This is a genomic window from Lactobacillus sp. WILCCON 0058 (assembly GCF_057198005.1).
Genome location: NZ_JBUBHM010000001.1, coordinates 453,954 through 510,012, shown reverse-complemented (window position 1 = coordinate 510,012; position 56,059 = coordinate 453,954). Strand labels below are relative to the sequence as shown.

The 56,059-nt window shown below is 49.1% G+C and carries 59 protein-coding genes, 1 tRNA gene and 3 pseudogenes (2 of these 63 only partly in view); 9 read left to right on the top strand and 54 right to left on the bottom strand.

The window, feature by feature from the left end; genetic code table 11:
* The 3 genes from ACYVUU_RS02555 to ACYVUU_RS02545 form a co-directional block, all read right to left on the bottom strand.
* Positions 1-329, bottom strand: partial view of an NAD(+) diphosphatase gene (locus ACYVUU_RS02555; RefSeq protein ID WP_484499855.1) — the 5' portion only. The gene continues 184 nt to the left of window position 1, outside the view; only the first 329 of its 513 coding nucleotides appear in the window; its start codon is at positions 327-329; the stop codon falls past the left edge of the window.
* A 54-nt stretch (positions 330-383) separates the two neighbouring features.
* On the bottom strand, positions 384-1,055 hold the full coding sequence (locus tag ACYVUU_RS02550) for a DNA alkylation repair protein (RefSeq protein ID WP_484499853.1): 672 nt from the start codon (positions 1,053-1,055) through the stop codon (positions 384-386).
* A gap of 65 nt (positions 1,056-1,120) precedes the next feature.
* On the bottom strand, positions 1,121-1,999 hold the full coding sequence (locus ACYVUU_RS02545; protein WP_484499368.1) for an IS982 family transposase: 879 nt from the start codon (positions 1,997-1,999) through the stop codon (positions 1,121-1,123).
* A 192-nt stretch (positions 2,000-2,191) separates the two neighbouring features.
* Here ACYVUU_RS02545 and brnQ point away from each other — a divergent pair, with 192 nt between their 5' ends.
* Complete coding sequence (gene brnQ, locus ACYVUU_RS02540; protein ID WP_484499852.1) at positions 2,192-3,532, top strand: branched-chain amino acid transport system II carrier protein; 1,341 nt, start codon at positions 2,192-2,194, stop codon at positions 3,530-3,532.
* A 43-nt stretch (positions 3,533-3,575) separates the two neighbouring features.
* Here the strand turns inward: brnQ and ACYVUU_RS02535 are convergent, their stop codons facing one another.
* Together ACYVUU_RS02535 and ACYVUU_RS02530 are read right to left on the bottom strand one after the other, a co-directional pair.
* Positions 3,576-3,902, bottom strand: a complete 327-nt coding sequence (locus ACYVUU_RS02535) for a putative quinol monooxygenase (RefSeq protein ID WP_484499851.1) — start codon at positions 3,900-3,902, stop codon at positions 3,576-3,578.
* Positions 3,903-4,053: 151 nt separating this feature from the next.
* Positions 4,054-4,371, bottom strand: a pseudogene (locus tag ACYVUU_RS02530) (winged helix-turn-helix transcriptional regulator); the annotation flags it as partial.
* A gap of 149 nt (positions 4,372-4,520) precedes the next feature.
* On the opposite strand from ACYVUU_RS02530, the gene ACYVUU_RS02525 reads away from it, so the two are divergent.
* Entirely contained in the window at positions 4,521-5,171 is a 651-nt protein-coding gene (locus ACYVUU_RS02525) for a nitroreductase (protein WP_484499850.1), read from the top strand.
* Positions 5,172-5,244: 73 nt separating this feature from the next.
* On the opposite strand, the gene ACYVUU_RS02520 is transcribed toward ACYVUU_RS02525, so the two are convergent.
* Positions 5,245-5,802: a DNA-3-methyladenine glycosylase I gene (locus ACYVUU_RS02520; RefSeq protein WP_484499849.1), complete on the bottom strand. Its 558-nt coding sequence runs from the start codon at positions 5,800-5,802 to the stop codon at positions 5,245-5,247.
* A 48-nt stretch (positions 5,803-5,850) separates the two neighbouring features.
* A complete protein-coding gene (locus ACYVUU_RS02515) occupies positions 5,851-6,969 on the bottom strand; it encodes a helix-turn-helix transcriptional regulator (RefSeq protein WP_439775707.1) in 1,119 nt (372 codons plus the stop codon).
* Positions 6,970-7,112: 143 nt separating this feature from the next.
* On the opposite strand from ACYVUU_RS02515, the gene ACYVUU_RS02510 reads away from it, so the two are divergent.
* Genes ACYVUU_RS02510 through ACYVUU_RS02490 form a run of 5 tightly spaced genes read left to right on the top strand, consistent with a single transcriptional unit; the run spans position 7,113 to position 13,149 of the window.
* The gene (locus ACYVUU_RS02510) at positions 7,113-9,875 is read left to right on the top strand and encodes a family 78 glycoside hydrolase catalytic domain (protein ID WP_484499848.1); all 2,763 of its coding nucleotides are present in this window, start codon (positions 7,113-7,115) and stop codon (positions 9,873-9,875) included.
* Positions 9,872-11,098, top strand: a complete 1,227-nt coding sequence (locus ACYVUU_RS02505) for an MFS transporter (RefSeq protein ID WP_439775709.1) — start codon at positions 9,872-9,874, stop codon at positions 11,096-11,098. The genes ACYVUU_RS02510 and ACYVUU_RS02505 overlap by 4 nt, the downstream gene beginning before the upstream one ends.
* A complete protein-coding gene (locus ACYVUU_RS02500) occupies positions 11,091-11,966 on the top strand; it encodes an alpha/beta hydrolase (protein ID WP_484499847.1) in 876 nt (291 codons plus the stop codon). Before ACYVUU_RS02505 ends, ACYVUU_RS02500 begins: the two co-directional genes overlap by 8 nt.
* Before the next feature lie 9 nt (positions 11,967-11,975).
* The gene (locus ACYVUU_RS02495) at positions 11,976-12,899 is read left to right on the top strand and encodes an ROK family protein (protein WP_439775711.1); all 924 of its coding nucleotides are present in this window, start codon (positions 11,976-11,978) and stop codon (positions 12,897-12,899) included.
* Positions 12,889-13,149 (top strand): SemiSWEET family transporter, encoded by a 261-nt coding sequence (locus ACYVUU_RS02490; protein ID WP_439775712.1) that lies wholly within the window; start codon positions 12,889-12,891, stop codon positions 13,147-13,149. The genes ACYVUU_RS02495 and ACYVUU_RS02490 overlap by 11 nt, the downstream gene beginning before the upstream one ends.
* Positions 13,150-13,253: 104 nt before the next feature.
* Here the strand turns inward: ACYVUU_RS02490 and ACYVUU_RS02485 are convergent, their stop codons facing one another.
* From ACYVUU_RS02485 to ACYVUU_RS02440, 10 genes are all read right to left on the bottom strand, one after another.
* A complete protein-coding gene (locus tag ACYVUU_RS02485) occupies positions 13,254-13,904 on the bottom strand; it encodes a Crp/Fnr family transcriptional regulator (protein WP_484499846.1) in 651 nt (216 codons plus the stop codon).
* Positions 13,905-13,928: 24 nt separating this feature from the next.
* On the bottom strand, positions 13,929-14,210 hold the full coding sequence (locus ACYVUU_RS02480) for an iron-sulfur cluster repair di-iron protein, ric (protein WP_484499845.1): 282 nt from the start codon (positions 14,208-14,210) through the stop codon (positions 13,929-13,931).
* A 66-nt stretch (positions 14,211-14,276) separates the two neighbouring features.
* Positions 14,277-14,504 (bottom strand): heavy-metal-associated domain-containing protein, encoded by a 228-nt coding sequence (locus ACYVUU_RS02475; RefSeq protein WP_484499844.1) that lies wholly within the window; start codon positions 14,502-14,504, stop codon positions 14,277-14,279.
* A gap of 20 nt (positions 14,505-14,524) precedes the next feature.
* Positions 14,525-16,453: a heavy metal translocating P-type ATPase gene (locus ACYVUU_RS02470; RefSeq protein ID WP_484499843.1), complete on the bottom strand. Its 1,929-nt coding sequence runs from the start codon at positions 16,451-16,453 to the stop codon at positions 14,525-14,527.
* Positions 16,454-16,599: 146 nt separating this feature from the next.
* Positions 16,600-17,352 (bottom strand): carboxymuconolactone decarboxylase family protein, encoded by a 753-nt coding sequence (locus ACYVUU_RS02465; RefSeq protein ID WP_484499842.1) that lies wholly within the window; start codon positions 17,350-17,352, stop codon positions 16,600-16,602.
* A 20-nt stretch (positions 17,353-17,372) separates the two neighbouring features.
* Complete coding sequence (locus ACYVUU_RS02460; protein ID WP_484499841.1) at positions 17,373-17,720, bottom strand: cyclophilin-like fold protein; 348 nt, start codon at positions 17,718-17,720, stop codon at positions 17,373-17,375.
* Between the two features lie 83 nt (positions 17,721-17,803).
* A complete protein-coding gene (locus ACYVUU_RS02455; RefSeq protein ID WP_484499840.1) occupies positions 17,804-18,673 on the bottom strand; it encodes a LysR family transcriptional regulator in 870 nt (289 codons plus the stop codon).
* Positions 18,674-18,874: 201 nt separating this feature from the next.
* A complete protein-coding gene (locus tag ACYVUU_RS02450) occupies positions 18,875-19,435 on the bottom strand; it encodes a hypothetical protein (RefSeq protein WP_484499839.1) in 561 nt (186 codons plus the stop codon).
* Positions 19,436-19,601: 166 nt separating this feature from the next.
* Positions 19,602-20,153, bottom strand: coding sequence for a GNAT family N-acetyltransferase (locus tag ACYVUU_RS02445; RefSeq protein WP_484499838.1), 552 nt, complete (start codon positions 20,151-20,153; stop codon positions 19,602-19,604).
* A 27-nt stretch (positions 20,154-20,180) separates the two neighbouring features.
* Entirely contained in the window at positions 20,181-21,242 is a 1,062-nt protein-coding gene (locus ACYVUU_RS02440; RefSeq protein ID WP_484499837.1) for a Fic family protein, read from the bottom strand.
* Positions 21,243-21,331: 89 nt separating this feature from the next.
* On the opposite strand from ACYVUU_RS02440, the pseudogene ACYVUU_RS02435 reads away from it, so the two are divergent.
* Positions 21,332-22,109: pseudogene (locus tag ACYVUU_RS02435) on the top strand (IS30 family transposase); the annotation flags it as partial.
* Between the two features lie 66 nt (positions 22,110-22,175).
* Here the strand turns inward: ACYVUU_RS02435 and ACYVUU_RS02430 are convergent.
* The 8 genes from ACYVUU_RS02430 to ACYVUU_RS02395 form a co-directional block, all read right to left on the bottom strand.
* Entirely contained in the window at positions 22,176-22,517 is a 342-nt protein-coding gene (locus ACYVUU_RS02430; RefSeq protein WP_484499836.1) for an ImmA/IrrE family metallo-endopeptidase, read from the bottom strand.
* Positions 22,518-22,540: 23 nt separating this feature from the next.
* On the bottom strand, positions 22,541-23,932 hold the full coding sequence (locus tag ACYVUU_RS02425; RefSeq protein WP_484499835.1) for an IS4 family transposase: 1,392 nt from the start codon (positions 23,930-23,932) through the stop codon (positions 22,541-22,543).
* Between the two features lie 101 nt (positions 23,933-24,033).
* Positions 24,034-24,318: a hypothetical protein gene (locus ACYVUU_RS02420; RefSeq protein ID WP_484499834.1), complete on the bottom strand. Its 285-nt coding sequence runs from the start codon at positions 24,316-24,318 to the stop codon at positions 24,034-24,036.
* A complete protein-coding gene (locus tag ACYVUU_RS02415) occupies positions 24,302-24,664 on the bottom strand; it encodes a helix-turn-helix domain-containing protein (RefSeq protein WP_484499833.1) in 363 nt (120 codons plus the stop codon). Before ACYVUU_RS02415 ends, ACYVUU_RS02420 begins: the two co-directional genes overlap by 17 nt.
* 45 nt (positions 24,665-24,709) lie before the next feature.
* Positions 24,710-25,090 (bottom strand): hypothetical protein, encoded by a 381-nt coding sequence (locus ACYVUU_RS02410; protein WP_484499832.1) that lies wholly within the window; start codon positions 25,088-25,090, stop codon positions 24,710-24,712.
* Positions 25,090-25,503, bottom strand: a complete 414-nt coding sequence (locus ACYVUU_RS02405) for a hypothetical protein (protein ID WP_484499831.1) — start codon at positions 25,501-25,503, stop codon at positions 25,090-25,092. Before ACYVUU_RS02405 ends, ACYVUU_RS02410 begins: the two co-directional genes overlap by 1 nt.
* Positions 25,503-26,129, bottom strand: a complete 627-nt coding sequence (locus ACYVUU_RS02400; protein WP_484499830.1) for a DUF4417 domain-containing protein — start codon at positions 26,127-26,129, stop codon at positions 25,503-25,505. Before ACYVUU_RS02400 ends, ACYVUU_RS02405 begins: the two co-directional genes overlap by 1 nt.
* A gap of 453 nt (positions 26,130-26,582) precedes the next feature.
* Positions 26,583-27,449, bottom strand: a complete 867-nt coding sequence (locus ACYVUU_RS02395) for an ATP-grasp domain-containing protein (protein ID WP_484499829.1) — start codon at positions 27,447-27,449, stop codon at positions 26,583-26,585.
* A 111-nt stretch (positions 27,450-27,560) separates the two neighbouring features.
* Here ACYVUU_RS02395 and ACYVUU_RS02390 point away from each other — a divergent pair, with 111 nt between their 5' ends.
* On the top strand, positions 27,561-27,875 hold the full coding sequence (locus ACYVUU_RS02390) for a hypothetical protein (protein WP_484499828.1): 315 nt from the start codon (positions 27,561-27,563) through the stop codon (positions 27,873-27,875).
* 95 nt (positions 27,876-27,970) lie between these two features.
* Here ACYVUU_RS02390 and ACYVUU_RS02385 read toward each other — a convergent pair whose 3' ends face one another.
* From ACYVUU_RS02385 to ACYVUU_RS02245, 29 genes and pseudogenes are all read right to left on the bottom strand, one after another.
* The gene (locus tag ACYVUU_RS02385) at positions 27,971-29,314 is read right to left on the bottom strand and encodes an IS66-like element short variant transposase (protein ID WP_484499780.1); all 1,344 of its coding nucleotides are present in this window, start codon (positions 29,312-29,314) and stop codon (positions 27,971-27,973) included.
* Positions 29,271-29,525 (bottom strand): transposase domain-containing protein, encoded by a 255-nt coding sequence (locus ACYVUU_RS02380; RefSeq protein WP_484499045.1) that lies wholly within the window; start codon positions 29,523-29,525, stop codon positions 29,271-29,273. Before ACYVUU_RS02380 ends, ACYVUU_RS02385 begins: the two co-directional genes overlap by 44 nt.
* 55 nt (positions 29,526-29,580) lie before the next feature.
* Positions 29,581-29,928 (bottom strand): IS66 family insertion sequence element accessory protein TnpB, encoded by a 348-nt coding sequence (gene tnpB, locus ACYVUU_RS02375; RefSeq protein WP_484499044.1) that lies wholly within the window; start codon positions 29,926-29,928, stop codon positions 29,581-29,583.
* Positions 29,921-30,103 (bottom strand): hypothetical protein, encoded by a 183-nt coding sequence (locus tag ACYVUU_RS02370; protein ID WP_484499779.1) that lies wholly within the window; start codon positions 30,101-30,103, stop codon positions 29,921-29,923. Before ACYVUU_RS02370 ends, tnpB begins: the two co-directional genes overlap by 8 nt.
* 273 nt (positions 30,104-30,376) lie before the next feature.
* Positions 30,377-30,442 (bottom strand): annotated as a pseudogene (locus ACYVUU_RS02365) (Fic family protein); the annotation flags it as partial.
* A gap of 375 nt (positions 30,443-30,817) precedes the next feature.
* Positions 30,818-32,416, bottom strand: a complete 1,599-nt coding sequence (locus ACYVUU_RS02360; protein ID WP_484499827.1) for an RNA-guided endonuclease TnpB family protein — start codon at positions 32,414-32,416, stop codon at positions 30,818-30,820.
* On the bottom strand, positions 32,340-32,999 hold the full coding sequence (locus ACYVUU_RS02355) for an IS607 family transposase (protein ID WP_484499261.1): 660 nt from the start codon (positions 32,997-32,999) through the stop codon (positions 32,340-32,342). Before ACYVUU_RS02355 ends, ACYVUU_RS02360 begins: the two co-directional genes overlap by 77 nt.
* Positions 33,000-33,089: 90 nt before the next feature.
* Entirely contained in the window at positions 33,090-34,019 is a 930-nt protein-coding gene (locus ACYVUU_RS02350) for a Fic family protein (protein ID WP_484499826.1), read from the bottom strand.
* Between the two features lie 67 nt (positions 34,020-34,086).
* Positions 34,087-35,433 carry a 23S rRNA (uracil(1939)-C(5))-methyltransferase RlmD gene (gene rlmD, locus ACYVUU_RS02345; RefSeq protein ID WP_484499825.1) on the bottom strand — a complete coding sequence of 449 codons (1,347 nt, stop codon included), beginning with the start codon at positions 35,431-35,433 and terminating at the stop codon, positions 34,087-34,089.
* A gap of 2 nt (positions 35,434-35,435) precedes the next feature.
* A complete protein-coding gene (locus ACYVUU_RS02340) occupies positions 35,436-36,158 on the bottom strand; it encodes a TMEM175 family protein (protein WP_484499824.1) in 723 nt (240 codons plus the stop codon).
* A gap of 60 nt (positions 36,159-36,218) precedes the next feature.
* Entirely contained in the window at positions 36,219-37,145 is a 927-nt protein-coding gene (locus tag ACYVUU_RS02335; protein ID WP_439774761.1) for a diacylglycerol kinase family lipid kinase, read from the bottom strand.
* A gap of 35 nt (positions 37,146-37,180) precedes the next feature.
* Positions 37,181-38,611, bottom strand: a complete 1,431-nt coding sequence (gene gatB / locus ACYVUU_RS02330; protein ID WP_439774762.1) for an Asp-tRNA(Asn)/Glu-tRNA(Gln) amidotransferase subunit GatB — start codon at positions 38,609-38,611, stop codon at positions 37,181-37,183.
* 5 nt (positions 38,612-38,616) lie between these two features.
* A complete protein-coding gene (gene gatA / locus ACYVUU_RS02325) occupies positions 38,617-40,059 on the bottom strand; it encodes an Asp-tRNA(Asn)/Glu-tRNA(Gln) amidotransferase subunit GatA (protein WP_484499823.1) in 1,443 nt (480 codons plus the stop codon).
* A complete protein-coding gene (gatC, locus tag ACYVUU_RS02320) occupies positions 40,059-40,364 on the bottom strand; it encodes an Asp-tRNA(Asn)/Glu-tRNA(Gln) amidotransferase subunit GatC (protein ID WP_003620937.1) in 306 nt (101 codons plus the stop codon). Before gatC ends, gatA begins: the two co-directional genes overlap by 1 nt.
* 12 nt (positions 40,365-40,376) lie before the next feature.
* The gene (locus ACYVUU_RS02315) at positions 40,377-41,522 is read right to left on the bottom strand and encodes a CamS family sex pheromone protein (RefSeq protein ID WP_439774764.1); all 1,146 of its coding nucleotides are present in this window, start codon (positions 41,520-41,522) and stop codon (positions 40,377-40,379) included.
* Positions 41,519-43,534 (bottom strand): NAD-dependent DNA ligase LigA, encoded by a 2,016-nt coding sequence (gene ligA, locus ACYVUU_RS02310; RefSeq protein ID WP_484499822.1) that lies wholly within the window; start codon positions 43,532-43,534, stop codon positions 41,519-41,521. The genes ACYVUU_RS02315 and ligA overlap by 4 nt, the downstream gene beginning before the upstream one ends.
* A 10-nt stretch (positions 43,535-43,544) precedes the next feature.
* Positions 43,545-45,800 carry a DNA helicase PcrA gene (gene pcrA, locus ACYVUU_RS02305; RefSeq protein ID WP_484499821.1) on the bottom strand — a complete coding sequence of 752 codons (2,256 nt, stop codon included), beginning with the start codon at positions 45,798-45,800 and terminating at the stop codon, positions 43,545-43,547.
* A 90-nt stretch (positions 45,801-45,890) separates the two neighbouring features.
* Positions 45,891-46,544 (bottom strand): glycoside hydrolase family 73 protein, encoded by a 654-nt coding sequence (locus ACYVUU_RS02300; protein WP_439774767.1) that lies wholly within the window; start codon positions 46,542-46,544, stop codon positions 45,891-45,893.
* Positions 46,545-46,557: 13 nt separating this feature from the next.
* On the bottom strand, positions 46,558-47,175 hold the full coding sequence (locus ACYVUU_RS02295) for an ECF transporter S component (protein WP_484499820.1): 618 nt from the start codon (positions 47,173-47,175) through the stop codon (positions 46,558-46,560).
* A 117-nt stretch (positions 47,176-47,292) separates the two neighbouring features.
* Positions 47,293-47,378: transfer RNA gene (locus ACYVUU_RS02290), tRNA-Leu, on the bottom strand.
* Between the two features lie 31 nt (positions 47,379-47,409).
* On the bottom strand, positions 47,410-47,871 hold the full coding sequence (locus ACYVUU_RS02285) for a SprT family protein (protein WP_484499374.1): 462 nt from the start codon (positions 47,869-47,871) through the stop codon (positions 47,410-47,412).
* Positions 47,872-47,910: 39 nt separating this feature from the next.
* The gene (locus ACYVUU_RS02280; protein WP_439776338.1) at positions 47,911-48,513 is read right to left on the bottom strand and encodes an ABC transporter ATP-binding protein; all 603 of its coding nucleotides are present in this window, start codon (positions 48,511-48,513) and stop codon (positions 47,911-47,913) included.
* A gap of 17 nt (positions 48,514-48,530) precedes the next feature.
* Positions 48,531-49,001, bottom strand: a complete 471-nt coding sequence (locus ACYVUU_RS02275) for a hypothetical protein (RefSeq protein ID WP_439776354.1) — start codon at positions 48,999-49,001, stop codon at positions 48,531-48,533.
* 111 nt (positions 49,002-49,112) lie between these two features.
* Positions 49,113-49,928 carry a hypothetical protein gene (locus ACYVUU_RS02270; protein WP_484499819.1) on the bottom strand — a complete coding sequence of 272 codons (816 nt, stop codon included), beginning with the start codon at positions 49,926-49,928 and terminating at the stop codon, positions 49,113-49,115.
* Between the two features lie 68 nt (positions 49,929-49,996).
* Positions 49,997-50,407 carry a choline-binding protein gene (locus tag ACYVUU_RS02265; RefSeq protein ID WP_439776340.1) on the bottom strand — a complete coding sequence of 137 codons (411 nt, stop codon included), beginning with the start codon at positions 50,405-50,407 and terminating at the stop codon, positions 49,997-49,999.
* 197 nt (positions 50,408-50,604) lie between these two features.
* Positions 50,605-51,420, bottom strand: a complete 816-nt coding sequence (locus ACYVUU_RS02260) for a hypothetical protein (RefSeq protein ID WP_484499818.1) — start codon at positions 51,418-51,420, stop codon at positions 50,605-50,607.
* A 327-nt stretch (positions 51,421-51,747) separates the two neighbouring features.
* Complete coding sequence (locus ACYVUU_RS02255) at positions 51,748-54,432, bottom strand: calcium-translocating P-type ATPase, PMCA-type (protein ID WP_484499817.1); 2,685 nt, start codon at positions 54,430-54,432, stop codon at positions 51,748-51,750.
* Between the two features lie 188 nt (positions 54,433-54,620).
* Positions 54,621-55,451, bottom strand: a complete 831-nt coding sequence (gene nadE / locus ACYVUU_RS02250) for an ammonia-dependent NAD(+) synthetase (RefSeq protein WP_439776344.1) — start codon at positions 55,449-55,451, stop codon at positions 54,621-54,623.
* Between the two features lie 104 nt (positions 55,452-55,555).
* A protein-coding gene (locus tag ACYVUU_RS02245) for a glycosyltransferase family 32 protein (protein WP_484499816.1) crosses the window boundary here: on the bottom strand, positions 55,556-56,059 show its 3' portion. 198 nt of this gene lie beyond the right edge of the window; 504 of the gene's 702 nt are visible here — the last part of the coding sequence; its start codon lies beyond the right edge, outside the window; its stop codon occupies positions 55,556-55,558.

Here is a 56,059-nt window from a genome sequence, read left to right as displayed (position 1 = left end):
TTTGAGGGGGCAAAATACTGACTGCGGTTGAAATGGAGGCTTTTGGCCGTAAGGTGAAGTTCCTCCATTAATTCTCTTTGGCAGGTATCTTCAGCGTTTTCCCCTTTATTAACGTAGCCAGCCACTAGGATATAGGAGTCCTTCCCGTACTGCTTGATCAAGAGGACCTGGTCGCCTGCCTCATTCATGACGATCATGCTGACGGCAACAGAAAATACCGGAAAGCGGAAGTCCCCGCATTGTTCGCAATATGGGATCAAGCCATCCAGAGGCAACTCCTTTTTAGTCAATTTTTGCCCGCATTGGGGGCAGTAGTTCAGTTCAAACATTTTTTAGTCACTCGCTTATCTACTCAATCTGTTATCTGCTTCAGTAGTTAACATTTAAATATACTTGCTGCCTTCCCGCCGGCTCAAAGGACTAAGTTGGCGGGAAGCGATATAGCTTCTGACCCAGGCCGGGTTGGTCTTCGAGTAGTCCCTTAAGGCCCAGCCGATAGCCTTGTTGACAAAAAACTCCTGGCTGCCCAGGTTGAGGTCGATGATTTGCCCCAAAAGGTCTGGGTCCGTTGCCTCTTTTAAGCCTAGCTGGAATTCTATTGCCGTCCGCCGGACCCAAAAGTCGGGATCTTGCGCCCAGGCCAGCATGAGGGCGGCCGTCTTTTCCCTGTTTTCCTCATCTCTGACAAAAACCTGCCCCACCAGTTTGACCAGGCCGTCAACGCTGTCCCACCAGGACTTGGTCTCAGCCAGCTGCTTGATTTTTCCTAAATCCTTAAAAGTCAGCTGCCTTTCTACTCTTTTCAAGTAGTCCAAGGCAAAGTACTGCATTTCCCGGTAGTCGTCCTTAAAGCAGAGGTCAACCAGGTCCCAATCTATTTCTTCTTTAGTCACGCCTTTTAAAAAAGGTCTGGATAGGTCCCGGCGCAAGGGACTCTTGATCCCGTAGAAAGGAAAAAGATTCCGCATGTACTTGCTCATGGCCTGGGCGTTTTCTTCATTGGCGGCAGCTGCATAAGCCTTTTTAACTGCCTGGTACTTTGAAAAAGAAGTCATTTTTTCACCGAGCTTTCATCTTTATGTCAGTCTGTATGGTAAAATATAAGCTATTACGCGTGGTGCTAGTTGAAGAAGTTGAGTCCATATCTCTGTAGGATGTAGCTGATATTGTAAGTTAGTACGATTATCTCGACGGTTTGTTGGAAACCGTCTGTACTTCTTGCAAGAATATTTTCAATTCCGTAGTACTTTAGTACAGAGAACACACTCTCGATCGTTCGGCGAATTGCCATTAGCTCTCTTTTGTTATGCTGCTTAGCACCTTTCATATTTTTCCGGTAAGGTGTCCACAGTATATAGCCGTTTATCTTGAGAGTATCGTGCAGCTGCTTGCCTATATAGCCTTCATCGCCTAAAATAAAGTGCCCTTCGGGATGGGTAGTGAGAATCAGCTCTTCTGCTTCTTTTGCATCGTGTATTGATGCTTGTGTGATTACATAGCCAAGAACATAACCGTCTTGAGCTACGGCAAAGTGGCCTTTAAAGCCGTAATAGTAAAACTGTTTGGTTGAGTTATAGCCAATGTTGGCAATTCCTTCAAACACTTTAGCTCTGCGGTTTCTGATTGGCTGACACAAAGGCATGGGTAGACTGTCAATGATCATGTACTGATCAGACAGATCGACTCTTGAGTTTAGTTCGTTGACGATCTGAACAGTGATGCCAAGAAGCGCTCTAGCTCTGCGATTGAAACGAGATCTGGAGAGCCCACAAAGTCCCCAACAGCGAGCAAATCTGCGCTGAGAAGATATACCTTCCTCAGCTTGCCAGACAAGTAATGCAATAATTTCGTAGTCTGGAACCTTTACCAGACTGGCATTGCGACGGTGAGTTAACCGAGATGGAGCGTACTTGTAATAAAGTTTCTTGCAGATTTTCGACAAAGTTCGAAATTCCACTTGCAAACGGTGACTATAACGTTTAATCTGTAGTTGGTTCAACATTGTAAGGACTCCTTTCTTTTTTCCAACTAGAGTCTACAATGTTGGACCTTTTTTGTTAAGAAATTGAAACTATATTTCAACTAGCACCACGCGTAAGCTATTGTGTGCTCTAGCACAATAGTTTCTAATTTATATTTTCTAGTTTTTACTTTCTATTTGTTATTTTAACTTGATTTATGGAGGATCAACATGAAAGAAAAGTTGACGCATGCTGAATCGCTGACGATTTCCAGCATGCTCTTCGGCCTCTTCTTCGGGGCCGGGAACCTGATTTTTCCTGCCTACCTGGGGGAAGCCAGCGGGGCCAATCTCTGGATCTCCCTCCTGGGCTTCTTGATCACCGGGGTGGGCCTGCCCCTTTTGGCCATCGCCTCTTTGGGGATGACCAGGTCAGAAGGCTTATTAGACCTCTCAAGCCGGGTCAGCCACAAGTACAGCTACTTCTTTACCTGCCTTCTGTATCTGACCATCGGGCCCTTCTTCGCCATTCCCCGCTGCTTCACGGTTCCTTTTGAAACCGGGATTTCTGCCCTTTTGCCAAGCGGGATGAGCAAAAGCACCGGCCTCTTTATTTTCTCACTGATCTTCTTTTCGATCATGCTTTTCTTCTCTTTGAGACCAGGCCGGATCATGGACTGGATCGGCAAGTTTCTGACTCCGGCCTTCTTGCTCTTTTTCTTCTTTATCATGATCACCGCGCTTCTTCATCCCTTGGGCAGCTACCAGGCAGTCAAGCCGGTTGGCGAATACGCCAGCGCCCCACTAATCAGCGGGGTCTTGGCCGGCTACAATACCATGGATGCTTTAGCGGGCCTGGCCTTTGGCATTATCGTCATCTCCAGCATCCGGACCTTCGGGATCACCAAGCCGGAAAAAGTTGCTTCCGCGACCTTAAAAACCGGTATCCTCACCTGCCTTTTGATGGCGGTGATCTATGCCATTACCGCCCTGGTCGGGGCCCAGAGCCGGAGCAGCCTGGGTCTGGCCGCTAACGGCGGGGAAGCCCTGTCCGCGATTGCCCGCCACTACTTCCCAGGTCTGGGGGCAGTAATTTTTGCCTTGATGATCTTCGTGGCCTGCCTTAAGACGGCGATCGGCCTCATCACGGCCTGCAGCGAGACTTTTGTGGAAATGTTTCCTAAAACCCTGTCATACAACAAGTGGGCCATCATCTTCAGCCTGCTGGCCTTCGGCATTGCCAATGTGGGTCTGACCACCATCATTTCCTTCTCTCTGCCAGTCTTGATGCTGCTCTATCCGCTGGCGATTTCCTTGATCCTGCTGGCCTTGACCAGTAAGCTCTTTGACTTTAAGCAGGTCGACTACCAGATCATGACGGCTGTTACCTTCCTCTGCGCCCTGGGCGACTTCTTCAAGGCTTTGCCGGCAGGGATGCAGGTCAAGGCAGTTACCAGCCTTTACGGCCGCCTCCTGCCCCTTTACCAGGACGGGCTTGGCTGGCTGGTTCCAGTCGCTGTTACCTTTGTCATTTTGGCCATTAAGGCTTCAATCAGCAAAAAACGCGCCTAACGTAAAAACAGAGTTTCCAATTAAGAAGGAAACTCTGTTTTTTCTATTTTCTGATGAATTGCTCATCGCCGGCCGCCTCTTCAGCTGAAACGTAGCGTTCAACGCTCATGTGCAGGTCATACTTCTCGCGCAGCTGGGCCAATTGGCCCATCATCGGTGAAGCGTGGTGGGCATCCAGTGCCGCCTGGTTTTCCCAGCTGTCGATCAAAAGGATGGTTTCCGGGTCATCCAGGGGCTGGAAGTATTCATAGCGGAGGTTGCCAGCTTCTGCCCGGATGGCCTTGGCCACCCCGCTTGCTTCCATTTCCGCCGCGAACTTGCGGGCACTGCCGTTTTGGCCGCGATAGTAAAGGTTGACTGTTAAACTCATTTTTTCTCCTGCTTTCTGCTTAAGTATCCGCTTACATATCTAGCTTACCAGATTTTTCCTCTTCTGACCGGTCCGGAATTCTCAGCCAGTGCTTGCCCGGCTCATGAATGTTGAAACGCTTGGCCAGGTAGTCCGGGTCACTGCTTTTGATAAAAGCAATGCCCCAGTTCTCCAAGGCTTCAGCCACTGGATACAGGCTCTGCCCCAGCTGGCTTAAGCTGTATTCCACGTGCGGCGGCACTTCAGGGTAGACCTTCCGGTCGACCAGCTGGTCTGCCTGCATCTCTTTCAAGCTCTGTGTCAGCATCTTCTGACTGACGCCGACGACCCCCTTTTTCAATTCGCCATAGCGCTTGGGCCCCTGCAGCAGCTCCCGCAAAATCAGAATCTTCCACTTGCTGTCCAGCAGGGAAATGGTCACCGCGCAGGGACAAATGTCAAATCTGCTGATATCTTCAGCCATAATCATCACCTCTAAAGCTCATGATAGCACAATACTAACTTTTAGTAACCAATCTTACAAAAAAGTGGCTACTTACAAAAAGTTAGTTCCAGTAGTAAGCTGGAAACCGTAAAGAGCAAAAAAAGGTTATTTAAAGAATGAGAGGTTTAATATTTATGGAATTTTTAGATGCGGTTAAAAAACGGCACTCAGTCAGAGACTTCAGCAAGCGGGAGGTCAGCCGCGAAGACTTGCTGGCCATCGTTGACGCAGCCAAGCTGACCCCCTCTTGGGCCAACAGCCAAACTTGGAAGCTGGTGATTGCCAGCGGTGAGACCCTGGAAAAGATCCGTCGCCATCACGAGTCTGCCGCCGGCCAGGAAAACCAGGACACCCCGGAAGTGCCGCCGCTGCACCGGGATACCATGGGCCCGGTGGGGATGAAGAACGTGAGCGGCTGGATGAGCGGCATCAATGATTTTATGAGCAAGGACCCGCAGGCCATGGCTAAAGACGCGGCCAGCCTGTACAATGCCCCGGCTGTAGCTTATCTGCTGATGCCGCGCGCTACTGCCCCGTATTCAGCATACGACCTGGGGGCATTTGGTCAGACCTTGATGCTGGCCGCCACCGACCGGGGGATCGACTCAATCCCGGCCATGGAATACGTTCTCTACCCTAAGTTTCTGCATGAAGCACTGGATGTGGACAATGATTACGTTTTTGCCTTGGGCATCGGCCTTGGCTACGAAAAAGAAGACTCCTTGATCAACCATTTCCGGGCAAGCAGAATGGACAATGACGAATTCTTGACATTTAAAGACTAAAAATATAGATCCGCTCCAAAAGTTTTGGGAGCGGATCTTTCGCGTTTTCAGTATTCAGAGTTTTTTAAAAAAACTACCGGTATTCACAGTCCGCCAAATGGTCGTTGACGATACCGATGCTTTGCAAAAAAGAGTGGGTGATCACCGGGCCAACGAACTTGAAGCCGCGCTTCTTGAGGTCCTTGCTGACTTCTTTTGACAAGTCGCTTTGGGCCGGAACTTCTTCAAGCTTTTCGTAATGCCGGTCGACCTGCTGGCCCGCCGTAAAATGCCAGAGATAGGCATCAAAGCTGCCGTATTCTTCCTGCACTTTCAAAGCCGCCTGGGCATTGCTTCTGACGCTGAAAATCTTGCTCCGGTTGCGGATCAGCTTTCTATCTTTCAAAAGAGCTTCCAGCTCTTCGTCAGTCATCGCCGCGCAGGCCGCGATTTCAAAGTCATGAAAGGCTTCCTTATAAGCCTCCCGCTTGTGCATAATTGTCCGCCAAGACAAGCCTACGCTGGCGCCTTCCAAGCAGAGCAATTCAAACTCGAAGCGGTCGCTGCGCTTGATCTTGCACCACTCATGGTCATGGTATTCTTCCAGCAGCTTGTCGCCTTCCGCCCACCGGCGGCAAATATTTTCGCTCATTTGGTCCTCCTTGACAAAAATCTTTTGCTTACTATTGAAGTATCTTTCCTACCAATCGGCAGTTTCTTTCTCATACACCTGCTTGCGGAACTGCTGGGGCGACTTGCCTGTCAGCCGCTTGAAAAACTGGGAAAACTGGCTGGGACTAGAGTAGCCCAGCTGCTGGGCTAAAGCGGTCACCGACTCATCGCTGAAGCGAAGCAACTGCTTGGCCTTCAAGAGCCTCTGCTGGTCGATGTAATTTTTGATCCCTTGGCCAGTCTCTTCCTTAAACACATGCTGCAGATAAGACTGGCTGACGTGCAGCTGGCCGGCAATTTCCGCCAAATCCGGGGGCGGATTCAAGTTCTCACTTATATACTGCTGGGCCCGATAGACCAAGGGACTGACTGCCTGCCGCTTTTGCTGGCACAAACGGTTGATAAAAATCTCCCCGATCGCCCGGGTGTATTCGTACAGGTTGGAAATCTGCACGTCGCTCTCGATTCCCTTGATGATCTCATCGCTGAGCTGGTAGGCTTCTTGAATGCTCAAACCACCTTCGATCGCCGCCCGGGTATAAAGGGTCGTGGCCGAAATCGCCAGATCCTTCTTGCTTCTAAGCGAGGAAGGATTGAAGCGGCCAAAATTCCCGACTTGGACGAAGTGGCGGAAATCATGATTGTAGCGGTCAAGGTCGCCGCGGCGGACATCAGTCATGATTTTCTCTTCAGCCAGGCGCCCTTCCAATGTCGGCTGGTTATCTTGCAAATTCATTCCCAAATTGTCCCCGGTCGCAATCTGCCCGATATTTTCATTAAAAACCGGCTCTCTTTGATAAAGCATCCAGTACAGGCAAAAGACCAAGTGGCGGAAACGCTCCACGCTCAAAAGGGGAACCTGCCGATCATAGTTTCCCTTCCCCTTCAAAGAATAACTGGTGCTCCAGGCCACGATGAGCTCCTGCTCATAAGGAAAAGCGGCCAGCAGGCTGAGATACTTTTCCTGCTTCAGCTGGACCTCTTTGCCCTGCTCCTTGGCCAAATTCCGCAAAAGCTGCTTTTTGGGCAAAACCGCCAAGGGCCGGGTATAGCTCTCAATGATTTTTTCTTCTTTAACCGAATACAGGCACAGGTCCAAATCCGTGGCCTGCTGAAATTCGCTTAACAGTTTTGTCGTCTCTAGCATTTGTAATCGCTCTCTTTTTAACGCTTTATCTAAAATTATAGCACGAATTATAAAAAAGCGTTCTGGAAATCCCGCATAATAGTAACCGTTAAGAGATGAAGCGGTTACAAATGTCCGCGATACCATGTCTGAGGTGACAACAAGTGAAGATAAGCAATATTCAAATCAACCACATGACTGAGCCGGTTGGCTTTCAGCTGGCCAGCCCCCTCTGGATCTCTGCCGAGCTGACCGGGGCAGCCGTCAAGACCGTCAGCTGCCGCCTGGTTATCAAGACCGCCGGCGAAACCGTCTACGACACGGGCCTTGCAGAAGGCAGCAGCCTTATTTTCCAGACTGACATCGACTTACAGCCCCGCAGCCGCTACGAAGTCGAAATTTTTGCCGCTAGCGGCGAAGAAAAAATTTCTGCCTCCAGCTTCTTTGAAACTGGCTACATGAAAGAAAACCTGCTGGGCAAGTGGATCGGCGACCCGCAAAAAGACCGTCACGGGGTGATCTTCCGCCGCCGCTTCACCAGCCGCAATGTCCAACAAGCCCGCCTCTACGTAACCGCCCTTGGTCTTTACGAGGTCTGGCTGGACGGGCAAAAATTAGGCGACGAATACCTGGCTCCCGGCTTTACCGACTACAACTACTATTTGCAAAGAGCCGTCTACGATGCCAGCCCCCTTTTAGCCAAAAATGGCAGCCACGAGCTGGAAATCATGGTGGCTGACGGCTGGTACCGGGGCAAATTGGGACTTAAAGAACACGGCGGGATCGCCAACAACTATGGCGACCAATTGATGGCTGTCTGCGACTTGCGGATGCTGGACGAGGATGGCCAAGAAGAAATCATCACGACCGATGAAAACTGGGACCTGGTCCAGTCCCCGGTGCCGCACTCCGGCATCTACTACGGGGAAGACTTTGACCCGACCCTACCTAAACGAAAGTTAGGTCAAGCAGTTCTGGTTAAGCCAGTCAGCCGCTACATCATCGACCGGCTCAGCCTGCCAATTACCGGGCATGAAGTTTTTTCAGCCAAATTGCTTAACACGCCAAGCGGGGACTGCGTCCTGGACTTTGGCCAAAACCTGGCTGGCTGGGTTGAATTCTACAACCGCCTGCCAAGAGGCGAGAAAGTCGACCTGCAGTTTGGCGAAATCCTGCAAAATGGAGAATTCTACCGGGACAACCTCCGCTCAGCCCGGGCCAGCTTCACTTATGTCAGTGACGGAGAGGCCGCTTGGGTCCGCCCCCACTTCAGCTACTTCGGCTTCCGCTATGCCAAGTTGACCGGCTTTGGCCAAATCGACCCAGCTGACTTTAAGGCTGTGGCCCTGTACTCCGACATGCAAGAAACTGGCTGGCTGAAGAGCAGCCGGAAAGAAGTCAACCGCCTCTTTGAGAACGTAAAATGGGGGCAGAAGTCCAACTTCATCGATGTTCCAACCGACTGCCCGCAGCGCGATGAGCGCCTGGGCTGGACCGGGGACGCGGCAGTTTTTGCCAAGACGGCTTCCTACAACATGGACACATACGAATTTTTCAAAAAATTCAGCTATGACATGGCCGTCGAACAAAGCCAATATGAAGGCAAGCTTCCCCTCTACGTGCCGAGCGTCGGTGAAAAAGACGGGGGCAAGGCCGTCTGGAGCGACGCCAGCGTCATCATTCCTTGGCAGGCCTACTCCCGCAGCCAGGACCCGGCCATTTTGAAGCAAAACATCGGAGCCATGATGTCCTGGGTCGACTGGGTCCATGACCGGGCGCAAGCCGCCGGCAACGAATACCTCTGGCTGGGCGACGACCAGCTGGGCGACTGGCTTGCCCTGGACACCGAAGACATCATGCACTTAAAGGGCAAGACCGACGACGACCTGATCGCCAGCGCCTTTTACTACCACTCAGCCAGTCTGCTGGCCCAAAGCGCCCAAGTGCTGAAAATGAAGCATGAACAGCAGTACTACCGGCAGCTGGCCAAATTGATCAAGCAGGCCTTCTTGGAAGAATTCTTCACCAAGTCCGGCCGGCCTTTAGCCGACACGCAAACCGGCTTAGCCATCTGCCTCAGCTTCGGCCTTTACCCGGATCAGGAAAAAGACCGCTTAGTCCGCCGCTTGGTTGACATTATCGAAAAGAACCATAAGCACTTAAGCACCGGCTTTGTGGGCACGCCCCTTTTATTGCCGGCCCTGTCCAGAAACGGGGAGCACAAGCTGGCCGTCCGCCTCTTTTTGAACAACGATTTCCCTAGTTGGCTCTACGAAGTTGAGCACGGAGCCACGACCATCTGGGAAAGATGGGATTCCGTTGATTCCTCCGGCAAGATCGCCCAAAATGGGATGAACTCCCTCAACCACTACTCAAGCGGCGCTGTCATGCAGTGGGCTTATGAAGACCTGCTGGGCTTAAAGCAAGATGGCAATCTGGTCAGCTGGCAGCCGCGGATCAGTCCGGAATTTCCGGAATTTGCTGGGCAGATTTCCCTGCCGGCCGGCAGCTTGCAAGCGGGCTGGGAAATCATCAGTCCAAACGAAGTCAAGCTGCACTTAACCGTGCCTTTTGGCGGCCAGGTCAACCTGGACCTAGCAGAAATGCAAAAAATGCTGGGGCCGGGCACTTACGAATTTACCATCGTCCCCGACCAGCCCCTGCTTACCTCCTTTGACGTGCACACGCCGCTGAAGGACTACTGCCAAATCGAAAGCTTGGCCGACCAGCTGCAGGACCTGGTGCCTTTCTGGGGTTTTTTGACCACGCCGGGCAACCTGGACCACTTTCAAGACTTCTCCTTATACCAGCTCAGCCAGGAGATGCGGGGCATCGGCTTCAAGCCATTAGATAAAAACGAAATCAAGCAAATCAACCAATTATTCCAAAATTATTCTTTGCAAAAAGCAAGCGAGGTAGCAAAATGAAACGCTTTTTCTCAAAATTGGCCATTCTTCTATTGAATGTCTTCGTGGTCGCTTCTGGCGCCACGGCCGCCACTGTTCCTTTGATGACCAAGTCCTTCAGCAATGTCAGCCCAACCATGATCGAGCTCTTGATGACGGTGCCGGCCTTGGGGATCATCTTTTTTACGCCATTGAGCAACTTCATCGTTGACCGGATCGGGGTCAAGAAAGACATCATGCTTGGTCTTTTGATCATCTTGATCTCCGGGGTTACGCCAGCTTTGACCACCAACTTTGCCTTGATCTTCATCTCCAGAATCGGGATCGGGGTCGGGACCGGGATGCTGGCTTCCTACGCTTTAGCCTTGATCATCGCCCTTTACCAGGGCCAGGAACAAGGACAAATGATGGGTCTTTCCAGCGTCGTTCAAGGGCTGGGGATGTTCCTCATGACCTACTTTGCCGGCTCTTTGATGCGCTACGGCTGGCAGGCTTCCTACTGGGTTAACGCTTTTGCCCTCCTGGTCTTCTTGCTCGTCCTCTTCTTTATTCCAAGCAGCATTGACCAAAAGTTCGCGGCCAGCCAAAACCCGCAAAAGCAAGTCAAGACTGACAAGCACGTTGACGGTCCTGTCTGGCTCTTGGCCATCTTCATGTTCTGCTTCAACGCTACTTTCGCCTTCATCACCATCCGCTTTGCCAGCCTGGTTGTTGCTAAGGGCTACGGCACTGTCCAAGACGCCAGCACCTTGCTGGGGGTAATGTCTTTTGCTATGGCCGCTGGCGGCTTCATCTTCATGGCCTTGAAGGGGGGCATCAAGCACTTCTCCATGGCGATTGCCCTGGCTTGCGGGACCTTAGCCTTTGTCATCCTGCCTTTGTCAAACTCCTTAGTCCTCAGCGGTCTGGCTGTCGTTTTGGTCGGCATCGCCGTTTCCATGTCCATGGTTTCCATGGGTTCCTACGTGGGTGACTTCACCAGCCCTTCCCGGGTGCCATTCTCAACTTCCGTGGCCATGTCAGCCGCCAACATCGGGACCTTGGTCTCACCATACATTGCCCAGGCAGTAAGCAAGATTTTTGGCAGCAATTCTCCAGCAACCACCTTCGTCTTTGGGGCCTTCGTCTTCGCCATCCTCTTGGTCGTAGCCATCTTGATCGGAGTCAACTACAATAAGCTGGCCCAAGGTTCAAAAGCAAAGAAAGTAGACAACACTAACAATTTGGAGGGACAAAATGCTTAGTCAAGCAGCTGAAAAAGCAATCGAATTTTCAAGAAAATACATCAAGCCGGCCCAAAGAGAGCCGCTTACGCCAGACGTAGTCCAAGGGGCCCGCAAGTCAGCTGATGACGGCAACCCCTTCAGCTTCCCGGCTGGGGTAACTTTAGAAGAAATAACCAGTCCGGTTAAAGGCGAATTTTACCGGCTGGAAGAAAAAACTTCGCCTGACACGGTCCTCCTTTTTTTGCATGGGGGTGCCTACGCTACCGGGACGGTCAAGTCCCGCCGCCGGCTGGCGGTAACTTTGGGCCAATTAGTCTCCTGCGACGTCTTTGCGGCTGACTACACCCAATACCCGGAAGGCCGGCATCCCGCGGCCCAAAACGATGTTGAAGCCGCCTACGCTTACTTGAGAGGACGCTTTAGCCACATCCTGGTCTTCGGCGAATCCGCCGGGGCCAGCCTGGCCTTGACCTTGACCTTGTCCTTAAAGGCAAAAGGTGAAAAATTGCCAGACCGCCTGGCTCTCTTTTCCCCGGTTATTTCCCAGCTCAGTATTCTGACTTCAGAATACTTGAACGATGACCGGGACCCGATGCTGGTTGGGGCCGGCGACCCCGTTCCGTATTTCACCGAGCCGGCCAAGAAGGATCCCTTGATTTCACCGATTTACGGCGACTACCAGGGCTTTCCGCCAATGATGATCAATTGCGGCAGCGAAGAGGTCAAGCTGGACCACTCCTTGATTTTGAACTACCTCGCCACTAAGGCCGGCGTTGACACGACCTTGAAGGTCTGGCCAGGACTTTTCCACGTCTTTGTCCTTTTTGACATGCCGGAAAGCGACCAGGCTTTAAAGGAGATCTCGGCTTTTTTGAGAAAGGACTAACGCTTCAGCATGACAACATTTCTTTGCTTAGACATCGGAGGCACCAAGTTAAAAAGCGCCCTGGCCGACGAAGAGGGCAACTTGACTGACAAGCAGACCAGCCCCACCCCGGCGGTAGCTGAAGCCTTTACCGGCAAGATCCAGTCTTTGGTCGGCCAATATAAAGAGCAGATCAGCGGGATCGCCATTAGTACGCCTGGTACGGTTGATCCTGTGACCCAGCGCCTGCGCTTTGGAGGGATGCTGCCTTTTCTGGACGGAATCAGTTTTAGTAACTTGCTCTGCGATTTTGACCTGCCAATTCATGTCGAAAATGACGGCAAGGCCGCGGCTTTAGCTGAAGTCTGGCAGGGCAGCTTAAAAGGCACCGATACTGGCGCCGTTATCGTCTTAGGGACGGCGGTTGGCGGCGGGATTATCATCAACCATCGCCTCCACTATGGCCTGCATGCTCAAGCCGGGGAATTCAGCTTCATGATGACCCGGGATCCAGCTGGCGGCGATGAAAAAATGGTGGCCCACAACAGCTCAGCTGTAGAAATGGTCCAAGCTATGAACCAAGCAGCTGGGAACGTCGACCTCTTAGACGGACAGGCAGCTTTTGCCAGCGCGGCCAGCGGCAACCAGGCGGCTCTGGCGGTGTTGGACCAGTGTAGCCTCAACCTTGCCCAGCTGATCTTGAACATCCAGACCATCATTGACGGCGACCGGGTAGCCATCGGCGGCGGTGTTTCCGCCCAGCCCCTCCTGCTTGACCGGATCAAGGCAGCTTATGAGCGGCTGACCAAAAGTCCGGCCATCATCGGCGAAACTTTGACCAAACCGGAGATCGTGGCCGCCAAATTCCGCAATGATGCCAACTTGCTGGGGGCCTTATACGGTCTTTTGCAAAATACCAATTTTGACTTAAAGGAGGCAGCCGATGAATTCTAAAAAAGCCATGCTCGTCGGCCGGATTGCCAGCATCATGTCAATTCTGATGTACGTTTCCTATTTTCCGCAGATCATGAACAACCTGCACGGTCAATACGGCAACCCCGTTCAGCCGCTTGTGGCCTGCATCAACAGCACTTTTTGGTGCAGCTACGCCCTATTGCAAAAGTACAAGGACTGGCCGGTCTTTATTGCCAATGTTCCAGGCATTATTTTTGGCCTAATCACTTTCCTAACGGCCCTGCACTGATTCTGATATTTTCCATCTTCTATCTTATATATTTAGCTTTTTAAAAATTCGGTAAAAAACTCCCTCTGGCAAATCAGTAATGCCAGAGGGAGTTTTGTTCTCTATTATAAGTCCAGCAGGCCGTCTTCATCAAGAATTTGCACCTGCTTGCCATTCCTTTTAACCAAAGTCATTTTTTCGAGGAGTTTAAATTTGCGAGAGAGAGTTTCGGGGGTAGTTCCGAGGTATAATGCGATATCTTTCATCTTCATGGACAGCTGGACCTGGTCGCTTCCAGCCACCTTAGCTAAGTCAAGCAGGTAGCTGGCCAGTCTTTCTTCGACTCTTTCCATAGCCAAAAACTGGGTCTGTCTCTCTGTTTCCAGCAGCTTCTGGGCGCTGAGTTCCAGCAATTTGAGGGAGAGCTGGGGATTTTCCAAGAGAACCCGGTTGAAGTCTGCCTTGCTCAAGCTGCAGATCTCCGTGTTCTCCATGGCCTGACCGAAGAAGCTGTCATTTTCCAGGCCAAAAAGCTGCTTTTCCCCTTCATAGCCGCCCGGCTCCACGACCCTGAGCAGCTGCTCACGGCCACTGGCAGAGAGCTGGTAGACCTTCATGTTCCCCCGGGCCACGATCTGCAGCTTTTCATCCCCTGGCTGAAAAATCATCTCACCTTTTTGATAGCGCCGGTGGCTGGCCAGGGAATTAATCTTAAGCTGGTCTTTTTCTGGCAGGTCCGCGAACAGCGGGACCAGGCTGACACATATATGCTGCATTTTGCTCTCCTCTGCTGGTAAAAATTAGCCCTGGACCAAGTGGTCGAATTCTTCCAGGGTCTGGTAGGTCTTGGTCATCGCCCCGCAGGCATCAGCCGGGATAGCGTAATCCGCGGTCAATTCCCGCAGCTTGGCAAAGTCGGCAGTCAAGTCTTCCTGGCCACTCTTGACCTCTTTTTGAATATTTTCGTAAACCTTGCGAACCTCAAAGACTTCCGGGTGGTGATCGCCGTGGGCCTTGGTAATTGCCTGCGTATACAAGTCTAACATTTCATCGTTCTTTGCGAAAAATTCCTTGATCATCATTTTCTCCTTTTTTCAATCAGTCGTTTTATTGTTTCTTTTTTTACTTTTGCTTTTCTTGTTTTACTTTTATTTAGCGCTAGCCTTTAAAACGTCATAGCCGATGTTTTTCACGGCCTGGCTGATCGTGTCCAAATTGGTTTTGTCCGGGTCAAAGCTGGCCTTGGCCTTGCTGGCGTTGAAGAGGACCTTGACGCTGGTCTTTTCAACCCCGTCAACGCTGGCGATCGCTCCCGCGATCTTCTGCATGCAGGTCGGGCAGGCCAGGGTTTCCAGTTGCAAAATTGCTTTTTGCATGATTTTTCGTCCTTTCTTTTTTATTGGATGCTCTCAATGCCCTTAGTATACGGGCCTTCTGCTTGAGAAAAATTGTTTTCTATCAACTTTTGCGCTTTTTGCAATTTTGACCGGTAGGCTAGCAGCCGCATGGCGTTCAGGATCACGACCAGGATGCTGCCTTCGTGGACAAACATCCCGATGGCCATGTTCATCCAGGAACTGGCCAAAAGGCTGACCAATAAGACCGCTACGACAGCCAGGGCGATGGTAATGTTTTCGATCATGTTCCGCCGGGTAGCCTTAGCCAGGGCCAGAGCCCGCGGAATCCGGTCAAAGCTGCCGTTCATGAGGACCACGTTTGAAGTTTCAATCGCCACGTCGGTTCCGCTGCCCATGGCAATCCCGATATCGGCCCGGGCCAAGGACGGGCTGTCGTTGATCCCGTCGCCGACAAAGGCCACGATCTCGCCGGCTTCCTGCCGCTTTTGGACAAAGTCTGCCTTGTCTTCTGGCAAAAGCTGGCCATATGCCTCAGTGAGGCCCAATTCTTCAGCCACCAGGTCAACCGTCTGCTGGTTGTCACCGGACAAAAGGAGCAGGTTCTTCACGCCCAGCTTTTTTAAAGCGGACAGGTCTTCTTTGACCCCGGCCCGGATCTCATCCTTTAAGCCTAAGGCAAGCTCTAATTGGCCATTGACGGCGACCAGAACCAGGGAATTGCCAGCTGCTGCCAGCTCTTTTAAGTCCTTTTCCATTTCTTCCGTGACTGGAACATGGTACTGGTCAAGCAAATAGCGGTTGCCGACTAAAACCTGCCGGCCAGCCACCTGGGCAATAATCCCGCCGCCTTGGAGAGTCCGGGAAGCTTCAACTTCTTTTGCTTCCAGGTCCTGGTAGTAGCTCGTAATCGCCTTGGCCAAGGGGTGGGCAGATTCTTTTTCCACGCTGACTAAAAGCTCTTCAGCCTCCTTGCCTTGACCATATTTTTTCACCTGGCTGACCCGGGGGTCGCCGTAAGTCAAGGTCCCGGTCTTGTCGAACATGATCGTATCGACCTTGCTGAACTTGGTGATGACTTCACTGCCTTTAAAAAGGATCCCCTGCTTGGCCCCGTTGCCGATCCCGGCCACGTTGGAAACCGGAACCCCGATGACCAGGGCGTCTGGACAGCCGAGAACCAGGATGGTTACGGCCAGTTCCAGGTCTTGGCTGATGAGGCCAACAATGATGGCCAGGATCAGGACGACTGGAGTGTAGTACTTGGAGAAGCGGTCAATCAAGCGCTCAGCCTGGGACTTGGAGTCCTGGGCTTCTTCGACCAGTTCGATGATCTTGCCAAAAGTCGTCTCGTCGCCAACTTTTTCTGCCTTGATCCGGATAGTCCCATTTTCTAAAATAGTGCCGGCGTAGACCGAGTCACCAGGATTTTTGCCTAAAGGCATGGACTCACCAGTGATGCTGGCCTCGTTGACCGTTCCAGAGCCGGCGGCAACTTCCCCGTCGACCGGGATCTTGCCGCCGGTCTTAACCAAAAGGATATCCCCTTCGTTCAAGTCATCTAAGTCAACTTCTTCAAAGTCGCCGGATTCAGTCTGCCGGAGGGCGGTTTCCGGCACCATCTCCACCAGTTCCTTGATGGCTGACCGGGTCTTGGCCAGGGTCTTTTGCTCAAGGTAAGCTCCAAACAAGAAGAGGAAGGCCACGATGGCGGATTCTTCAAATTCCTGGATGATGAAGGCGCCTAAGATGGCCAGGGTCACCAATAAGTCGATGCTGATGACTTTGACCTTTAAGGCCTGCCAAGCGGATGCGGCGATCGGAAAGCCGCCGATAAGAGAGGCGGCCAGAAGCAGGCCGGACGCCCCTGTTTCACTTTTAAATAACCATTTAGCGGCAAAGGCCAGGGCGATTAAGACGCCGGTGATTGCCGTCAGCCGGTTGCGATTTTGCATTAACCATTTTTGCATTGATCTTTCGACCTCCTTGATTTGCTGCTTTTAATATACTGGGAAAGCAGAATTCCCCAATTGATTTCTATCAAGATCGGGATTTTTCACGCAAAAAAAACACGTACTGATTTGCCATCAGTACGTGTTTGCTAATTATTATCGCTTTACAGCTTGCCGTATTCTTCGTCATCAACCGGTTCCAGCCATTCGTTGCTCATGTTTTCGCCTGGAATCATGAAGGCCAGGTGGGAGAACCAGCTGTCCTTGGCTGCCCCGTGCCAGTGCTTGGTGTTGGCTGGAACGATGACTGCCTTGCCCGGGGTCATCTTTACTGGCTCTTGGCCTTCAATCTGGCACCAGCCTTCCCCGCCAACACAGATCAATACTTGACCGCCGCCCTTGTCAGCGTGGTGGATGTGCCAGTTGTTCCGGCAGCCCGGTTCAAAGGTAACGTTGTGAATCGGGAATGGAGCATCAGTTACCGGTGCAAGGTAGCTGTTTCCAATAAAGTACTTAGCATAGGCATCATTTGGCTCGCCGATTGGGAAGAAGATCGTCTTCTCGTAGGCTTCCTTTGACAGGTCGGCTGCTTCATCTTCAGCCCAGATATCCTTGGCCATGTTAAAGACGGCCCAGGCTACCGGCCAGCCGGCGTAAAAGGCCGCGTGCGTGATGATGGCGGCGATTTCCTTCTTGGTAACCCCGTTCTTCTTGGCAGTCTGCAGGTGGTACTTCAAGGATTCGTCCACCAGCCCGCGGCCCATGAAGACTGAGATTACGACAATGCTTCTGGTCTTGGGATCGATGTCCGGGTTGTTCCAGTTTTCGCCAAAAAGCACATCGTCGTTAAAATGCGCGAATTCCGGCGCGAAATCGCCTAATTGGTCTCTGCCTGCAGTTTGAATGATCTTTGCCATTGTTTTGCCTCCTGATTTTACTATGCTTTTTTCCAGATAACGTCTGTGTCGGCCATCTCGGCAAAAAACGAGATGTCGTCCTCAGTGTGGCCGATCGGCTGCTGGTCAAACACTTCGCCATTCTGTTCATACAGAATGACCAGGCTGCCGGCCGGCGGCCAGTATGAAATGTCACCAATCTTATAGCCGGTGGCCGCGGCCTCAGTGGCCGGCAGGCTGCCTGCCCCCATCCGGCAGCACATTTCCCTGCCGTAGAGGTTCAGCATGGGCCATGTCGCCGGCAGTTTTTCATAAAGCTGCCTGGCCGCGGCATTGTCGTAAAGCTCCGCGTAAACCGTGTGCTTGCCGGCTGTAATGCTGACTTTCATCTTTATCACCTCGTCTATGCTTTCTATTATAAGAGCAATAAACGAGTATGTTAAATGCTTATGTTTTATAAATTGATATACCTTTAAAGCATACTTTTAAAATAATTCAAGAAGGCGCCAGCCGCGCCAAATTCCGGCAGGGGCTTTTTCCAGGCAAAAACCGAGGTCATGGAAAGCTCCGGCTTGAGTGGCCGGAAGACCAGGCGGTCAGTCGGATACATGTTTACCGCTCCTTCGATCGTCAAGGCTGATGCCAAGCCGGCGTCCACGATATTTACCGCCTGGGTGATCAAGTTGAAGGTGCAGAAGATATCCAGTTCTGCTTTTGGCCGGCCGATCCAGGTCAAGAGTTCCTTTTGAACCGGCAGGCGGTCAGAAGTAATGAGCGGCTCATTCCACAGGTCTTCACGGGTGATGAATTCTTTCTTGGCCAGCGGGTGGCTTTTTCTTAAAAGCAGGCCCCAGCGCTCCTTGTCCTTCATCCTGACATAGTCAAATTTCGTCACGTCGACCGGTTCCAGCAAAAGGCCGAAATCAAGCAAGCCTTGTTCCAGCTGCTGCTTGACGTATTCCGCGCTGTTGGTGTACAAGCGATAGCTGACGTTAGGGTGGTCTTTGCGAAAATTGGCCATGATTTCCGGGAAAACCCGGGAGGAGTACAGGCCGCCGCTGCCAATCGAAATGACGCCGCCAATTTCTTTAGCATCAGCGAAGTCATCTTCGATTTTTTCAACCAGCGCCGTCACTTCTTCAGCCCGCCGCTGCAGCATGATGCCAGCGTTCGTCAGCTTCAGCCGCCGCCCCCGGATAAACAGCTGCGTGCCAAGCTCTTCTTCCAATTGGGCGATCTGCCGGCTCAAGGCTGGCTGGGTCACGTGCAGCACTTCTGCCGCTCTTGAGATATTTCCTTCTCTGACTACTGCCAGATAATATTGCAAGGCCTTGATTTCCATTTAAGTTGCTCCATCTCCATCTTTATTTTAAAAGACACCACGCCAGCAGACAGATTAAATTCAGCCAACTTGCTCAAAGATGGCAATCTCTCCAGCCTGGATTTTCTCTTCTACTTAATTTTACCGATTTCTCCGCCTTTTGCGGGCAAAAAAACATGACTCCGCTGCTTGGGCGGAATCATGTTTTGAATGGATTTTGTTTTAATCGATGCGGTTGATTTTACCAGCCGCGATTGGAAGAGTAACGTGTTGGTCGTAATGGTCGTTGATCTTGCCACCAACGCTTTCTGGCAGTTCCAAGTCGGCTGGCACGCCGTGGATGTAGACCACCCGCTTGTCCAATGCCAGGTCCTGGTCATTGAAGACTTCCTTGAACTTGGCTTCCAGCTTGGCTAAGTCGACGTCTTTTTCATAGCTGTAGTAGCCGTTTGCGTCGGCAACTGGGTAGTTGTCGTGAGGGATGCACATTTCATGAGGTGCTGCATCCAGGGGCACCATAGTCGTGCCGGAGACTGGTTCGGTTTCCAAGAGGTCGATAAAGCCGTCCTGGTTGGTATCCTGGGCAAGGGTTGGCACTTGGGCATCCCTGCCGTCCGGGAAGCCATGGAAGTGTTCCCAGTGCTGGATGTTAGCCGGGGTGTCGAACATCTCCAGCTTGATGTGGAGCTTGCCAGCCTCAGTCGTGAATTCTACATAGCCATGAGCCTGGCTGCCAATTTTTTCTGCGTTAAGTGCCGTAATGTCGGCGCGGTATTTAGTCATATTTTTTCCTCAACAAATCATGGTTATCGCTTTAACGTTAAAGGGAGTTTTAACTACTTAAAAATAACTATATCACGTCATGACTATATCGAGTATACCATATAATAAGCTTGCTTACTATTTATAAAATAACGAATTAGCGGAATAATCTTTATATAAGAAATCATCAATTTCCTTTCAGCTTGCGCCAGTCATCTTCTAAGATAGCCATCAAAATGTCGTCAGCGTATTGGCCCCTGTCAAAAACTGCATCCCGCAAAACTCCCTCCCGCTTAAAGCCCGCCCGCAGGTAAGCTTTTTCCGCGCGGGGATTAAAAGAGAAGACATCCAGTTCAAGCCGGTGCAGGTGCAGCTGGTCAAAGGCGAAATCCCGGCTCACTTCAACCGCCCAGCTGCCAATGCCCTGCCCTCTTTCCGCCGGATGAAAGATGCAGATGCGGAAGTTAGCCCGGCGCAGGTCCCAGTCGATTTCGTTGATCACGCTCTCGCCAATGATTTTACCGTTGGGATCTAAGATCAAGAAGAAGTATCTGTCCGTTTCTTCGATAGCTTTTAGGAAAAAAGACGTCACTTCTTCCTTGGTAAAATGCTCCTTGCAGCCGGTCAGTCTGGCTACTTCCTTGTCCAAGGGGCAGTAATTCTGGAAATAATAATCGTCCACATCGCTGGCTTGTGCCAGGCGGATCGTAAAGCCATCTTTTTGCCAAGTTGTCTTCATGTGACTGTTGCCTCTTCATTCTAAAAACTATCTGCTGTCAGCTTTCACGTAGAAAGTGCCCCGGCCAGATCCCTTCCGGATGACAAGCCCCTCTTCAGTGAGCTTCTTTAACGCGGCAAGTGCTGATGACCGGCTGACGCTTGGGCAGTGGGCCAGCACGTCCGCGCTAGTGAATTTGCCAATTTTTTCCAGGGCATAGTGCTTCACGATATCATATGCCGTACTGCCTTGGCCATGCTCAGACATTAATCCGACGCGATCTTCAAACTCAGTGTAGCAAGCCAAGATCACCTGCAGCATGTAGCGGATGAAAGGCGTAGGATCATTTTTTTCTTCATGCCAGCCCAAGTCAATCTGCTGCAAAACATCGTAGTAACGTTCCTTAGTTTTTTCAATCTGCTTTTCGATACTGATGTACTTTCCGACATTGTAGCCACTCTTGTACAAAAGGAGCAGGGTCAACAGCCGGCTCATTCGGCCGTTGCCATCATTGAAAGGGTGAATGCAGAGAAAATCACAGATAAAAGCAGGAATCAGGATTAATGCATCAATTTGCTCGGTCGCGCTAGCCTGCTCATAAGCATTGCACAGTCTTTCCACAGCTTCCGGCGTATCGGCAGGCGAAACCGGGATAAATCTAGTAACCGACATTCCATCTGGCCTGGTTTCATTGATATAATTCTGGACACTCTTAAAGTGGCCGCCATAAGAGAAGCCAGCTCTTTTTAACAGATCCCGGTGGAGCTGAAGAATGTAAGACGGCCTGACGGGGATATACTCATAGCTCTCGTGGATTGTGTTCAGAACATCTCGGTAGCCCATGATTTCATCTTCATCCCGGTTCCTTGGTCGCGTTTTTTCGGCAAAAAGTTGCTTCATCCGTGTGCTTGTCATCACGATCCCCTCAATTTTGTTTGAGGCTTCCGTACTTTGGATCTTGGCTATTTCAACCAAGCGGTCAAGTTTCACGGGCTTTTGCCGGACAAACAAGTCCTGTCTGCCCTTGTATTCATGAATCTTGGCCACGAGATTGACTATGTCCATGTCCCAGGCTTTTTCAGCAAGTTTGCTGTAATCAAATGACCTCATAAGTTTCCTTTCGTCCAACCAGCTCTTTTTTTGCCCGATTTTGGACGAAAAAGCAAATAATTGGACTAAAAAAGTCCCTTCACGCTTAAAGAAAGTGCATGTTCATTCGTAGACATGAGTTTATCAGCTACGTTTCCCACTGTTTCCATAATCGAGGCTGATCTCTTGACGCCTGCTTGGATCATAATTTGGCCGAAGGGATCTTCCCAAAAGATCAGATCGTATCTACCAAAACCTTATATAACTATGTTGATTTGGTGCTTATGGATATCATGAACATTGATCTTCCCGAGAAGGTCAAATGCAATACTACGGCTCATCGTGCCCGCATAAGCCAGCGCATCCTAGGACGAAGCATTGATGAACGTAGCCCTAGAATCGATGCCCGTAAGGACTTTGGTCACTGGGAATGCGACTTGGTTCTTGAACGTAAGACTAAGGATGACGATGTGCTACTTACTCTGTACGAACGAAAGACACGTCAATTCTTTATTGATCAAGATTGAGGATAAGACATCAGCCAGTGTCATGAAGCAGTTGATAAACTTGGAAAGTTGTTTGGAACCAAATGGAATCAAATCTTTAAGTCCATCACAACTGACAACGGATCTGAATTCGTAGATTTATCCGATCTTGAGCAAGTCACTAAGACGCTTGTGTACTACTCTCACCCTTATATATATCCTGCGATAAAGGAAGCATAGAACAGGCTTTCAAGTGCTATATTCCCAAAGGAGACCGTATGGACAAGTACAGTGTAGAAATCATTGCTAAAATCGAAGTCCTCTTCCCCGGAAGATATTAAACTACAAGACTCCAGATGAATGCTATGACGCTGAACTTGACCGCATTCACCAACGCAGATAATCAAAATCTACTAGATCTTATGGTAAGTGTTCAATTTGTTCTTGCAATTGGAGAATTTCATATTTTCTAGATATGCGCCTTCTGATAGTGAGCAGCTCGTTTAGAGACTTTGCATTGTTCTACAATTTCTTCTTCCGTCATATCTTTAATCTGATCATAGGGCATCAATAATTCGCCAGCAAAACACTCAGCTTGCCATTCAGGATTTTTATAAACTGGTAAATCATCAGTGCGGCGATACAAAGTTAATGCTACTGGTTGGTGCAAAATGAGATGAAGTATTTCATGAGCAATCGTCATACGATCACGACCGTTGTTTTGAATTGCACCTTCATACACAGACTCTTTAATATATATAGTACTTAAACTTCCCACACCAAAAAGAACTATGAAGCCTTGAAAACTCAATAGTTTAGCCAGTAAATATTCAATTAAGCTGCTAGTGATGGCGATAATGCCTCTTGCATGTACTTCGGGAGGCGGGAAATGAAAGCTTTGGTGAACCTTTCCATCTGCTCTTCTGTTGGTTGGAAGATCTCTTTCACACTCTCGAACATGGCTTCCACCAGGATCTGAAGCGAGTGATTGAAAGTGATGTCCGCAAGCTCGTCTACCATGCAATAAAAGAGCTCGCCTATTGTCCTATCGTCTTCATCGTCTCGCTTCTCAACTGACATGAACATGTAGCGCAGAAAGACGAAAGCCGTATGGGCAGTCAATGCATCATATGAGAGTCCATGGTATTCAGTGCCAAGCTTCAAGAAGCTCTTGCAGGTCTTGAAGAAGACCTCGATGTCCCATCTTTTGCCGTAAATTCTGATGATCTCATTTTCATCGATCGTCATGTCCGTACAAATAAGAGCGATCCAGTCTTTGCGGTTGGAGCGATTTCTCACACAGACTATTCTGGCATCAATCTGGGCACCATCTTTGGCAGGATCTCCAACCTTTACAGGGACGGACAGGAGATATCTTGAGCGACCTCTACGCTTCTTGCATGCGTTGAAGATCTGCTTGACGTTCATCCGCTTTCCTTCGAACTCGTATGTGATCTTGGAGCTTTTCTTCACCATGGCGATTACGTTCAAACCACGTTGACTGATTTGGACAATCTGATGCGGATTGGAAAACCAAGTGTCAAACATGACGTACTTGGCAGTGAGCCCTGCTTTCAAGGCTTGATCGAGCAGCTGGATAACTACATCGGTCCCCTTTGATTGGGCCATAATCCGCCTCTTGGCCGCAATTGTGCGCTTGTCGATCTTCTTGGTTGTCCCGATGACATTCTGATCGTTCTTTGAGGACAGGAGAGATGAAGCGATTGGGACGAAGGAGGATCCATCAGTCCAACCCATGGTCATCATCCGAAACCCCTTCTTGTAGGTCATCGAAACGTGGTCGAATACTTTGGCAGCCAGCTCAGTCTTCTTGTATCCAGTTCTGGAGTAGAGCGAATCGTCAAAGACGAAGCAATCCGCACGTTGGTCAGAGGTCAGATCTTTCAGATGCCCATTGACGATCCTCTCAGCTAGCAGAATAGTGAAGCGAAGCCAGTTGATATGTGGGTTCTGCATGAATCGATAGTAGGTATTTTTGGAGAAGCCAGCAGTACACTTGCCAGACTTCTGTTGCATGTACATGCTTCTGTCTCGAAACACATTACTGAAGATGTATGAAAGGATCGACCAAAGCGGGACTCCTTTGGACTTGCGGAGCCCAGATCTGCGGAGAAGCTCCATAACTTTGTAGTCCTTAAAGAACTTTTCAACAGAGCGGGCAATTTTAGGTTCGTTTTCAGTATCGAATGATGGTAAACTAGACATAGCACAAGCCTTTCGTTTGATATTGATGATGTTTTGGTCGACTTAATTATATCAAGCGAACGAAGGCCTTGTGCTTTTTTGTTGGCAAAACTATTGAATTTTCAAGGTACTAGCCCACTTTTGCAAGTGGGAAGTTTAAGTATAGTATCCTTTAAAATATCAGTTTGTGCTTGCACTGCCGCTCCTAATTCATCATCATCGACTATTTCATATGAATACTCTGAATCAAGTACATCCAATCTTTCCAAAATCCAAGTAACATCAACATATTTTTTATCAAGGGCGATACCAAGCTCTTTACGAATTAATTTCGCTAAATATCGTAAATCTTCTCGAGATTCTGGTTTAGCTTCAAATGCAGTTTTATAGCTAATGATTGTCCCCATCTCCTTCTAAAATATTCCTAATCTGATCAATTTGTTCGTCAGTTAATTCATCAAACTTTCTTGCAAACATTAAAGTGGCTTCCTGCTTTTGTGGTGAGAATTGTGAGATATCAATCTTATGCTCGCTAAGGCTCACTGCGTCTTTCAACTGTTCTTGCTGCTCCATATTCAAGTTATAGACATCAATAATATTATTAATTAAAGTAGTTGATGCTTTCTTATGGCCATTTTCAACACTAGAAAGAAAAGCAGAACTAACTCCTAAATGTTTTGCCATATCATATAATCGCTCATCACGATCTATCCGTATCTTTCTTAAAAATTTTCCTAATGCTGTTGTAGCCATAATAATTCCTCCATGTGATTCATTTTGTCTGCCAAAAGTGGCATTTTATAATGTCCTATCATTTATTACATTATTAACTGAGAGTAAATCATATCTTTTTACTATCAAGTTAATTTGACTACCAATCTTTACATCTGTGGTGGCTGGCAAATAAAAATTATCACCGTCTGAATTTGATACCTTAAATAAGTTCATCTTACCAACCTTTTCCCGAGATAAAACATAAAATTTTTTTCCAGAGCGATTTACTTCATACAGTATGCCTATCTTACAATCATAGATTTCTTGCTCTTTCATAAAAGAGAATTGATCATTTCCAATTAAATCTGAATCATCAAATACTGTATATTGCTGTTTAGATTCTTGACTTTCAACAATGATGTCTCGCGTAAATTCATATTCTTTTATTGCGATTACCTTATACATCAATATTTCCCTTCCTCATATGGATAAAAGCTAACAATATAACCATTGTCACCATAAGCGACCAAATAATGCTTCGAATTTTTCTTATACAGATAGACGTCAGATAGTCTCTTCCCCTTTCCCCTACTAAAGCGTTTTACTGGTTTTAACGGTAGGATCTTCATTAATAGGTCCTTAATATCAGTATTTTCGCCAAATTCTTTTTGATGTCGTATTTCGATATGCTTCAGACCAGATGATTCATTTCCCTTCTCTAGCCATAAAAGCTTACCATAATAATTTTTAGCTACTAATACTACATCTTTTTCAGTATACTTAACTCCACTGTTCTTCAGCTCATCCATGAGCTTTTGTGATTTAAATCGTTCTGTAGCCCCTTGAGTGTGAGAATAACCTCGGTAACCGCTGCCCATCAAATCACCTTCTTATCAAATGCGTTATTACGCCAATCTTGATATTGATAAAAAGGAACCACACTTTGGTATTGTCCAAAAATATCAATAGGCATGGGCCCGTAAACAAGAACCTCTCTAGGTTCTGTTTGAACTAACGCTCGCTCAAGGCCTAACTCAAATAGCCTCCGTTTCTCTTTATCACGAATTTGTCCATAAGTACCAACAGCGCAGATTTGATGCTTAGGTATACCTGCAAAGGCAAATTCAAATGATCTTTCATCCCCCCAACGTAAATTGGGAATAATTTCAATTCCACATGACTGCAATTCGCAAGCAACTCGGTTCCGATTAAAAACTGCCATTTTTTGCAGAATTAATGGATCATCAGCATAAATACTGTAATCTGGTTGTACTACGGATCCCGCTCGTCTAAAATCTCCGATTAACCTATTCAGATGATTCTCCGCCAACTGACGCTTAAATTTTTCATCCCATTCATAAAAGCAAATAGCATCATTTAAAGACACATCTTTTCGGTCAGAAAATCTTACCATTTGGAAAGGACGTTGAAAATTATTGTTCTGTGACTGTAATACAGGGAATTCATCTTTACCTGTAAAATAGCCATTTTTTAAGTTTAGCATTCACTGCCTCCTTATTTATTATTAGGTGTCAAATATGGAGAAGTGTGCTAAACTTAAATTGCTAGTTGAAGTATTAGCACTTCTCTATTTAGTGGCTGCGCCAACAGCCACTTTTATTTTACGCCTTCAGTAAATATTATTAACCATATCAGTTAATTTGTCAACCCCTGGCAACTTCCTTGTCCAAAATACGATAGTTCTGAAAACAATAATCTTCTACAACGTTGGCCTTTGCCAAGCAGAGGTAAAACAATCTTTTTTGCCAAGTTGGCTTCATATGACTGTTGCTCCTTTCGTCTAACTAAGTAATTTTTTGGCCAATTTCATCCGATTTTGAAAGAAAAAGGTCCTCCCACAACCTGTTGTGAGAGGACCTAATTTTAACTTAGTCGCTTATCTTGGTCGCTTGACCGACCAAGTTATTTTCGCCGATATAACGCCGATCAAGTCTTTTTAATCTGTTAATTCTACAAACGCATGATAGATTGCCCGGTAATATTCTAACGCACCTTGGCCGGCTGAGAGGCCAGACACACTGCCATCCCCTGCTTCAATGATCTTCCACGATCCGTCCGCTAATTCTGCGTAATCGATTGTGTAGTATGGGCTATTTAATCCAAGATATTTTTCGGCCAATTCCATCGGCAACTTATTCACAGACTCTGGCTGCTTCGAATTTTTGCTTACGCTAATGATCTTTCCATTTGCGTAAAATACGCGGAATTCATTTGTCATGCCACCATAACGTTTTAGGTCTAGATATTCTTTGACGCAAATACCCCCAGTCAGAAGATCGCCCCGGTATTTGTAAAAAATCTTCATTGCCTCATCGAATTCTGCTTGGCTTGTCGACTGGTCAAAAAAGGCTGGGAATTCAGTCCCTTTCACCGATTTAACACTGTCCTTGACCATGAAGCGGTTAAAATGACTCTTCACATTTTCCAGATCTACCTTTCGATCTGGAAAATAGATCATCTTCGCCGCGTCATCTTTAATCAACGGATAAACATTTTGAAAGAGATGCATGTTCGAGTAAGCTTCTGGCTTTGTCAACAAGTGAATTCCATTAGCATCAAGCTCCTCGTACAGCCGCTGATATTCCTCCGGTTTTAGCATCCAGCCCCGGTAAATAACCGGATTTGAAATGTTGCCGTGATCGGTCAGCTTGAGTTTGTCTCCGGCCAGCCAATCATCGTAGTTAAACAAGACCGTGTTAAAAAGCTCTGTTTTTTCAGTAGCTTGAAATTCTTCACTCATATCATCGTCTATGACACGATAATTCATGTAACTGCCAGGAAATAAAATCGTCATCTTTTTCATCGTCGTTACATCCCCAAAAATACTTCTATGAGATAGTTTACGCTTTTCTTGATAACTCTGGTATATTAAGGGTATTCAAAAAGCAAAACATCTAACTTGGGAGAAAAAAGAATGAAGACAAACAAAGATCACGTAGAAGAAGATAAGCCTTTCACTTGGGAAAGTTTTATGTTATCTGAATCATGGAATGAATTTCCGGAAAGAAAGGACGATCCGCCTTTAACAATGGATTTTCTTTTCTGGTATCACGGTATTAGATATATCATTACCGCCGCCTACGGTGACGGTGGCTACATGATTGCCGAAGAACTCAGTGGAAAAGTCATAATTCAAAATAAAAATTTCCGTAAGTTGGTAGAAGACGTTCCTTTGTTTGAAGGCAAAACTTTCAAGGAACTTTTACCCGATTTAGACGTAGAATATTAACTCATCAACCAAAACAAGCGTAAGCACCCAATAGCAGAGTATATTAAAATCCCATCCTAGCAATGCTAAGATGGGATTAATCAGTTTATGGGACTTTACTTGCAGTGGAGCTGAACATTCTCAGCCCATGGTAAATAGGCTTCCAGACGTTGATTGTCTAATAACGACAGCTCATTGGGCAGCTTGTCTAGAAGATAGTTGATATATTTGAATTGATCCAAGCCATTTTGCTTGGCAGTTTCGAGTATGCTCATAATGATAGCCATGGACTTGGCGCCGGAACTGCTCTGTGAAAAGAGCCAGTTCTTGCGTCCCATGACGATCTCTTTGACTGCTCGTTCTGCTCTGTTGTTGGACAGTTCAAGGCGACCATCTTTTAGAACGTTCATGAACTTGTCCATGTGCTTTATGCAATACTGGAAGGCCGTCCCCAGCTTGCCGGAAGGCAACACGGAGATTGATTTCTTGGAGCACCAGTCGGAAAACTTCTCTAGCAGAGGCTTTAATTCAGACTGACGCTTCTCGTATCTCTCTTCAGCGGAAAGATCTTCCCAAGCGTGCTCCAGGCTAAACATTTGATTACAGTAGTGGATCCCTTGATTAGCCACTGAAGTTGCGTCTGATTCTCTAGCCTTGTCTTTAGGCAAGGAATCATGGAATTTGCGTCTTGCATGAGCCATACAGCCTACAAGAGTCACATCCTGTTGGCTTAATCGTAAATAGCCAGGATATTGATCACAATGAAGGTATCCGCTGAAGCCTGTGAGGAAATCCCACGCTTCGGCACCTTTTCGTGATCCATGGTGATACAGGACAATCGGCTTCTCGGCATGCTTGCCTGATAAGAAGGTCCAGACGTAGTCTTTAGCTCTTTCGCTGTCTAAGACTCGATATGGCGTCTCATCTGCGTGAATGACATCCAGCTTTAGCAGCTCTTTTCTCAAGAGCTCGTAAAGGCTGGAGAGGTAGTACTCGCAGACTTTGATATGCCAATTCGAAACCGTCTTGTGATCAAGCGGAAGGCCCATGCGCCGCAAGTCTTTCTCCTGTCGGTAGGCAGGAACCTTGAGAACATACTTCTGATAGATCGTATCAGCGATCAAAGAAGCTGAGCCAAGACTGTTGGTTAACGGTGCCTTGGGTACAGGAGCTTTGATAATCTTGTCAGCCGGTGCCTCATCACTGCAGTGCTGGCACTTGTAAGAGTGTTGGATGTGATCGATTCTCTTAACTTGGGCTGGAATGTACAGCAGCTCTTGTCTAGCACAGAAGCTGCCGATCTCTTTCAGTTCGTGCTGGCAGTCTGGACAGGTAAGATCATCCAAACGATGATGAACTTCCTCGCCCGGCAGAGAATCTAAGATATCTTTCTTTCTGCCGACTTGCTTGCGTCTCTTATAGGTAATAGTTTCGGTAACGCGAGGGTAAGTCCTCGTCATCTTGAGAGGCGTTGTCTTCCTCAAAAAGGCTCAGCTGATCTGGGTTGACAGCTCTCTTCTCGGAGGACTTGCCATAAAGCTTATTAGTCAAATAAGCAACTTGTTCAGTAAGAAGGGCAACCTGCTTGAGCAATTCTTCGTTATTTGCTTTGAGCGCTTCGATATTAGCTTTAAGCGTTTCAATTAAAGCTAAAGTTTCTTTTTCGGTCATGATCGCTGTCCCTCCTTGATTCATAATCATAAGAATACCAGAAAAGCTCGTGAAATCAATAGAATTCACGAGCTCTTGCGGTATTAATTTTAGGATCAATGGTAAAGCCTTGCATCAAGCGCATGACTTGTTCATCAGACAACTCTCGAACTTCGTCTTCATTGTTTGGCCAGGCCAGCTTCCCGTTCTCAAAGCGTTTATAGAGCAGCCAGAATCCCTGGCCGTCCCAATAAAGTGCTTTGAAGCGATCTCTTCGGCTGCCGCAGAAGAGAAAGACACTTCCAGAGAAGGGATCGAGATGGAAGCTCTTCTTAACTATGTAAGCAAGCGAATCGATTCCCCGGCGCATGTCGGTCTTACCGCAAACAATGAACACTCGACCTAATTCAGCCAGATTAATCATGGCTCAAGAACCTGCCCACGACTTCGAGCATAAGCTCGTTAGTGGCATCACTGTAAAATGACAGCTCAACTCCATTGGACTTCAGATTGAGAACGAGCCTGTTCTTTGGAAGCTTATTCCTAGGTCTGGGTTTGCCCTTCGGCAGCTCGAGCGGTACGATTGGATGTTCAGTCATAATATCGTGTTCCTCCGTATTCAATTGTTAAGAACAGTATATGACTATTGCCCGGGGGTTGATAGATACCGCGCTATTGGGTGCTTACAAACAAGCATCCCTGGCAGGATAACTTTCTTGCTAGAGATGCTTTTTTCGTCCAATTTTGCCCGATTTTGGACGAAAGAGCAAATAATTGGACTAAAAAAGTCCCCTCACGATTAAACATGAAGGGACTCTTCTTTATCTTGGTCGGTAACTTAGTCGCTTATCTTGGTCGCTCAACCGACTAAGTTATTTTCTTCGGTATTTTTGATTTCTGCTTTTCGGCTTCTCCGGAATGGTCATTTCTATAAATCCGAATCATAAAACTTACTAAATCTTGATAATCGCATCAGTATTGGTAAGTTTTTCTGATATTCCTTTCTAGTTAAATCTATGGGTAGATTCAACTTGGAAAAAGAAATCAGATTTTTAACCTTTTGAAGTTAAGGTCAGTGAGTACGGTTGGCTGTCAAACAACGCCGGATGGCGTCATCCAATAGCTTTTTATCTGCCCCACTGAAAACTTTTAGCATGGCAGTCTTGAAGGCATCTTGCCCGCAAAAAAGCAGGCAAGCATATCGTGATGCCTTCTCGAAGCAGTCAAGCCGCGATTTTAATACCCCGAACTGAGTTCGTTAAAGCTGACTGCTCTTACATGCTAGAGCCTTCAACTTTGTAGTATTACTAGGCTTATGCTTCTTTTATCCGACTGTCAAGAATTTCCTTAACTCGCTTGTAAGGCGTGTAAAGCGTGATTTCTTCGTCAGTTAATCTACTCAATATATTTTTTGCTGCGGCGATATTCGCATTCATCTCGCCGCATTTCTTGCATTTGGTCAGTTCATGATGACTGCCGTATCTTTCCTCAAAATGCTGCCCACAGATCGGACAATACTGAGAAGTATATGCCGGATTGACATCATGAGTTTCAATCGAATTCTTGCTTGAAAGATATTCAATGCGTTCATCCAGTTGGCCCTTAGTCCATGAATTCAAGCGCTTGCGCATCTTTCTTGCGAATCTGCTGTTATCTGATTTGATGCCTTTTTCTTTTACGAACGTCAAGTCTTCCTTGGCAATGACCGCCGGATACTCTTTCTCAATCATCCTGTTTATCGCACAGTTGATAAAGCTTCGGACGGTTTCTTGAGCTGAGCGGTAGCTCTTGTCATACGACTTTCTTCCGATATTGTTTTGCTCCAGATTCTTAAGCTTGCCAAGCAGTTTTCTTTTCTTCTTCGAAGCTGTCTTGGATAAAGGCTTGTCTGCCTTTTCCAGTTGCTCAAGCTGCTGATTGAGCAGCCAGCGCAAACTCATATAAGGCTGCCGATTTGCGTTTCGTTTGCCATATTTGTCAACGATGGCATTGGCAAGCTTGCTGAAGTTTTTACCATATTCATTGCCGCTGCTGCAGGAAAGCAAGGTGGCAAGCCCCTTGTCAATGCCGATCGCCTTCTTTGAATTGTTACTGTAACGCTTGCTAGTGATCAGCTTATGAACTTCGAGGCGCTGCTTGACGCGGTCAAGCACCACTGTGATATCGCCGGTACGTGGATAACTCCACGGACTGGTCATCTCCACAGAAAACTGCTTTCTAGGCACATCTGAACTGAATAAAAAAGTATTTCCTTCAAATGCCCAATTCAAGTCACACTTCATGCTAGAGCCAAGCTTGCCCGACTTGCGTGCCCGGTAGTGATAGCGATACGTAATCCGGCGTAAGTAGCTGTATGCTTGCTTGATTTGCTTATCCGTCAGCTTGGCTTCTATTTCAGTTAAAGCTTCAGTGTATTCTTCCGGCAGCTCAATTGGCTTGTGAAGAAGAACGGATTGCCATGCACTTTTAAATTTTAAGATAAAGAACAAAAGGTGGCGCTGATCTGCAGAAAGATTTTCATTTCCTTGGATCACTTTCTTCAAGCGGTTAGCCAGATTCGACCACATACTTTTTATGTTGGCGCATGCTTCACGGAGAGCGCCTACCCAGTGCTTGGTCTGAAAGTTGTAGACTGTTTCCAGCTTTCCTTTTGCGCCTTTAACCGGTTTGTCCCATTTGCGAACTTGGTTACGCAGAGTCTGCCAGTTATTAACCGCAAGCATCGACTTGATGCCACAGTAGCGGTTCAAAAAGAAATGCCGGCACCTGCCGTATCTTTCAAAGAAGTCGGACATTCTGGCAAATTCTTCATCGCTTAACTTTTTGGAGTAGACTCTAATCGTCTTGGGCTGAGTCTTTGTCACTGTCTGCTTGATTGAAGAGCTTTTTGCTTTCTTGGATGACTCTTGCATTCTGATGCGACCTCTTTCCATACAGCTTAGCTGAGAAAACAGTGATTATAGATAAAACATCTTCTACAAGTTCTGAATTTGGATCAACGTTGTCTGTCTGATTGATGACAACCAGCTCTACATCGTTTGCCTGACAGATTGTCTCAATTATTTCAAAGCCAAAACGAACAAGCCGGTCTTGGTAATTTACCACGACTCGTTCGCACTGCTTCTTGCAGATCATGTTGATCAGCTCTGTCAGGCCCTTTTTCTTATAGTTGAGACCAGATCCAACGTCTTGAATGATCTTAAACTGATAGCCATTGACTTCGCAATATCTAGACACTACATCCTTCTGCCTTTGGAGGTCTTCTTTTTGATGACCAGAAGAAACCCGGCAATAGCCGATGGTCAGTAGCTTCTTAGGCTTAGATGCCTTCACATTTCCTTGCAGAACTTCATCTAGCATTTCTTTAGTGTAGCGGCGTTGGTTGGAGGCAGTTCTAAGCGGTGTAATCAATCCCTCAGCTTCCCAATTGCGGAGAGTTGACTTGGCAACGTTAAGGTACTCAGCTGCTTTTGATATGGACATGTATTCGCTCATCGTTTCTTCCTTCCAATCTTTCGATATAGATATTATATCAAGAATTGGTAAGAAACGTTGCTATTTAGCATCGGATGAAATGAATAATTTTTAGCAGTCACACCCTTCTTCCAACGCCGGATTTAAGTAGTTTCTCCGGAAAGTTGGTCTGTGAGAAAGCCCCAACCGTTCCATTAATTCCGCCGTTGATAGCTCTTCACCATCAAGAACTTCCAACAGTTTTTGAACCTGGGGATTTTCTGCTTTCTTTGTTTTACCAACAACTGTGGTTTCCTTCAGCGTGTCCAAGATGACTTTTAGCATGAATTCCACAAAAGGACTGCTTTCTCCCTGTTCATCAGACTTGCCAAGTGCCTGGTAGTATTCTTCCTGTCTGGACCGAATCAGTTCCTCTATCGGCAGCCAGAAAAAGATTTCATTCCAGTTACCTAGCAGCAAACTATGCCAGAGCCGGCCCATTCTCCCGTTACCATCGGCAAAAGGATGGATGAACTCAAACTCATAATGGAAAATCGCGCTCTTAATCAAGGGATGGGCCTTAGAATTACGGTACCAAGTGATCAGATTTTGAATCTCACCTGGGACAAGTTTGGCTGGCGGAGCCATGTGAATGACTTGGTCACCGGCAAAAACTCCCACCCCACTGGTCCGGAACCTGCCATTTTCAGAAATCAGCCCGGCCATCATCTGCTTGTGCGCCTCTAACAAGTCATCCACAGAATATGGGTTGAGTTCAAGCATCATCTCATAAGTGGCGTATGCATTCTTCACTTCCCGGATTTCATTGGGATTGCCAAGGATTCGCTTGCCGTCTAAGATAGCCGTAACCTGTTCAAGCGTTAGAGAATTCTGCTCAATCGCCAAAGATGAGTGAATCGTCCGGATTCTGTTTTCCTTCCGCAAATGCGGGTTCAGATTGCCATGCGACAAAACTTTGATCCGGCCAATCTGCTCACTGGTTTCCGCCAGCAGGTTCATTATGTTGTCGGTCATCTGAAATGGCGGTACATATTCACTCATCTCTGCCTCCTCTTCTTTATCTTGGTCGGTAACTTAGTCGCTTATCTTGGTCGCTCGACCGACTAAGTTATTCCTTCGTCAGCACGGTCACGCATTCCACATGTGGCGTCTGCGGGAACATGTCGACTGGTGATACCAGGTCAGTCGTATAACCAGCCTCCATCAAGAGCTGCATGTCCCGCACTAACGTTGCCGGGTTGCATGAGATGTAGACAACCTTCTTTGGACCCGTCTTAACCGCGGCATCGATAAATTCCTTGGTCAAGCCTTTACGTGGCGGGTCGACAAAAATTACATCCGTCTTCAAACCTTCAGCCGCCCACTTCGGCATCAAGTCTTCCGCCTTGCCGGCATAGTACTTGGCATTGTGAATCTGGTTGAGCCGGGCGTTGTTCTTGGCGTCCTTGACCGCAGCCTTAACCACTTCAACCCCGCGAACTTCCTTAACGTACTTGGCCGCGGACAGACCGATCGTCCCGATCCCGGAGTAAGCGTCAACAATCAAATCGTCCTTAGTCAAGCCCGCCTGGTCAATGGCCAGCTTGTAGAGGCGCGGCGTCTGCAGGGAGTTGATCTGGAAGAAGGACTGCGGCGAAATTTCAAAGGTCAAATCGCCAATCTTGTCATCAATGTATCTCTTCCCCCACAAATGGTAGTCGTGTTCACCCAAGATGACGTTGGTTCTCTTTGGGTTGTGGTTGAGGAAGATCGACTTCACCCCGTCGATTTCCTTGATCTCGTCAACGACCGCGTGCAGGCCTGGGAAGTCCCGGTCCAAGCAGACCAGGACGACCATCATGTCGCCCGTAGCCGTTCCCCGGCGGACTTCCAGGTATTTTACCTGCCCTTGATGCTTTTCTTCGTCATAAGCCGGAATCCGCTTTTCCCGCAAGATATCTCTGACCGCTACCAGGACCCGGTCAATTTCCGGATCATTGGTGAAAAAGTCTTCCAGCGGCACCAGGTCGTGTGAGTGCCGGCGGAAAAAGCCGATCTCTAGCTGCCCCTTGACCATTCTGACCGGTACCTGGGCCTTGTTTCTGTAGCCAGTTTCCAAGGGACTTGGCAAAGTTTCCGCTACCTTGATCTGATCCAGGTGGGCCTTGCTCAAAAGCTCCTTAACCTGCTTTTGCTTGAATTCCAATTGCTTGTCATACTTGAGGTGAGCCAAGCTGGCTAAACCAGTCTGCACGTACTGGCGGAGAGGCACCTTGACCCGGTCCGGGCTTTCCTTGACGATCTCAGAAATTCTGGCAAAAGCATAGCTCTTCTTGTCCTTCAAGATCTGCGCCTTGACCACTTCACCTGGCAAGGCGTTGTTGACAAAGACCGTTTCGCCATTGACATGGCCAACCCCCATGGCTTCATATGACAAGTCGGTGATTTCGACTTCGACGATTTCGTTTTTCTTCATGATTATTTATCTCCTTTGCGGGCCCGCTGGCTCCGGTTATCTGGCGTGACAAAGTTGATGATTGGGAAGGCCAGATACAAAATCATCCCCAACCTTGGCTGGACGAAAGATATCAAAATAAAGACTAAATTGAGCAGGAAGAGCCAGATGAAGCGCAGCCAGGAAACCCGGCCCCAGAGCTTCCGGAAGGTCTTAATATGCGGCAGTGAGCTCCGCATCCCCACCATTTCCGTTGCCAGTTCAAAAATCTGGACCAAAAAGTAGACGATCCCATAACAGACCACGCTCAAGACCGACAAATCCCCCATGATCCACTTGGTCATGACCGGAATCAAGGACAGACTGGCCAAAAAAGCGAAGTCGCAGACCATGGTCATCTTTCCTGCCCGCATAATATGAAAACTGAAGGCATGGTGGATTTCATACCAGAAATTGGCTACCACGAAAAATGAAATCAAATAGATCAAAATCTGGCTGAAAAAGTCATGGTAGGCGCTCTTGGTCAAAGGCGCCCCGATCTCCAGCACCACAATAGTGATGATGATGGCGATTACCCCGTCGTTAAAAGTCATCAGGTGTTCTGCCAATTTGGCCCCGGACTCCTTAACAGCCTTCTCCCGGTACCGGCGCAGCTGGTCCCACTCGCTCTGCTCTTCTGGCGACAGAGGCGGCAGAGACCGTTCGGCCCGCTTTCTTGCTAATTCTTTCTTTTTATTGGTTATCATGCTTTTCCTCTAAACACAAAAATAGAGTCTGACAAAAGTGTCAAACTCTATTATAACAGTCTAGCCGACGTAGAATTCGATCCGTTCCCGCAAGTTTTCAAAAGTTACCGGGAACATGCCGCCTTCTTCCCCGTCCAGGTTGACGGAGAGCTTGTCATCGCGGTTGTGACCGATCAGTTCAGCCTTCAGACTGGTCGTCTTGGTGTAGATGATGTTCGGGTCATCCACGTGCTTGCCGTTCAAGGCCAGAGCCATCAGCCGGAGCAGGTTGCCCGGGTCGCTTGGCTTGACCACGATCAGCTGGAAGAGGCCATCTGAAAGCTCGGCGTTTGGCATGATCTTTTCAAAACCGCCGATGGAGTTGGTCATTCCCAATAAAAGCAGAGACAGCTTGCCTTCGTAAACGCCCTTGTCAAAAGTCAGCCGCATTTCACATTCGCTGAGGTTTGGCAGCATTTCCGCCCCCTTGATCAAGTAGGCAGCGTAGCCCAAGGCGGACTTGACGTCTGAAGAAACCCCGTAGGTCAGTTCAGCCAAAGAACCGGCAGCAGCGATGTTGACAAAGTACTTCTGGCTGCCATCGCCGAAGTCGGCCCGGCCCACGTCCATCTTTTGGACATTGTCCTTGAGGATCACTCTGGCTGCTTCAACCACGTCGTCACGCGGAATCTTCAAGGCTCTGGCGTAGTCGTTGGTCGTCCCCGCCGGGATGATGGCCATGCGCGGGCGCTCTTCCTTAGGCAAAAAGGCGATCCCGCTCACGACCTCGTTGATCGTGCCGTCCCCGCCAGCTGCCACGACCAGTGAAAAACCGTCCTTGGCTGCCCGGGTTGCTTCATTTTGAGCACTGAGCGGAGCTGGCGTGGTTCTGAATGCACTGGCTTCATAACCCGCTTGTTCCAAAATATCCAAAATATCAGAAACGTTCTTAGGCATCTGTTCATGCCCGGAAACCGGATTGTAAATCAAGCGCGCGCGCTTAGTCATCTGCTTCACCTTTTTCTAAAAAATTTTCTCCTGCCTTAACGGCTGGCCAGGTCGGCCAAGAGGAGCTTGTTGATCACCTTAGGGTTGGCCTTGCCCCGGGTCTGCTTCATGATTTGCCCAACCAGGAAGCCGATAGCCCGGTCCTTACCGTTCTTGTAGTCTTCAACAGACTGCGGGTTGGCGTCGACAACTTCCTTGACCATTGGTGCCAGGACGCTTTCATCTGAAAGCTGGGCCATGCCGTTTTCTTCAACGTACTTCTTCGGATCAGTGCCGTTAGCAACAGTTTCCGCGAAGACCTTCTTGGCAATCTTGGATGAGATCGTCCCGTCAGAAATCAGTTTGATCATGGCAGCCAGGTTTTCTGGAGTCAAGGCGATGTCCTTGAGTTCAGCATGCTTTTCGTTCAAGTAGCCGTTAACCTGGGTGTTCATCCAGTTGGCTGCCTGCTTTGGATCAGCACCAGCTGCTACAGTAGCGTCAAAGAAGTCTGAGCTTTCCTTGTTTTGCAGCAAAACATTTGCGTCGTATGGCTTCAAACCGTATTCATCAACGTAGATCTTCCGCCGTTCGTCAGCCGTCTTTGGCAAGTTGGCCGCGATTTCGTCAACCCATTCCTGCTTGATGTGGTATGGAGCCAGGTCTGGTTCTGGGAAGTAACGGTAGTCCGCATCCCCTTCCTTGACACGTTCCAGGACAGTCTTGCCCGTGTTGGTGTCAAAACGGCGGGTGGACAGGCGAACCCGGCCACCGGAGAGGAGGATTTCCTGCTGACGCTTTTGTTCATACGCCAGGGACAGACGGACGTGTTCAAAGGAGTTCAAGTTCTTCATTTCGACCTTGGTCCCGAATTCCTTCTGGCCAGCTGGACGGATGGAAATGTTGGTGTCAATTCTCATTGACCCTTCTTCCATCTTAACGTCGGAAGCCCCGGTAAATTGCACGATTTCCCGCAGCTTTTCCAGGTAGGCAACAGCTTCGTCCGGGTCAGTCATTTCTGGTTCAGAAACGACTTCCAAAAGCGGTACCCCTTGCCGGTTGTAGTCAACGTAGGAGAAGCCGTTGGTCCCGTGAGTGTTCTTACCGGCGTCTTCTTCGATGTGCATTTCGTGAATGTGGATCTTCTTCTTCTTGCCGTGAACTTCGACTTCAACATAGCCGTTTTCAGCCAATGGCTTGAAGAATTGGGTGATTTGGTAAGCCTTCGGGTTGTCCGGGTAGAAGTAGTTCTTCCGGTCAAAGTGTGTTACCGGGTTGACGTGGGAGTGGGTGGCCAAAGCGACCATCAAGCCCAGGCGGTAGACTTCCTTGTTGACCATTGGCAAGGTACCTGGGTAACCCCAGTCAATAACGTTGGTTTCGGTGTTTGGCTTGGCCCCGTAAGTTACTGGTGAAGGTGAAAAGATCTTGCTCTTGGTCTTCAACTCAAAGTGGACTTCCAGACCGATAGTTGACGTAAAATTCATTTAAATTAATCCTCCAATCCAGCTGGTGTTTGTTCGTAGAACTTGTTGCTGCGTTCGATGAAGTCAGCTACTTGGAAGACATGGCCTTCGTCAAAGCGCTTGGCCATGATTTGGAAGCCGACCGGCATCCCCGTCGTTTCGCTCAAGCCGGCTGGCACGCTGGCTGCCGGAATCCCGGCCATGTTGGCGGAAATCGTCAAAATGTCGTTGTTGTACATCTTGATCGGGTCAGAAATTTCTGAGTTCAAGTCAAAAGCAGTTTCGGTAGAAACCGGCCCGACAATAACGTCGTTGTCTTCGAAGATCTTGTCGAAGTCTTGGCAGATCAAGGTTCTTACCTTGGCAGCCTGCAGGAAGAACTTGTCATAAGCGCCGGCTGACAGGGCGAAAGAACCCAGCATGATTCTCCGCTTTACTTCGTCGCCGAAGCCTTCTGACCGGGACTTGAGGAAGACTTCATCCAGGTTCTTGGCTTCTGCCCGGTAGCCGTAACGGATCCCGTCGTAACGTTCCAGGTTGGCCGAAGCTTCACTGGAAGCGATGATGTAGTAAGTTGGCACCACGTACTTGGTGTGCGGCAGGGATACTTCGTTGATGATAGCCCCGTTTGCCCGCAGAAGTTCGATTTGCGCTTCAACTGCCTTGCGGACGCCTTCTTCAACAGCATCGCTCATGTATTCCTTAGGAACGGCAACCCGCAGGCCCTTGACGTCCTTGCCCAAGAAGCTGGTGTAGTCTGGTACTTCCTTTTCTGAAACAGTGGCGTCGCGGTCATCAGCCCCGGCGATCACGTTCAGAACTTCAGCTGAGTCCTTGACCCGCTTGCTCATCACCCCGATTTGGTCCAGTGATGAGGCAAAAGCGATCAAGCCCCAACGAGATACCCGGCCGTAAGTTGGCTTGATCCCGAAGATACCGTTGAAGGATGCTGGCTGGCGGATTGAACCACCGGTGTCACTACCCAAGGCAGCAACAACTTCACCGCTGGCAACAGCAGCTGCTGAACCACCGGATGAACCGCCTGGCACCTTGTTCAGGTTCCATGGGTTCTTGGTGTCACCGAAGTAAGAAGTTTCAGTGGATGACCCCATGGCGAATTCGTCCATGTTGGTCTTGCCGATGATGGTGGCTTGGGCGGCCTTCAGCTTAGCAACAACAGTTGATTCGTAAACCGGTTCAAAGTTGTACAAAATGTGGCTGGCTGCCGTCGTCTTCAAGCCGTTGGTGATGATGTTGTCCTTGATGGCAATCGGCACGCCGGCCAGTTTGTTGTTAAAGTCAAGGTCTTCGGCTGGCTTAACGTCTTCGTTTACAGTGATGAAGGCATTGATCTTTTCGTCAGTCTTCTTGATGTTGGCGATGGTGTCCTGGGCCAATTGGTCAGCAGAAACAGCGCCGCTCTTCAGCTTGTCGTTTAAAGAATCGATCGTTTCGTTTAAGTAGTTCATTATTGGTTATCATCCTTATCGATAATTACAGGTACCTTGACAAAACCGTTGCTCTTGTCAGGAACGTTCTTCATCATTTCTTCGCGGGTCTGCCACTTTTCAGGAACGTCTTCTCTGAAGACAGTGTCGCGATCAACTACTTGTACCGTTTCTTCAACGCCAGTCGTGTCAACGGCTTGAAGTTCTTCTGCCATTTCCAGAATCTTCCCCATTTGCGGGGTGAACTTGGCCAGTTCTTCTTCGCTGAATTCAAGCTGGGCTAATGCCGCAACGTGCTTGATGGTATCATTTGTTACCTTTTCCACTTAATGTACCTCCTAATTACCGCCATAGATGTGCATCCGATAAGACCCGGTAGCCGTTTCCTTGGCAACGACCGCTTGGGTGTCGTTGACCGAGGAAATGGTTATTTCAACCGGTGAGCTGGTTCCCAGATACTTCTTCGCCCGGCTCATAACCGTTTGGGCAAAGCTCTGCACCTGCAGATAGCCATAGAACTGCGTGGTGATGGCAATGCTTTCGTAAGCCAGCTTGCCATCGTAGTAGCGCAGAGTTGCCGTGACCCCGGAAACGTTCGGGAAGTAGTTCTCAATTTCATCCTTAAAACTGGTGAACTTGGATTCGTCACTGGAACTGACCGCGCTGGCCCCATCGACCGTCGGCAGAACCTGGGTCTTTTCGTTCACGGAATTCCATTTAGATATTTTACTACTATTTGCGCTGGCTGTCCCATATGAGAAGTAAGTTCCCCCGACTAATGAGTCGGTGTCAGTCTTAGAGAACAGGCCGACCATGATCGGGATATTCTTGAGCTTCTTCTTGGCATGCAGGCGGGAGACGATCGTGTTGGCCGTTTTCTGCCCGAAGGCCCGCCGCTTGGCCAGGGAAATCTTAGTGCTGTATTCCGCCCCGTCAGTCGTCTTGGTGTAGTAGTCGACCGAGTTGAGGCCCAGGCTGATGCTGATGCCGGCCAGCTTGTAGCTGGACCCGCTCTTGACATAGAAGTCTTCTTCCATGATCTGCTGCAGGATGATCGGGTTTCTGGTCGCCTCCCCGGTCTTGCCATTGTTCTTGAGGTTCAGCCCCTCTTTATTGCTCTTTGAATACCGGCCCAGCCAGTTGGTAACCGTCGTTTCGTCGAGCTGCTGGCCTTCCTGGATGACATAGTCCTTGGTTGAGAAGACCTTCTTGGACACCCGGATCAGGCCCCGTTCCATGGCTGACTCGTCCACGCTGTTGTCATAGTTGGTGGCTTCCAGGCCGGAAATCGGGCTGGTCTTGTAGACCCCCTTTTTCAAAAGGACTGAGTAGCCGCCGTCAGTGCTGGAAGTCGTCTCGTACTTCTTGGTCTTGCTGGTCGTCGTCGTTGAGTTGCTGGCCAGGTCGGAATTCTTCAAGTTGCCGCAAGCCGCCAGCAGGAGGCTGCAGCTTGCCAAAGTTATTGCCTGTAAAAATCTCTTCACTTTTCCGTGTCCTTCTCTTCGATCTTAGAGATTGCTTCTGCCTCCGTTAAGCGCGGAATGTCCAGGGCTTCTGCCTTGGCCAGTTTGCTGCCGGCGTCTTCCCCGTAAACCAGGCAGTCAGTCTTCTTGGAGACTGACCCGGTCACCTTGGCTCCCAGGGCCTGCAGCTTCTTGGTAAACTCAGCCCGGCTATAGTGGGCCAATTTCCCGGTCAAGACCACGGTCTTGCCCTTGAAGAAGTTGTCTTCAGCTTCCCCGTCTTCACCCAGGTAGTCCATGTTGACCCCGGCCTCTTCCAGCCGGGTCAGCAGCTTCTTGGCTTCTTCCTGCTGGAAGTAAGCCGTCAAAGACTCAGCAATCGTCATTCCTATTGTATCGATTGCAGTCAGTTCTTGCACGCTTGCTGAAGCGATTTTAGACATATTTTTAAATTTCTGGGCAATCAACTGAGCGGCTTTCGCGCCGACATTGTCGATCCCCAGGCCAAAGAGGACCAGCTCAACGGAATTCTTCCGGCTTTGGTCAATGGCCGCCAGGAGATTGTTGATGGACTTCTCTTTAAAATGGTCCAGCTGACTCAAGTCGTCGGCGGTCAGATAGTAAAGGTCAGCGACATTGTGCACCAGGTCCTTCTCAATCAGCTGCTTGACGATCTTTGGGCCAAGGCCAGCGATATTCATGGCCTGCCGGGAAGCGAAGTGGGCAATCCCTTCTTCGACTTGGGCCGGACAGGACGGGTTGATGCAGCGCAAGGCCACTTCTTCATCCAGGTGGACCAGGTCTTCCCCGCAGGAAGGACACTTAGTTGGCACCGCATAAGGAACTGAGTCTTCTGGCCGCTTGCTTAAAACGACTTCGGAAATTTCCGGAATGATGTCGCCGGCCTTGTGCAGCTTGACCGTGTCGCCCAAGCGGACGTCCAGTTTGGCCAAGAGGTCCGGATTGTGCAAAGAGGCCCGGGAAACCGTGGTCCCGGCCAATTGCACCGGATCCATTACGGCGGTCGGGGTCACGACCCCGGTTCTGCCCACGGTCCATTCAATCTCCCGGACAAGCGTTTCTTCTTCTTCCGGCGGGAACTTGTAGGCAATTTCCCAGCGGGGCACCTTGACGGTATTGCCAAGGTCTGCCTGCAAGGCCAGGTCATCGACTTTCAAGACGATGCCGTCGATCCCGTAAGGCAGGCTGTCGCGCTTTTTGGTAAATTCATCGATATAGTCGTAGACAGCTGACAGATTTTCCAGCCGGCGGCCGTTTTCATTGGTGTGAAAACCCAGCTTGGCCATTTCGCTGATCGCCTGGTGCTGGGAGTCGATGCCAGCTGGCGGATTGATCCAAGTATAGATAAAGGTGCTCAGCTGCCGCTTTTTGGTCACTTTCGGGTCCAGCTGGCGCAGAGAACCAGCCGCGGCGTTTCGTGGATTAGCGAAGATGCTCTCCCCTGCCTCGTCCCGCTCCTGGTTCAATTTGGCGAAAGCCTCCTTGCCCATGTAGCATTCTCCCCGCACTTCGGTGGTAATGGCTTCTGGCAATTTCTGGGGCACATCCTTGATATACTTGACATTCTTGGTCACGTCTTCGCCGACCTGGCCGTTGCCCCGGGTTGAAGCACGCTTTAAGCGCCCTTCTTCATATTCCAGAGACAGGGAAAGGCCATCGATTTTCAACTCGACATTGTAGGCAACAGGGTGACCGATAGCTTTTTGCACCCGCTGGTCAAATTCAGCCAGCTCTTCTTTGGAAAAAACATCCCCCATCGACAGCATGGGCACTGGGTGCTCAACTTTAGGCAGGTCGCTGCTCACCTCACCGCCGACCCTTTGGGTGATGGAGTAAGCTGCCTTTAATTCCGGATAGGCAGCTTCCAGTTCCAGCAGGCGGGCATATTTTTCATCATAAACGTGGTCTTCAACCACCGGAGCGTCTTGCTCGTAGTAGGCCTTGGCCCACTGGTCCAGCTGAGTGCGCAGCTCGCTGACTTCCTTTTTTGCTTCTTCTAAACTTTCAGCCATGCTTTTTCACCTAAATTTTCTTGATCGGGGCAAAAGCCGCCAGCAGGCGCTTTGTGCCCTTGCTTGCAAAAGCGATGTCCAGTTCCATGTCATCGCCAGAGCCTGTGACCTTGATGACCACGCCCTTGCCCCAGCTCTTGTGCTCTACCTGGTCGCCAGGGTGCCAGCCCTTCTTTTCAGCGCCGACGGCCCCGGCTGCCTTGCTAGCCCGGTGGACCGGCTTAGCAGCTTTAGCTTGGGACTTTTTGGCAAAAGGCAACCGGTCCAGGTCTAAGAAGGAAGTCCTGGACTTTGGGGCAGTTGAGGCCACGATATCCAGGTCCTCATCCTTGATTTCGCCGATAAAGCGTGACTGGGCGTTGTACTGCTTGCTGCCATACATCATCCGGGTGTAAGCCGAAGTCAGGTAAAGCTCCTCTCTGGCCCGGGTAATGCCCACGTAGGCCAGGCGGCGTTCTTCTTCCAGCTGGTTCGGGTCTTCGTCCTTGATGGCCCGGGAAAGCGGGAAGATGTTGTCTTCCATCCCAATCAAGAAGACGACTGGGAATTCCAAACCCTTAGCCGCGTGCAGGGTCATCAAAGTTACCCGGTCATCGCTTTCTTCCAGGTCATCCTGGTCGCTTAAGAGGGATACTTCCGCTAAGAAGTCGCTCAAGCGGCTGCTGTCCGGGTTTTCTTCTTCATTGTAATTGTCGTCAAAGCGCTTGGTAACCGTAGCGAATTCCTGCAGGTTTTCCAGGCGGGCAGCGGCTTCCAGGGACCCTTGAGCTTCTTCTTCCTTCAAGGCTTTGGTGTAGCCGAAGTCTTCCAGGATCTTGTCGGTCAGTTCACTGACCGTGTGGTCTTGGGCGTAAGCAATGGCGCTAGTCAGCTGGTCGCTGAAGGCCAGGAGCTTTTTGGCAGCGGCAGAAGAAATCGGAGCCAATTCGACATTGCGCATGGCTTCGTAGATCCCGCCCCCCATTTCGTCAGCGAAGGCAGCCAATTTGGTTGTCGTAGCCTGGCCTATCCCCCGCTTTGGAACGTTGATGATCCGGTTGAAGCTCATGGAATCGCTGGGGTTGGCCACCAGCTTAAGGTAGGCCATGATGTCCTTGATTTCCTTGCGGTCGTAGAACTTGTGCCCGCCAACGATCTGGTAAGGGACATTGGCTTCAACCAAAGTTTCTTCCATCCCACGGGACTGGGCGTTGGTCCGGTAAAGGACGGCGAAGTCCTGGTAATGACGCTTCTTTTTGTCGACTTCTTCCTTGATCTTGGAAAGAACGAAGCGGGTTTCGTCCCGGTCGCTCTGGGCCTGGTAGTAGTGGACCTTTTCCCCGTCGCCCTTGTCGGTCCACAGCTTCTTGGCCTTCCGGTTTTCATTGTGGTCGATAACCGAGTTGGCCGCCTTCAAGATGTGGCCGGTTGACCGGTAGTTCTGCTCCAATTTGACAGTTTGGGCATTCTTGTAGTCATGCTCAAAGTTGAGGATGTTTTCCATGTTGGCTCCCCGCCAGCCATAGATTGACTGGTCGGCATCCCCGACAACGCAAATATTGTGGTAGCCGTCAGCCAGCAGACGGCAGAGCTCGTACTGGGCCTCGTTGGTGTCCTGGTATTCGTCAACCAGAAGATAGCGGAACTTCTGCTGGTAGTAGGCCAGGGTATCAGGGCTGGCCTCAAAAAGGGTCAGCGTCTGCATGATCAAGTCGTCAAAGTCCAGGATCTGGTCTCTTTCCAAGCTGGCCTGGTATTTCTTGTAGACGTCGGCGACGACTTTTTCAAAAGGACCGACCGCGCTGGCCTCGTACTGCTTCGGGGTCTGCAGGCGGTTCTTGGCATTGGAGATCTGGCTCAAGATGTTGCGGGGCAGGTACTGCTTGGGATCCAGGTCCAGCTGGCGGAGAATGCGCTTGACCAGGGTCACCTGCTCTGAAGGGTCAGCGATGGAGAAGTCCCGGTCATAGCCGATCAAGTGGCCGTCCCGGCGGAGGATACGGACGCAGAGAGCGTGGAAGGTGGACATCCAGATGCTTTCGGCCTGGTCGCCCAGGAGCTTGACTTCTCTTTCCTTCATTTCTTTAGCGGCCTTGTTGGTGAAGGTGATGGCCAGGATGTTCCAGGGAGCAACCCGCTTTTCTTCCACCAAGTAGGCGATCCGCCTGGTCAGAACCGAGGTCTTCCCACTGCCGGCCCCGGCGATTACCAAAAGGGGCCCTTCAGTCGTCTTGACTGCCTGGACCTGTTGCGGATTCAAACCTTGTAAAATCGTTGCTTCAGACATGCTTTTCCCTTTCAATAAATCAAAAAACTTAGCTTATCCATTATAGCAAAAAAAGCTGCCAAAAAGCTCTGGCAGCCTGGTCAAACCTGCTTAATTATCGTACTTATTCAGGTTGTATTGTTCAATTAAATTGATGAGTTTGGTCGAGTAGTCCGGGTCGGTGGCATAGCCGTCGGTGACCAGGGCCTTGGCCTGGCTCTTGTAGTCCTTGGCCGCCAAAACATCCTTGTACTGGTCCTTGTTCCAGCTGGTTCCCTGCTGGAAGAGGCGGACGTGGGCCCGGATAGAGGCTTCATAAGAGTCATAAATCTGGAAGCGGGCCTTGACGGTCACCCACTTACCATTGGTGTACTCCTTGGTCGTCATCACGGCCGAAGTGTTAGGGTTAGTCCCTTTAACTCCGAAGAGGTTGTTGTACTTCTGGGACAAGTCGCTTTGCCCGTAGTTGCTTTCCAGGCAGGCCTGGGCGATGGTGATGCTTGGCAAAAGACCGGTCCCCTTGTCAACCTTTTGGGAGATCGGCCCCACCTTTTTGATAAAGGCCTTCTTTTGCCGCAAAAGCTTAGCGGCTGCTTCCTGCTTGGCCAGTTCAGCCTGGCGGATCTGCTCTTGCTCAAGGGCCTGGCGGCGGTAGTAGCGGAAGGCCACGAACAAGCCCAGGCACAAGAGGATGATGGCAAAAACGCGGACCACGAGGATGGTGGTCGTCTGCTTGCCCTTACGTGTTTTTCTGTGTCCAGCCATACTTATCACCTTTCTAGCGCCGCTTCAGTCGCTGCTTGAGGGGCGCGGTAATGAGCGGCGTGATCAAGCCGCTGAAGACTGCTTCCAAAACGCCATTGACGGCCAGGGCCGTAAAGAGGATGACCAGCAAAGACTGCCCGCTCTTGGCCCCCAGGGCTAAAGCCAGCTTCTGGGGATGGCTGAAGTAGACCAGGTCAGACAAAAGGATCACCATGAGCGTATTGACCGCTGAAGCTAAAAGGCCGCTTAAGGCGTAAGCCAGAGGCCGCTTGCCCTCCCATTTATCAGCCAATTGCCCGGCCATGCCCGCTGCCCAGCCGGCCGCGACCCGGGGCAATAAGGCAATCAAGGGGTTCTGGAAAAGGAGAATGGTAACCAGGCCGTTTGGAGCAGCATATGCCCTGATCAAGCTGGTTAAGCCCCAGACCAGGCCAAAGGCCGCGCCGGCTTTAGGTCCTCTTAAAGAGGCAAAGACCGCGACTGTCAACGGAATCGTGGTGATGGCCGGCAGGCCCGGCAAAATCGTGATGTAACCCACATTGGGAATAAAAGCTTCCAGCAGCAGAATGGCCACAAAGACCGCGCTGATCGTTAGGTTCAGGGTCTTCTGTCTGGCTTCAGAATCGTACATTTAGACATCCTTCTATTCATCTTGCATTGCGTTCTATCCATTATAACAGATTGGAGGAAAAGCAAGTTTAAAGAATCAACAAAAAAGGAGCCGTTTCACAACGACTCCTTATCTTAGTGCGGACGAGAAGACTTGAACTTCCACGACCAAAAGCGGTCACAAGATCCTTAGTCTTGCGCGTCTGCCAATTCCGCCACGCCCGCAAATACATTTAATATTTTAGCAAAGCTGCCCTCATTTGGCAAGGGGGCCAGCGATTTTTTCCAATTTTCCCCGGCAGCGGCCACAGAAATACTTCTTGACGTTGACCTGCCGCTGGCGCCAGTAGTCCTGCCCGCATTGCCGGCAGCGGTAGTGCCAGCGGCTTCTTTTGCTCTCCTCTAGTCTTGGCGCATAGCGGCTGCCGCCCACCTTTTTCAAGAGCAGCTTGAAGTCCCGGTCCCTGTGCTGATAGCCCAAACCTGCCAGGTGGAGGTGGTAGTGGACCAGTTCATGTTTGATGATGCCCGGCAGATAATGAAGGTTTTCTTCCTTAAGAAAGAGCGGGTTAAATTCCAGGTGATGGTCAGATAATTGGTAGCGGCCACCGGTAGTCTTCAGGCGGCGGTTGATTTTCGCTTGGTGGAGAAAGGGCCGGCCAAAGGATTCAAGGGAGATCCTTTCGACCAGCTGCTGCAGTTCTTGTTCATTAATCATGGGATTATTGTAGCTGGTCAGGGCAGAAAAAGCCAACTTTTACTCTTCGGCCAGCAAGATCCCGTCTTTCATTCTTAAGCGGCGGTCGTAGACCAGGCCGGGAATTTCGTCGTGGCTGGCCACGATGACGGTCTTGTTTTCGCTGCGCAAGTCTTCTAGAAGCTTAACGAACTGGTCGACCCCTTCCTTGTCGATCCCCCGAGTTGGTTCATCCAGGAGGATGATGTTCTGGTCTTCCATCACGGCCTGGGTGATCCCCAGCTTCTGCCGCATCCCGACTGAGTAGTTGCCGACGGCTTGCGGGTTGTCCGGGTCCAGGTCAAAGGCCTTGAGCAGGTCCCGGGTCTTTTCGGGCTGGAAGCGGTGGTTGAAGTGGCCTAAAAAGGTCAAGTTGTCCCAGGCAGTTTCATATTCAATAAAGCCAGGGTTTTCGATCAAGGCACCAAGGTAGTCATCCTTGTCAGTGTGGATCTCCCCGCTGTCAGCTTTTAAGAGGCCGACGATGATTTTGAACAGGGTGGACTTGCCGCAACCATTGACACCGGAGATGTGGACCAGTTCACCCGCTTTGGTTTCTAAAGAGATGTCCTTTAAAACGGCCAGTTTTTTAAAGCTCTTCTTAACATGTGACACTTTTAACATACAAACTCCTCCTCGACTTAGAGTATATACATGTGGTGGATGGCCCGCCAGAGTGGGTCATAAATATTAGCGTATTTTGGCAAAAGCCAGGCCTTCTCCAGCCAGTAATGATAAAGAATTGGCAAGGTGCTGCTGATGACAATGATAAAAAACGGAAATTTCGCCTTGATGCAGGACAGGACCAGCATGAAGCAGACAATGAAGAGCAGGTAGTGGGCCAGAAGCAATAGGCTGCCAGTTAGGGCTGATCCAAAGCGAAAGAGCGGATTTTTGCCAAAGAAATATGGAAATATAGAGAAAAACAGGTAGATTGCCAGATCCAAGGCTAAGAGCTGGGCCAGGCGCTGGTCAAAAAAGTTCATCTTTCCCCGGGGAGCCAGCAGGGGGCGGACCGAACGGAAAGAGAGGATTTGAATTGCCGCCATGACGGTCAAGGCTGGCTGGATGTACAGGCTGATCAAGTTGGCATTCAGGTAGTACATGGGCATTTCACCCTTCCCGCCGTCTAGGGCAAACTGCAGGCCGCACCATAAGCTGACCGCAAAGTCCAAAATGAGCGTCAAGGCGATTAAACGTTGATAACGCGCTTTTAACATAAGCTATCCCCTCTCCACATTCTTCAAGTACCAAAGTCTTAGTAATACAGCCGTCAGCGCGATGTAAAAAAACGCCGTCGTCACGTAATTCAGATAGAAGATTGCGGGGGTGGGCAAACCTGCTATTCCCTTTTCCAATGGATTAGTGATATTGGTAATATCCCAGATATTGGAAATATTGGTCAAAACTCTTCCCACATCTGGAGCAAATTTTTCTTGCAAAATAATCACGAAGCCAATAACCGGCCCCAAAGACAAAGCTATGCTTACTTTGTTGATAAAAAGAGCCACGCTCAAAATAAACAAAGCATAAATTCCCCAACCAATACCGTTTAGGATGATCTTAATTAGCAAGTTCGCCAAGCTGTTCAGCGAAAAGTAGCCATACCCACCTTGCAAAATATCATTGCTAAACGCTGTATAAATGAATGGATGATAAAAAGTGTTGATCATCAGAATTTCAAGCAAACATCCTAGCCAGTACAGGCCAGTTGCTCCCCAAAAAGTATATCCCATGCACTTTTTAAAGAAGCTTTTCCAACCTGTTCGTCCAATCACACTGTACAATTCATGATTGTTTTTGATGTAGATTGCTAAAGCTGAACCTATAATAGGCAAAAGCAAAAAAATCGCAATGGAGCCAATCATAGTTTCATCAGTTCCATAAGGTTGAACTGTGTCGAACAAGTAGTTAAAAGCGTAATTATCAGTTGCTGATACAGGAAGGTTATCATAGATCGCATACTCCACTTGCCCTGCTATGATTAACAGGTACGCAACAATTCCTGTGATGATTAATCTCTTAGTTTTAGTTAACATTTTCCTCGCAAAATATAAAAAGGCGAAAGAGCATCTCCACTCATTCGCCTTTTGCTCACACCAATTAGCTACTTGTAATCTGCACTAAAGTGAAACTTCACTCTTGTTGAATGTGGATCATCCTTTTCTGTTCGAGCATCTCCCCAATACTTACGGTCTCTTAATCCAGTATTGTTAGCTGCATGAACAGTCTTGTTTTTCTTTAAAACGACCGTATTCGATCTTCTTTGAGCCTTATTGTTGATCAACTTCACCTTAATAACTCTGTTTGAGCCAGGAAGTGCGTCACCATTGAATGAAGCATACGATGATTGAGTCTGCTTAACATTAGGATTTCCCCAACTGCTCCATCTCCCATAGGATGACACATCTTCGGCACTAATAGTCCAAGTTCCCGCAGCTTGTACAACAGCCGCACTGGCAAATGGCAGTAGCAACATTCCACATAAAGCAGCTTTGGTTAACACTTTATGTTTCATTTTCTTATCTCCTTTCTATATAGCACAGTTATTATACAAATCAGTGAACAAAAAATATTGTTCACATTTATGATTATATTACACTTCGCCACTCTGTCAATACTTTTCCCTAAAAAACATAAATACTCACTTTTTGGCACTTTTTTAGTGTCATAGCCTGCATTTTTTAACCAAATTATTCTTGTTAAAAAACACACTTATCCTCTCTCAACATTCTTCACGTACCAAAGTCTTAATAATACAGCCGTCAACGCGATGTAAAACACCGCCGTCGTCACGTAGTTCAGATAGTAGATTGCGGGGAATTGGTTTTCTCCTACCCATCTTTCCAATGGATTAGTCAGATTGACGATATCCCAGATGTTAGAAATATTACTAAACGTTTCTCCGACATCAATTGACAAATTTTCTTGAAGAAAAATGAGATAGCCGACAACTGGCCCTAAAAACAGGCAAAGACTTGTCTTCTTGATAAATAAAGCCACTGCAAAGATAAAAGCGGCATAAATTCCCCAGCCGATACCGAAGAGCAACACTTTAATTAGCAGGTTGGCCAGGTTATTGAGTGAGAAATACCCGTCTCCTCGCATCAACATTATTTCCGCTCTGGGCATATACACAAATTGGCGGTAAAAAATACTGATTATCGGAGCTTCCAGTAGACAACCTAACCAATATAGGCCAGCCGCACCAATGAACGCGTAACTTAAACTTTTTTGAAAAATTTTTTTCCAGCCAGTTCTACCGATCACACTATAGAGTTCGTGATTATTCTTGATATAGATTGCTAGAGCTGAACCCACAATAGGAAGTAATAAATAAACGGCAATGTTCCCAGCCATCGTTTCTTCGACGCCTTCAGGCTGAACCGAATTAAACATATAATCAAAGCCATAGGAGTTGCTTTTCAAAGTTGGAAGGTTGCCATGTATCGCATATGCTAACTGACCAATAATAATCAACAAGTAGACAGCCACAACTCCTACATATATTTTTTTCGTCCTGGTTAACATTTTTCTCTCCTCCATTGTTTTACACTGCCGCACTCGTGAAAAAATGAGCTTTACACCTTGAATTATAGTCTACTTCAAAGTGTAGTCAATACTTTCCCTTTTAAAATCCGTATTTTTCCATTTTAAGCTGCTTTTTTCGTTTTTATAGCCAGTTCATACATTACAAAAGGGCTATCATCCTCGCCATTTCAAGGCGTTTGCCTTTGAATTCATATATCTATTTCCTTATATCTTTTCTTCTTACATCAGCTTATTTTACCTTCCTCGCCTTCTTGTTTTTCCACGCAAAAAAGCCTGGACTTTCGTCCAGGCTTCTTATTTAACTTTTTAGCTATTCCGTTGATCAGCTTTTCTCTCAAAGAACTTAACGATTTCGACGATCACGATCATCAAAACGCCCATCCCCAGCACAGTCAGCCATTGATCCAGATGCAATTCTGAAACTGCAAAGACTCTGGTCAAGAATGGCAATTCAACTGCCGCCATAATCAAGGCCGACAGAATAATCGCGCCATTGAACCACTTGTTGGCAAAAGTGCTCTTTTGGAAGATTGACTGCTTCACGTACTTAGAGTTGACCGCGTGGAAGAGCTGGATCAGACCCAAAGTGAGGAAAGCCATGGTCAGCGCGTCTTCATGCGGGTTGGTCCCCCGCGGCAAAACGTGCAGACCCAAACCATAAGCGATCAAGACCAGAACACCTTCCAAGATCCCCTGGTAGATAATCGAGCTGGCCACGCCACCTGAGAAGAAGTTGGAATTCTTCCCCCGCGGCTTCTTGTTCATGATCCCCTTTTCAATCGGTTCAACACCCAAGGCAATAGCCGGCAGGGTGTCAGTTACCAGGTTGATCCACAAAAGCTGCACTGGCTTCAAAACATCCCAGCCCAGCAAAGTCATCAAGAAGACCGTCAACACTTCGCCGACGTTGCAGCTCATCAGGTACAGAATTGCCTTCTGAATGTTGGCGAAGACCTTCCGCCCTTGCTTGACCGCTTCCACGATCGTTGCGAAGTTGTCGTCAGCCAGAACCATGTCGGCCGCGCCCTTGGAGACTTCCGTACCGGTAATCCCCATGCCGACCCCGATGTCGGCCTGCTTCAGACTCGGCGCGTCGTTGACCCCGTCACCAGTCATGGCCACGATCTTGCCATTTGCCTGCCAGGCCTTCACAATTCTAACCTTGTGTTCTGGTGAAACCCGGGCATAAACGCTGTAGTCACCGACATGCTTGGTGAAGTAGTCGTCGCTCAGCTTGTCCAATTGCGCCCCGGTAATCACGGCATCGTCACGGCCCTTTTCAACCAGGCCCAGCCGTTCGGCAATCGCCTGCGCCGTAACTTGGTGGTCACCAGTAATCATGATCGTTCTGATCCCGGCCCGGTGAGCTTCCGCGATCGCGTCCTTGGCTTCCGGCCGCTCTGGGTCGATCATGCCGACCAAACCGGCAAAGATCAGATCTTGTTCAACATTATCAGTCGTCGGGTCAGCGTATGGCTCAGCAACAACCTTGTAAGCCATCGCCAAAACCCGGAGGGCTTGCTTGGCCATTTCATTGTTGCTTGCCAAAATGGCCTGCTTTTGTTCAGCGCTGATTTCGCTCAGCTCGCCGTTGATGTTGACATACTTGACTCTTTCCAAAAGCATGTCCGGCGCACCCTTGACGGCAACCATGAACTGGCCGTCAAACTTGTTGACCGTACTCATCAGCTTCCGGTCAGAGTCAAATGGCACTTCCGCTACCCGCGGGTGTTCTGCCAAAAAGTCGCTCACTGGCAGGTCCTTGTGGAAGCCATATTGCACCAAGGCAGTTTCAGTCGGGTCACCCAAGAGCTCCCCGCCGTCTTGAATCTTGGTGTCGTTGGCCAAAAGCATGGTAATCATGGCCTGGTTGCTCAAGTCGATGTCATCGCTGGCATCATGCAGGATCCCGTCATAGTAGACCTTTTCCACCGTCATCCGGTTCTGGGTCAAGGTGCCAGTCTTATCAGAAGCAATGATATCCGTTGCCCCCAGGGTTTCAACGGCTGGCAGCTTTCTGACGATGGCCTTGTGGTCAGCCATGGTCTGGGTACCCAGGGCCAAAATGATCGTCACAATCGCCGGCAGCCCTTCCGGAATAGCGGCAACCGCCAGGGAAACCGCCGTCAAGAACATGTCGATCAGCAAAGCATTCATCGGTTCATGCTGCGGGTTCCGGATAACCCCGATAATGAAGACGACCACACAGATAGCCAGGATCATGTAAGTCAGGGTCTTGCCCAATTGGTTCAAGTTCTGCTTAAGAGGAGTGTCGGTTTCATCAGCTTCGTTCAGCATCTTGGCGATGTTGCCGACTTCCGTATTCATCCCCGTAGCGACAACTACACCTTCCCCGCGCCCATAGGTCACGTTGGTGCTGGAGTAAGCCATGTTGATCCGGTCACCCAGGGCAATGTCATCCCCTTGCAGGGTTTCATTACTCTTTTCCACCGGAACTGATTCCCCGGTCAAGGCAGCTTCTTCAATCTTCAAGCTTTCCGCTACCAAAAGACGCAGGTCGGCCGGGACCACGTCGCCTGCTTCCAGCAAGACCACGTCACCGGGCACGATTTCCGTTGACGGAACTTCAACTACCGCTCCGTCCCGGCGCACCTTGGCGCTCGGCGTGGACATGTCCTTCAAGGCTTCAATCGCTGCTTCTGAGCGAGCTTCCTGGATCACGCCCAAGATCGCGTTCAAAAGCACGACTACCAAAATAATCCCCGCGTCAGTCCATTCCTGGGCAACTACCCCGGACAAGACAGCGGCAACCAGCAGGACGATGATCATCAAGTCCTTGAACTGGTCCATGAAGCGGGCAAACATTGAACGTTTCTTCTTGCCGGCCAAAGCGTTCGGGCCGTATTGGTCCAGCCGCTTCTTGGCTTCAGCCGAACTGATCCCGTGGTTGGCGTCCGAGTCAAACTCGGCTAAAGTGCCTGGGATGTCCTGGCTGTAATACTTCTTAGCCACAGTATTTTCCTCCTTCAAAAAAGAAAAGAGACTTACGTGCCCCTTTACAAAAGCACATAAGTCTCACTAATTAAGACAAGCCCAGGAAACCAACGCGGCTCCCGGCTGTTGGGCTTGTCGCAAGCTATGCTTGCCGTTACTCCCTTATGACATGATTAATATAGCAAAAATTGGCGCTTGAAACAAGTAATTTACCAAATTCGCCGCTATTTTTTGTAATAATCGTCAAAAATCGTGACCGGCAAATGGCGCTTGTGCTCGCTCTTAGTCCACAATTCTTCGATTCTTTCAGCTGCCTTGTCGCTGACTTCCCGGCCTTCCAGGTAGTCATCGATTTCATCATAGGTCACGCCCAAGGCAACTTCATCTGGCAAGGATGGCTTTTCTTCTTCCAGGTCGGCCGTTGGGGCCTTCAAGTAAAGGTGTTCCGGGCAGCCCAAGGCAGCCAGAAGCTGCTTGCCCTGCCGCTTGTCCAAACGGAAGAGCGGAGTAAGGTCAGCCGCGCCGTCACCGTACTTGGTGTAGAAACCAGAGAAGTTTTCGGCCGCGTGGTCAGTACCCACAACCGCGCCCTGGTTGGCCCCGGCAATGGCATACTGCATGACCATTCTTTGCCGGGCCTTGATGTTGCCCTTGTTAAAGTCGGTCATTTCCACGCCCGTTTCCTTCAAGGTAGCCACCATGGCATCAGTGGCTGGCTTGATGTTTTCGATCAAGTCCACGTCCGGCTTGATGAAGGCTACCGCGTCAGCGGCATCAGCGGCATCGGCCTGGACGCCGTATGGCAGGCGGACGGCGATGAACTTGTAGCTGTCATCGCCGGTTTCTTCCCGCATTTCGGAAATTGCCATCTGGGTCAGCTTCCCGGTCAAGGTTGAGTCCTGGCCACCGGAAATACCCAAAACATATGACTTCAAGAAGGGGTTGGCCTTCAAGTAACCCTTTAAGAAGTCAACCGTCTTGCGGATTTCTTCCTGGGGATCGATTTCCGGCAAAACGTGCTCATATTCGACAATTTTCTTTTGCAACTCTCTCATTTGCTGCCTCGCAATCTTGTAGTTAATTTTTTCTATCTTTTATTATACTCAAAAAATGCAGTCTCTGTTTTCAGAAATGTATTTTCACGAGATTCTTTAAAAAATTAGCGTCTGAAGAGCTGATAGTAAATTTTCGCAGTTTTTTGACTACGGATATGTAATTTCAAAAAGGTCACCAGGTCGTGCTTCCAGGAATTTTTCCCTTCCAGCCAGGTCCCGGTAAAAAGGTGAATGGACCGGGACTGAGGCGAAGGGTTGCAAAGGATCCCGTCCGGGTAAACATGGATTCCTTCCTTTAATACTTGCTCTTGGTTGCCGGTCTTAAGGCCGTACTTTCCCTTGAGAATTTCCGTGACTGACAGGGAGTTGACCCCGGCCAGCTGGTCATTTTGGTCAAAGGCAAAATCCAGGTCATCATAATAGTGCAGAATATCGGCCATAAAAGGATGACCCTTCTCCGCCGCGATAATTGCGGCTGACAGGTAGTCATTATTTTCAAAGCCGATAAAAGCCCGGTCATTTAGCAAGTCGTCAAAATCTTTTAAGACCATGACGTCGGTGTCCAGGTAGATCCCGCCCATTTCATAGAGGGCCTTGGCCCGGACATA

Coding starts and splice junctions, on each gene's coding strand:
- ligA (WP_484499822.1), bottom strand. CDS start 43,534: ATGGCTGAAAGTTTAGAAGAAGCAAAAAAGGAAGTCAGCGAGCTGCGC.
- ACYVUU_RS02335 (WP_439774761.1), bottom strand. CDS start 37,145: ATGACTAAGCGCGCGCGCTTGATTTACAATCCGGTTTCCGGGCATGAA.
- ACYVUU_RS02495 (WP_439775711.1), top strand. CDS start 11,976: ATGACAACATTTCTTTGCTTAGACATCGGAGGCACCAAGTTAAAAAGC.
- ACYVUU_RS02415 (WP_484499833.1), bottom strand. CDS start 24,664: ATGGCTACAACAGCATTAGGAAAATTTTTAAGAAAGATACGGATAGAT.
- ACYVUU_RS02465 (WP_484499842.1), bottom strand. CDS start 17,352: ATGGCAAAGATCATTCAAACTGCAGGCAGAGACCAATTAGGCGATTTC.
- ACYVUU_RS02505 (WP_439775709.1), top strand. CDS start 9,872: ATGAAACGCTTTTTCTCAAAATTGGCCATTCTTCTATTGAATGTCTTC.
- ACYVUU_RS02280 (WP_439776338.1), bottom strand. CDS start 48,513: ATGTTAAAAGTGTCACATGTTAAGAAGAGCTTTAAAAAACTGGCCGTT.
- ACYVUU_RS02550 (WP_484499853.1), bottom strand. CDS start 1,055: ATGACTTCTTTTTCAAAGTACCAGGCAGTTAAAAAGGCTTATGCAGCT.
- ACYVUU_RS02525 (WP_484499850.1), top strand. CDS start 4,521: ATGGAATTTTTAGATGCGGTTAAAAAACGGCACTCAGTCAGAGACTTC.
- ACYVUU_RS02350 (WP_484499826.1), bottom strand. CDS start 34,019: ATGAGTGAATATGTACCGCCATTTCAGATGACCGACAACATAATGAAC.
- ACYVUU_RS02450 (WP_484499839.1), bottom strand. CDS start 19,435: ATGACTAAATACCGCGCCGACATTACGGCACTTAACGCAGAAAAAATT.
- ACYVUU_RS02405 (WP_484499831.1), bottom strand. CDS start 25,503: ATGGGCAGCGGTTACCGAGGTTATTCTCACACTCAAGGGGCTACAGAA.
- ACYVUU_RS02420 (WP_484499834.1), bottom strand. CDS start 24,318: ATGGGGACAATCATTAGCTATAAAACTGCATTTGAAGCTAAACCAGAA.
- ACYVUU_RS02360 (WP_484499827.1), bottom strand. CDS start 32,416: ATGCAAGAGTCATCCAAGAAAGCAAAAAGCTCTTCAATCAAGCAGACA.
- rlmD (WP_484499825.1), bottom strand. CDS start 35,433: ATGAAGAAAAACGAAATCGTCGAAGTCGAAATCACCGACTTGTCATAT.
- tnpB (WP_484499044.1), bottom strand. CDS start 29,928: ATGATTAATCTGGCTGAATTAGGTCGAGTGTTCATTGTTTGCGGTAAG.
- ACYVUU_RS02300 (WP_439774767.1), bottom strand. CDS start 46,544: ATGGCTGGACACAGAAAAACACGTAAGGGCAAGCAGACGACCACCATC.
- ACYVUU_RS02535 (WP_484499851.1), bottom strand. CDS start 3,902: ATGAGTTTAACAGTCAACCTTTACTATCGCGGCCAAAACGGCAGTGCC.
- ACYVUU_RS02455 (WP_484499840.1), bottom strand. CDS start 18,673: ATGGAAATCAAGGCCTTGCAATATTATCTGGCAGTAGTCAGAGAAGGA.
- ACYVUU_RS02470 (WP_484499843.1), bottom strand. CDS start 16,453: ATGCAAAAATGGTTAATGCAAAATCGCAACCGGCTGACGGCAATCACC.
- ACYVUU_RS02385 (WP_484499780.1), bottom strand. CDS start 29,314: ATGACGAGGACTTACCCTCGCGTTACCGAAACTATTACCTATAAGAGA.
- gatA (WP_484499823.1), bottom strand. CDS start 40,059: ATGAACTACTTAAACGAAACGATCGATTCTTTAAACGACAAGCTGAAG.
- ACYVUU_RS02380 (WP_484499045.1), bottom strand. CDS start 29,525: ATGACCGAAAAAGAAACTTTAGCTTTAATTGAAACGCTTAAAGCTAAT.
- pcrA (WP_484499821.1), bottom strand. CDS start 45,800: ATGTCTGAAGCAACGATTTTACAAGGTTTGAATCCGCAACAGGTCCAG.
- brnQ (WP_484499852.1), top strand. CDS start 2,192: ATGAAAGAAAAGTTGACGCATGCTGAATCGCTGACGATTTCCAGCATG.
- ACYVUU_RS02500 (WP_484499847.1), top strand. CDS start 11,091: ATGCTTAGTCAAGCAGCTGAAAAAGCAATCGAATTTTCAAGAAAATAC.
- ACYVUU_RS02460 (WP_484499841.1), bottom strand. CDS start 17,720: ATGAAAGTCAGCATTACAGCCGGCAAGCACACGGTTTACGCGGAGCTT.
- ACYVUU_RS02445 (WP_484499838.1), bottom strand. CDS start 20,153: ATGAAGACAACTTGGCAAAAAGATGGCTTTACGATCCGCCTGGCACAA.
- ACYVUU_RS02440 (WP_484499837.1), bottom strand. CDS start 21,242: ATGAGGTCATTTGATTACAGCAAACTTGCTGAAAAAGCCTGGGACATG.
- ACYVUU_RS02475 (WP_484499844.1), bottom strand. CDS start 14,504: ATGCAAAAAGCAATTTTGCAACTGGAAACCCTGGCCTGCCCGACCTGC.
- ACYVUU_RS02260 (WP_484499818.1), bottom strand. CDS start 51,420: ATGTTAACCAGGACGAAAAAAATATATGTAGGAGTTGTGGCTGTCTAC.
- ACYVUU_RS02355 (WP_484499261.1), bottom strand. CDS start 32,999: ATGAGCGAATACATGTCCATATCAAAAGCAGCTGAGTACCTTAACGTT.
- ACYVUU_RS02395 (WP_484499829.1), bottom strand. CDS start 27,449: ATGAAAAAGATGACGATTTTATTTCCTGGCAGTTACATGAATTATCGT.
- ACYVUU_RS02265 (WP_439776340.1), bottom strand. CDS start 50,407: ATGAAACATAAAGTGTTAACCAAAGCTGCTTTATGTGGAATGTTGCTA.
- ACYVUU_RS02490 (WP_439775712.1), top strand. CDS start 12,889: ATGAATTCTAAAAAAGCCATGCTCGTCGGCCGGATTGCCAGCATCATG.
- ACYVUU_RS02400 (WP_484499830.1), bottom strand. CDS start 26,129: ATGCTAAACTTAAAAAATGGCTATTTTACAGGTAAAGATGAATTCCCT.
- nadE (WP_439776344.1), bottom strand. CDS start 55,451: ATGAGAGAGTTGCAAAAGAAAATTGTCGAATATGAGCACGTTTTGCCG.
- ACYVUU_RS02515 (WP_439775707.1), bottom strand. CDS start 6,969: ATGCTAGAGACGACAAAACTGTTAAGCGAATTTCAGCAGGCCACGGAT.
- ACYVUU_RS02370 (WP_484499779.1), bottom strand. CDS start 30,103: ATGACTGAACATCCAATCGTACCGCTCGAGCTGCCGAAGGGCAAACCC.
- ACYVUU_RS02270 (WP_484499819.1), bottom strand. CDS start 49,928: ATGTTAACTAAAACTAAGAGATTAATCATCACAGGAATTGTTGCGTAC.
- ACYVUU_RS02520 (WP_484499849.1), bottom strand. CDS start 5,802: ATGAGCGAAAATATTTGCCGCCGGTGGGCGGAAGGCGACAAGCTGCTG.
- ACYVUU_RS02285 (WP_484499374.1), bottom strand. CDS start 47,871: ATGATTAATGAACAAGAACTGCAGCAGCTGGTCGAAAGGATCTCCCTT.
- gatB (WP_439774762.1), bottom strand. CDS start 38,611: ATGAATTTTACGTCAACTATCGGTCTGGAAGTCCACTTTGAGTTGAAG.
- ACYVUU_RS02480 (WP_484499845.1), bottom strand. CDS start 14,210: ATGATGATCAAGGAATTTTTCGCAAAGAACGATGAAATGTTAGACTTG.
- ACYVUU_RS02390 (WP_484499828.1), top strand. CDS start 27,561: ATGAAGACAAACAAAGATCACGTAGAAGAAGATAAGCCTTTCACTTGG.
- ACYVUU_RS02275 (WP_439776354.1), bottom strand. CDS start 49,001: ATGCCCATGTACTACCTGAATGCCAACTTGATCAGCCTGTACATCCAG.
- ACYVUU_RS02340 (WP_484499824.1), bottom strand. CDS start 36,158: ATGATAACCAATAAAAAGAAAGAATTAGCAAGAAAGCGGGCCGAACGG.
- ACYVUU_RS02425 (WP_484499835.1), bottom strand. CDS start 23,932: ATGTCTAGTTTACCATCATTCGATACTGAAAACGAACCTAAAATTGCC.
- ACYVUU_RS02485 (WP_484499846.1), bottom strand. CDS start 13,904: ATGCAGCATATATGTGTCAGCCTGGTCCCGCTGTTCGCGGACCTGCCA.
- ACYVUU_RS02295 (WP_484499820.1), bottom strand. CDS start 47,175: ATGTACGATTCTGAAGCCAGACAGAAGACCCTGAACCTAACGATCAGC.
- ACYVUU_RS02410 (WP_484499832.1), bottom strand. CDS start 25,090: ATGTATAAGGTAATCGCAATAAAAGAATATGAATTTACGCGAGACATC.